Source organism: Xanthobacter cornucopiae (assembly GCF_043195065.2).
Classification (GTDB): domain Bacteria; phylum Pseudomonadota; class Alphaproteobacteria; order Rhizobiales; family Xanthobacteraceae; genus Xanthobacter.
Window position 1 is genome coordinate 2,169,366 of record NZ_CM195531.1, and the last position, 57,671, is coordinate 2,227,036.

Below are 57,671 nucleotides of genomic sequence, written 5' to 3' on the forward strand. Positions count from 1 at the left end.
GCCTCGGTCACGGGCGACCAGAGATAGCCGCCCGCGATCTCCTGGCGCATCGTCTGCGCGTGGTTGACCCACCAGTAACGCACCGCGCGATCATGTCTTCTTCGTTCGCGATTTCAAAGCGCCTAATGCAGACGCCTTGGTTCTTCGACATCCGCAATCACGGTGAGCGGTCGACGATCGAGCGGATATGCCCCCTTCGCAACGGCCAACCAAGGCTCTCAAGCTCCGCGGGCTCCAGCCCGAATGCCGTGGTTTCACAGCCGTTCGCGCGATCAATCCAACCTCACAGCGAAGAACGTGCCATTGGGTCCGTTCTCGACCACGAAGGGTGATTGAACGGCGGCGAGCTGCATCTGTAGTGATGCCAGCGGATCGAAGGCGACCACCCCCCGGGTGGTCCATGAGCCGACTCCTTGATCGAAGAATATTGTGCCGGCACCCCCGCTGGTTCGAAAGTCGAGCCGGCGCCTGTGCGGCAGGTGCTGGTGCAGACGCAACTTGGCCGACGGCGCGACCGTCGCCAACATGTGGCGGAGGACCGCGTCACGATCGACGACGTCGGGCCAATCGTCTCTCACCGTACGACCAGCTCGCGGTCGACGACCGTCGCGACGTTGGACCAGCGTGTCCACGTTGATGATCGTATCGACGTTCGCGAATCCGGCGAGGAACTCGGTAACGAGCCGCGCGACCAGGGGGCTGAAAAGATATCGATCCGAGTAGGTGAGTTCGAGACAGGGCTCCGCGAAGACCGCCTTCAGGGCATCGTTCCGCATCATCATTGCGCGTCTGAGCCGCTGCCCGAAATCGGTCGCCGGTCCGTCGATCTCCTGTGCCACTTCGAAAATGGTCTCGCGCACGCGCTCGATCAACAGCGCACGAGAATCGATAGGAACGGCGTCCTGCTCCGAAGGATCGACCGGGCCGCGCACGACGGGCGCGGCCGAGGTGCTCGCCCAGGTCGCGGCGATGCGATAGGCCGCGGCGTCGAACGATCGCCAGGCCGTCACACGATCGCCGCTTCTCGTGACGGAGAGAAGATCACGTTCGGCGCTGGACACGCCGCGCAGGACTGCGCGCGCGCGCTCGATCCAGAGCGCGATGCGCCGCCGGGTCACGGCGTCGGCGCCGGTCACGGCGTCGGCATCGACCGAGACGATTACGGTTCTTCCACGCGCGCCCCATCTTTCGACGATCGGCGCCATTGGCCATGCATCGAAATCCCATTCCTGCGGGCTGCCGTGAAGGACGACGGTCAATTCGGTCTTCGGATCCGCGGACATGCGTTCGTTGAGGGCGTCGGCGAGCGGCGCGGCTTCGTACACCGTCGCATCTCCGAACAGGCGATGCTGATCCGGAAGGGAGATTCGATCGATCGTAGCGGCGAGCAGCACCGCGGCGCCTGCGCGATCCGTCGCGTCGGCTACGTGTTGGGCGTCCGGCGCCAGGACACAGCCGGGACAGGCGCGTTGGGCATCGGGATCGCCGCACCGTCCTGGGCGCGCGCAGTCCAGATGGGCCGCCGCCTCGCGCAACAGCCCCACCGGATCGCGTGAAATGGTCGTCGAGAAACCGGCGCCACCACTCGCCCGATCAAAGACGACGGCGCTGAAGTTGTCGCGGCCGCGAACGTTCGGCGCAGCCGGTGCCGCGAAGCCCATTTCGTCGGCATCGATACCGAGGCGATCCGCGACCGCCTCACGCAGCGCGAGCGCGAGGGTGAGTGCGATGTCCCTGGATCGACACTCGTAAAGCTGGATCTCGCACAGATCGGTTCGGATCTCGTGGCCGAGCATGAGATTGCGCGTCACGGCATAAGGCGCGAACTCAGGCGCGCCGCTGCAGGTGACCTGATCGATCGCCGTGGGTGCGCCTCGCAGCGGTCTGTGCAGGGACAGTCCCGGTCCCCCGGAGGCCTCGGGCTCCGACTCGGCGCGGCCGCAGTGGAGGCACAAGGCATAACCATGGCCATGGTCGCCGGGATTGAACCAAAAGACCGTCCCATCGGCGCTCGCCCGAACCCGTCCGACATCGGGGTCGGGTAGCGAACGCCAAGGCGCCTCTCGCGCGGACACCCAGGGATCGACGACCTTGCTACTCCCGACGTCCGATGGATCGTCGTGCACGTTGAACCGGACGTCGACGGAGAAGCCGTTCGGACTGAGATACCGTCTGGCTTCCAGGTTGCTCGATCCGCATTCGATACATGGCGTCTCCTCAACGGCGGAAGGTTTCGACGCGAGCGCGCCGCAGGTCCTACAGGACCACATGGTGCGAAGGCTCTGGATCTCGCGCAGGCCGGCTTCCGAGACCGGTCGCTGCCAGTTGAGCGTCACGCCGGATGATTCTCGAACCACGCCGTCCACCACGATTCCGCGTCCCGGCGCGTATTCGTATATGCCGACCTCGCGAGAGCGCGAGGGATAGCCGCGGCCGAAACTGCGCTCCTGGGCTTCCTCGCCGGCGTCGGCTGCACGCTGCTTCGCCGCCTTCTCGCCAGCGGTTTCGGTGACGAATTGGACGACATCCGTGGGAAATCCGTAGGAGGGAAGGAATCCCCGTCCCGCTAACTCGCCGAGCAGATATCCGCGTTCGAGGCGCCGACGCTGGAGCTCGCGCGCCTTGTTGACCGCTGCGAGTTCGACGTCCCCGGTCGGCGTGGCAGGCACCTCGGCCGCGAGCGCCTCCCATTCGGAGCGCATCTCCGCGGAAATGCGGTCGATTCGACCGCGGAGAACCTCGATCAGATCCCAACCCGGCGCGACCGGTGTTCCCGCGAGGAGCGTGGACAATTGCTCGTTCGTCCCGGGGTCGCTGGGTACGGTGTCGAGCCACGCGAGGAAGGCGGTGGCCGGTACCTGCTCCGAGTGCGGGATTGTATCGTTCGAGAGTCCGAAGAATGTACCGTTGGTGAGCTTGTGCAGCTCGGCGCCCAAGCCGGCGAGGAATCTGGCGAGCAGCAAGGCGGCCGCGTGGCGCGTCGCGATCGTCGGGCTCTCAAGGCTAACCCGCGGCGTCTTGACCTGGCGCAAGAGGTAGTCAAGCGGATTGGCGATCGTCATACGGTCAAGTGGGCGGTCCTTGCACAGCGTCAATCCCACCGCGATGGGCTGCCGCTGGCGCCCTGCCCGACCGACGCGCTGCCGATAGTTGGCGATCTCTGGCGGCGCGTTGCTGTTCAGGACGGCTTCGATGCTGCCGATGTCGACGCCCATTTCCATCGTTGTTGAGCAGCCGAGAACGTTGATCTGTCCGGCCTTGAACTCACGCTCATACCGTCGAAGCGTCGTGCTGGCCTGTTGGGCCGAATGCTCGGCGGCGCGGAGCCAGGGCGAGAATTTCGCCGCTCTGTCGTGCTGATCACCCCATCGCCCGGCATCCCGCAATTCTCTCACCATCGGATCGTCGGCGAGCCAGCCGTCCAACGTGTCCTCGTCCACCGCGAGCCCGGCCGGATCCCTGCGCCAGGGATAGTGCAATGTCGGCATAGTGATCGCGGCGGCCGTCGGATGGACTCCATCGACGTCATAAGGGCTCAATCCGCGCAATGTCGTATCGAGGACGCGGCGCGTCGTTGGACACCAGAATGCCTTTTCGACTTTTGCTACGGAGAGGGCTCCAAGTTTCAGGCGATAGCCATTTTCGGTCTGCGTCATGAAGCGCAGGAGCGCGCGCCACGCATCGCCGAGGACCTCCGCCACCTTGTCCTTGTCCGAACGATCCTCTGGATCGAGACTAACGGCCTGGAAGAGCAACCGCACGATGCGAGTCAATCGTGGCCCGTAGGGGTTGGGCCAGAGCCTTTCGTAGCGACTGGATTTCTCACCGGGCGCCCAGGGTCTGACCTCGATGTGGCTCTGCCGGCGATCGATCCAGTTCAACCACCAGCGATCGAAATCGAGCGCGACGTTGGTTCTCAGGAAGTGGGTGACGAGCAATCGCAGGAGATCCCGCCAATCCGCTTCGGTCAGCCCCATCGCACGGGCCGAGGCTGGTAGCGGCACGGTGGCGTCATCGATGCCGGGTAGCTCGAAGCGAAACAGGCCGAGCGTTTCAGCCGAATTGGCCCGAACGGGTCGCCGCATAGCCTCGCGATAGAGGAGGAATTCCGCAAGGGTTTCCGGATCGTCGAACCGCGGATCCCGGTTCGTGGTCGTCCAGAGCGCGCGCAGGAAATGGTCGACGGTCGTGTGGGATGCCAACCGCCGCACGAGATCACGCCACGGTTTAGCGCCGCCGTCCGTCAACCGAGAGCGCTCCTGCTCAAGGTCGTCAGCCATCTTCGTGAACAGAGCATTGTCCGGATGCTTTCGCAGGCCATCGATCTGCTGGTTCAACTCTCCGATCCTCGCCGGATCGGCCGCCGGCCGTTCCTGAGCGAACTGGTAGATGAAACCACGCACGAAGGTCCGTTCCGAGGCGATCTGGACGTTCGCGGCGTGACGCGCGGTGCCCTGTCGAGCATCGGTGAACGTGATGAGCCGTCGGCCGTCGAAGGGCAGCGGTTCGATCGCGGTCGTTTCCGGAGACAGATCCGCCAGAAACCCTGGCGTGATCTGGGCCATAAGGAAGGGGGCGCCGGCAACGACGGGACGCATGGCGCCCCTCCTAGGATCGACGCGACTTGGGGCCTTGCCGCATGTCGGACAGACCGAGATATCGCGGCTAGCAGCGAAGGTGAGCCGCCGTTCCGCTGTCGTGTCCAAGATTCCGGTGGCGAGGTCTAATTCGAATCGCATCGAACCGGCCTTGACCGGCAGACCGAGGTAGCGGCGAGAGACGATCGTGGGAGCATCGGCAGTGGTTGCCTCTTCCTCCTCGTCCTCCATCACCTCCGCAGGATCCTCTCGTTCGAGGGTCTGTTCGAAGCCGTCCTCGTCATTACCGTCGCTCCAAGGCGCAATCCGCGAGGCGTTGTCGTATTCCTCAGCACGTAGGGCACCGTCGCCGCACAGGGTGCAGCAAACCCATTCGAGAACGATCGACGAGCAATGCGGGCAATGCTCGTGTGCATCCGAGAAGATCGCGCCATACGGCCAATCGGAGCCCTCGTGACGAGATGGGCTCTCAGGGCATTCCGGATCGATGCACGCCCAAAGACCGGCGACGGTCCTATGAAAGAGATGGACCCGATTGGGCAGGATGGAGTCGCTACCAGCCTCGGCCATCACGGGATCCGCGTGCGGGTCCTTCGCTCGCGCCGCTTCGACGAGCATCGCGGTCGGATCGGCCGGCGCTCCGGCGAGCTTTGTCACGCGTTCCGACCAGTCCCGCCAGGAGAAGATCCTACCGCTGCGCAACTCCTCGCGCGTGTCGCGCAACAGGCTCGACCCCGCGAGGATTCCGCCACTGATCTCGGGCGCGAGACCGGACAGATCACCAGAGTCGATGCTGCGAGCGTCGTATCGCGTTGGGGCGGAAGGCAGCGGCGCGCGGTGACCTTCGACGACGTGGATCGCCTTGGCGGGGGCTCCCGACAGATCTTGCAGAAAGCGGTGTAGGTCCGCTTTGGCGTTTGCACCACCGATCGTGGCCGAGGTCGCAACGTATCGGATGTCGCTCGGTTGGCGTCCGAACGCGAGCGCGACGCGTCTGAGCAGGAGCGCGATCTCCGCCGCCTGCGCTCCCATGTAGGAATGGGCCTCGTCGAGCACGATGAAGTCAAGCTTCCCTTGCGAGGCGGCGAGGATCGGCGCGTCGTTCTGACGGATGAGCATGTATTCGAGCATCGTGGCGTTCGTGACGAGCACCGGGGGCGGCGACGCCCGAAGGGCCGTGCGGTCGCCGACGCGCCAAGGCTTTTCCGTACGCGAAGCCGCGCGCACAGCCTCCGGGGTCTCCCCGTTGTAGAGACAGTAGCGCAGGCTTCCGCCGAACGGCTCGAACCATCGGCTGAGCCGCTCCTCCTGACTGCTGATGAGCGCATTCAGTGGATAGAGCATCAACGCGCGCACACCGTCGAGCGGCCGCCTGCCGTTGTCCGAGAGCCGCACAAGACGATCGAGGATGGGAACCAGGAAGCACTCCGTCTTGCCGGAACCGGTGCCGCTCGACACGATAACGGAGGTTGGATCCGCCGATGTCAGCAGCTCCCAGGCTCGCGCCTGATGGACATAGGGCGGGAAGGATACGGTACGCAGTACGTCGATCGTTCCGGGATGCAGGATCGATGGATCGAGCGCATCCCACCCCCCCTCCAGGGGCAACCAGGGAAAGGCGCCTTCGATGAACGGCTCCGCGATGAGTGAGCCCTCCACGCCAGCCGGCGCGGACCAGATGCCGCGCAGGTGGCGGGCCAATGTTCGGGATTTCGGCCGCAGCATGCCCAGGATGGCGTCGGCGGCCTGCGTTGGCAGTCGCGTCATCATTCGATCGAGATCGATCATGCCCGTCCCTGTCCCATCGTCGTGGCCTCTCGCAGTCGCTTCTCGATGCCGACCGGCACCATCGTCTCGAAATATTCCGGATCGAACAGCCAGACATCCCGACATCGTCGAATCTCTTGGACCGAGAGGTCCATCCGTCCGGTGGCGTGATCGGCTATCGCCAACGGTGTCGCGATGGTCTCGGCAAATCGCTCGTCATAGGGTTCGAAGTGGCGTTGCTGCGCCATCAGAGCGCGCGGCGACAACAGACCGCGCGGTGGAATATCCGTGTCGTCGTGGCGTGCGATCAGGCGATCTATTTCGGAACGGGTGCCATGGCCGACGGGGACCTTCAGAAAATTTCCTTCGCTGCTTTCGATCGTCCTCCCCGCGCGTGTCATTTCCGCCGTCACGAGCACGAGGAAGACAGCGCGGGCATGACCTGCCAGTTCGGGGCGGAGGGCAACGATCTCGCGAAGGGCAAACAGGATGCTGCGATAAGTGATGGTATCATCGATTCCCGCATCGGCGAGCCGTCGTCGCGTGTCCGCGATGCGGGCTGCGAAAGCCTCCAGCCAATTGGAGATCGTGGTCGATGACCAGAGGAAAGGCAGGTCGCGTTGGAGGTCGAGCAGGGCGGCGCGCTCATCGAGCGAATCGCAGCTCGCCAACAGAAGTGTTGCAAGCGCGGGAGAGCCGTCAAGCGCTTTGATCGCGTCTATCGAGGAGATCGGGAGCCCCTCGCGGCGAGCCAGGGTCAAGAGGGTAACGATCGTTCTGCGATCGAGCGACGAGAGCTGATCGGCCTGCGCATAAGCCCGGACGAATGCCACCGCTCTTGCAGCCGAAGCGTCCGTACCGATAGCTCGCTCCAGAAGCGTTTGCTCGTCTTGGAAAGATCGCGGCGCGGCGGGGACGATGCGCGGGCGTATCCTCGCGCCATTCCGGCGGTGTCCATAGACGAGCCAGGGCCCCGCAGGCAGAGCCTTCGAGAGTTCCGCCCGCATGGTGGCCTGGCTCGCTGGTGCGGACACGGCAACCGTTCCAGCCGAGGGATGTGCTAGGGAGAATGCCTTCAGCTCAAGTCCATGTGTTGTTGCGAGCACCGAGAAAGCATTGGGTCGCGGGGCGTCGAACGGATCGACGTCCTCCGCATACCAACGCACCTCCGCGATCTGCTGGCTCGCGCCGATGGCACCGAGCGCGATACGCGCGTCGAGACTCTCGGAGCTCCCTAGAAGCTGGTGGATCGTATCGGCGAATGTCGACAGGGGAACCTCGCCCGAAATCGTCCGAACCACGGCCAGCCTCGGGGCGTTGATCGCGCGAAGTTCCAGGGTCAGGGAAACGTCCCTGGTTGAGCGGATGCGGACACCCTTCAAAGCATCGAGCGAGAGAATCGAGCGCGGGGACATCGGGCGATCGGATGAATCGACGAGACGAAGATCATAGCTCGGGTCCGATACGGTAATCGCGAGTTCTGCATCCCAGCGCGGTCGTAGAACGATCGTTGCGACGCCGCTCGGGGGACCGAGCGTGACGATAGCCGCGTCGCGTTCGAACGCGACGGTCAGATTCCCAGAGGCACCGGCTGATAGAAGACGGGTTCGGAGGCCCTCGACCCGAAGTTGGCGTCGGACGGGATCGATGCCGACCTCGAAGTCCGGTGGAACGATGGCAGCCCCCACCGTCAGGCGCAATTCGCCGTTCTCGATGATCGCCAGATCGACGTTCCCCCACGGACGAGCATCTTCGATCGACTGCCATGTCCCGCGCCCTTTCGGTCGCCAACGCATGTTGGTGCGCCGTGGCGCCATGAGATAGCCGTCGCGTTCGATCCAACAGGTCGGCACGCCCCTGAATACAGATTCTCGCACGCCGCGCAGCAGATCACCTATGAGCACGAGACGTGCGTCGACCGTACTTTCGGCGCTCGTTCGCCAGGACCACGTAGTATCGTCCAGGCGAAAGCGCGCCCTTCCGGAGAACGCGACCAATCGGCGGTCTGATCCGATCACCGCACCCAGATCCTCGAAGCCCGCAGAGAAGGAAACGGCTTCGAAATATTGTCGTTTGACGGCGAGGGCGAGCCTCGATCGGGTTGTCTGTACCGGGGACGGCCCGAGGACGCGCAGGCTTACGGGCCTTCCCTCTTCATCGAGTTGCTCGATGTCTAGCGCGACGACAGGATCCTTAAGCGCTTCGCCGCCTGCGGCAACGAACTGCGAGATCGTCGTCGTACCGGCCTGGACGAGCAGACGCGCTTCGTCCTTTAGCGCGAGAGCGGCGTCGAACCGCGCGACGAATGCCCTCAATTCATGGATCGGTCCGTCGCCCTGGTCGAACGTTTCGATCGCGGCGACGGCGACCATTTCGTCACAATAAGGAGAGCAAGGAAACACGCGAAGGCGCCGACCGTCGCGAACCGCCGCGGCGACCGAGTTTGGCAAACGACGAAGGTCGATATTTCCCGACAGACCGAGTGTGGCGCGCGCCTGCCACCCATCTCTGGCAAGAACCAGGCGTCGGGTCACATCGAGTGCGGCACTGCCATCCTCTCGTGTTCGAACGATCCGTTCGACCAGCCCACGAATGTCATCGCACTCGACATCGAACGGCAACTCGTCGCGCCAGCCTGGTCGGCATCCATCGAGGAATTCTACAGGATCTCCGCCGGCATCGCCCGGCGGCAGCAGCCGTCGCAGTTCAATGATCTTGTCGCACAGGTCGACAGCCGGATCGAATAGCGCTTGAGCCAGACGCTCCGATACTCGCCACGCCTCCGCGCCAACCGCGTCGCGCGTCGCAAACCCGCGCTCAGCGCACAGGACCGAATTTTTCAGCCATGACGCGATACGAGGATCTTCGCGGACAGAAGCGACCGGAAAGCCGGCTTCGCGAACGATCGCCAGGAGGCGTTCGCCTCCCGTTGGCTCTGGACGCCGCCAAACCCGGAGCCCCAAGCTTACCAATGCTTCGACGTCGCGATACTGCACTGAGGCGTAAGTGCCATATTCCAGGCCGAGTGTTCGGAGCGGTCTTATCCAGTCCCAATGGCCTCCACCGCGCTCGCGTCTAAACCATTCCGCGATGTGGCAAATGACCAGCGCCGCACCGCTGCGATCCCGCAGGGCCGACGATCCATGTCGACGGACGATGGCACCGCAAGATTCGATATCGGTGCGAGAAAAACGATAGGCATACAAAGGCCGCCCGTCGGGCTGCTCAAGACCGCGAGTCGCCAGAAGCGAGGTCAACGCTCCTCTCAAATCTGTCACCGCCCCTATGCCCCCAGACCAGTTCTCGACACAGTCTGACGTGTTAGGCGCTCATTGGCACTCAGATTCTACCCCGGCTAGGTCTGCGCCGCAGGCCGTCACGAGGAAGCGGCTCGCGTCCATTACTGTGAATTGACATTGAATGAGGAAAACTGCTCGATCGCCGGACCAGTCACGTTGCAGCAATCCGCGTGTCGATGGCCGCGACAGTCCATTTGAAGGTGGAAGCGTAACGTCCGGACTGTTCCGACTGTAGGCACGACGCACAACCCGTTTGATGTCCGGTTTCGGGAGATCGGCCTTGTTGCTTTAACGACCAAGATGGGGGCGCAAAGCGGACGTGGCAGCAAGGGGCAGCTATGGGTCATCTTTGCCCTTGCAAACAGGGCTACTCCCTTCGGCCCGATCGTTAGGGTTCGACAAATCCTGAAGTACAATCCCGTTGGAAGCGGAGAGGGGAGCCCCTGCTGCGGGTGCTGTGCCTGTCATTCAGAGCGGCGGGATAGCGCCCTCCTTTGCACGACGCATCCGTCACAGAGAGCGTTCAGATTAGCAACCAGGGAGCGAGAAGTGGAGGCGAGAGCTGGGCGGCGGGATGAAAGACGGAAGCTCCCGGTGCTTGTAAGGAAGACCTGATCACCGCAGCGAGGCATAGGGGGCTACCGACCTCGTGGCACGCCAGAGGCCGAGGGAGCCAGGGGCGCCAAGCCGAGCGTCTCATACACTGTCGAATTTTGGAGAAGACGGGATTCGTATGCAGTAAGGGCCGCTTTACAACCCTGCCAAGGCGGCCAATCAGCTTTCAGCGCGGGGACAAAAACGGGCGCCCCCACCCAACCGTCAAGACAACTATTAGTTGAAATGGTGCACCCGACACGATTCGAACGTGTGGCCTCCGCCTTCGGAGGGCGGCGCTCTATCCAGCTGAGCTACGGGTGCCTGCTGCTTACGCAGTGCTTACTCGGATTTCCTGCGAAAGTTAAGCTCCGCGAGCCAACCCTCACAAGCCATTGAATTCAAAAACTCTTTTCTTCACACTTTTCACATCGGCCGGCTTGACACGCGCCTTCGGAGGGCGGCGCTCTATCCAGCTGAGCTACGGGTGCAGCGGCGTTGGACGCCTGCGGTTGTTTTCATAGTCGATGCTTCGGCATCCGGCAACTCCCGCTGGGACATTTCGCACAGGTCTCGTCGGAGGCGGGCGCATTGTTGGTTGACCGCGCGCCGCAGGGCCCCGGCGTCGCGGCGCGCCCTACCGCCAGTCCTCGCCGATCATGGCTGCGCCTTTCTCGGCGATCATGATGGTGGGCGAGTTGGTGTTGCCGGACGGGATCGTCGGCATCACGGAGGCATCGACCACCCGCAGCCCCGGCACCCCCAGCACCCTCAGGCGCGCATCCACCACCGCCGCCGGATCGGACGGCAGGCCCATGCGCGCCGTGCCCACGGGATGAAAGATGGTGGTGCCCACATCGCCCGCAGCGCGGCGCAGCGCCGCTTCGTCGGCATCGGCGAAGGCAAGGCCCGGCACCACTTCCTGTGGCGCATAGGCCGCCAGCGCCGGGCGCCCGACGATGCGGCGCGCCAGCCGGATGGACTGCGCGGCCACCCGCTGGTCTTCGTCGGTGGACAAATAGTTGGGCTGGATGGCCGGCGCCGCCGACGGATCGGGGCTCTTGAGGCGCAGCGTCCCGCGCGAGGTGGGGCGCAGGTTGCACACGCTCATGGTGAAGGCCGGAAAGCGGTGCAGCGGCTCGCCGAACTTGTCCAGCGACAGCGGCTGGACGTGGAACTCCAGATCCGCCCGCTCCTTGTCGGCGAATGAGCGGGTGAACAGGCCAAGCTGGGAGGGCGCCATGGTCAATGGACCGCGCCGACGCAATGCAAAATCCAGGCCCATGCCGATCTTGCCCAGAATCGAATGATACCGCTCGTTGAGCGTGCCGATGCCGGACACCTTGAACACCGTCCGCAATTGCAGATGGTCCTGCAGATTGCCGCCGACACCGGGCAGATGGTGATGAACCGGAAGGCCGAGGCCGGAGAGATGCGCGCCCGGCCCGATGCCCGACAGCATCAGCAGTTGCGGCGAGCCGACCGCCCCCGCCGCCAGCACCACCTCGCGCCGGGCGGCGATGGTGCGCCGCCCGCCATCCGGCATCCGCACCACGACACCGCTGGCACGCCCCTGCTCCAGGGTCACGCGCTCCACATGGCCGGTGGTGACGAGATCGAGATTGGGCCGCGCCAGCACCGGCTTCAGGAAGCCGCGCGCCGAGCTCCAGCGCAGGCCGCGCTTCTGGTTCACATGGAAATAGCAGGAGCCGTCGTTGTCGCCGGTGTTGAAATCGTCGATGGGCGGGATGCCGTCCTCGGCGGCGGCGCGGCGCACCGCGTCGAGCAGCGGCCAGGTCACGCGCGGGAACTCCACATGCCACTCCCCGCCCCGGCCATGAAACCGGTTCGGCCCCAGGAAATGGTCCTCGTGGCGCTTGAACAGGGGCAGCACGTCGTCCCAGCCCCAGCCGTCGAGGCCGAGCTGGCGCCAGTGGTCGTAATCTCCCGCCTGGCCACGCATGTAGATCATGGCATTGATGGCCGAGGATCCGCCAAGGGTCTTGCCGCGCGGATACGACAGCGCGCGTCCGTTCAGCCCCGCCTCGGGCTCGGTCTTGAAGCACCAGTCGGCGCGCGGATTGCCGATGGCAAACAGATAGCCCACCGGGATATGAAACCAGATCCAGTCGTCGGTGCCGCCCGCCTCGATCACGCACACGCGCGCGGCCAGATCGGCGGACAGACGATTCGCCAGCACGCAGCCAGCGGACCCCGCCCCCACGATCACATAGTCATACGGCTGCGACACGTCGGCCGTGTGCGCCATGGGCCCCTCCCCCCTGTCACCATTCTTATTGCCGCCGACAGTGCGGGCATCGCCAGCCGAAGGCAAGCCGGGCACGCCGGCGAAACGGGGGATCGGAAGGGGGCGAGGAAGGAGGTCGCCAGGGGGGCACCCCCCCCTGCGGCCGAGGCGGCGGGCGACGAGCCCGCGATGATCCGCCGGCACCGCGCGTCTGACGGCGGCAGCGTGAGCCGCCGCCGGACCCGGCAGCGGCTTCTTCCGCACCAAGAGGCGGGGCAGCCGGGCGACCAGGACGGGCCGGGTCGCGCCAGGGATCGCGCCATGGGTCGCGACCCGGCGGAGGCTCAGCGAAGGACCGCGCAGGCGATTCGGGCGCCGGCACCGCCGATGGGCTGGGTGGTGTAATCGTCCGGGCTGGCGTGGATGACCACGGCCGCGCCCGCAGGCCCGAGCAGCGCCGGGCGGCTGGTGCCGGGCTCCAGAGCCACCAGGGTGGAATAGAGCTCCACCGTCACCTTGCCATCGTCGCCCACGAAGATGTTCGGCAGGTCGCCGTCGTCATTGGCCTGCGGGTTGAGCAGTCCATGCACCACCGGCGTGGCCGCATGCACATGGGCGCCGGCGCTGGTGAAGCCTGGGGCCACGCAATCGCCCTTCTCGTGGAAGTGCGCGCCGTGCCAGCCGGGCGGCAGGCCGGTGGCCTCGATGCGCAGCAGCACGCCCTTGGGCGCGCCGGTGACGGTAACGGTGCCGTGGGTGGCCCCGTCCGCCCCCTGCAGCGGAGCGGTCTTCACGTCCGCTGCCCCAGCCGGCAGCGCGGACAGCGCGGCCGTCCCGACAGCGACACAGAGCACAACGTTTCTCAGCAACATGGCCCTCTCCTTCTCCGACGATCCCCAGCCCGGCCGGCTCCACGGCCTTCCTCCCGGCGCTTGCCGCCATGTCGGCGCCAAGCACACAAAGCAGCGCCGTGCCCGCCGTACGCCGCCGGGCACGGGCGCGCCGGTCCAGGCCCGCGTCTGTGCCGGGCGGTGTGATCTTAACCCAAACCGCGCCCCGCCGCTGGCCGGGCCAGCCCGGCAAAGCCCTTTTCTTTCAAGGCCCATGCGGGCGACACTGCGGGCGCGACCCACCCCACGCCGCGTGACGCTTTCCCCTGTTCCTCAGGGCTCCCCCTTGCCATCAGGGCGCCGCCCCTGTCCCATGGGGCAGCGACACCCGTTCGCACCAGATCACGGGGACCTGAGACCATGAGTTCCAACACCTCCTTCTTCGGCGACCTCCTGACGAGCATCGCGGAGCGCGGCCGCGCCCTGCTGGAGCGCTCCAATCGCGTCAGCGGCGCCACCAAGGCGGCAACCCTGGTGGAGCGCTGCGAGGATCTGCTCTCCGGAAAGGGCGAGGCCTCGGGGGTCGCCCTCGCCACCGACATCCTCGACCGCTACAGCCGCATGAAGACCGGCGAGCGCATCGCCTTCTTCGAGGCGCTGGCGCAGACGTTCGGCGTGGACCGCGCCCGTCTCGACGCCGCCACCGAGGCCTATGGCCGCACCGGCTCTGACGCCGCCATCGCCGAACTGCACGCCGCCAGCGAGCCGCGCCGGCTGGAGCTGTTCCGCCGCTTCAACATGGCCCCGCGGGCCACCTTGTCGCTGGTGCGCATGCGCGAGCACCTCATGGACGCGCTGGTGCACCGGCGCGACCTCTCGGCGGTGGACCGCGACTTCGGCCACCTGTTCTCCACCTGGTTCAATCGGGGATTCCTGGTGCTGCGCCGCATCGACTGGTCCACGCCCGCCAACGTGCTGGAAAAGATCATCCGCTACGAGGCGGTGCACGAGATCCGCGATTGGAACGACCTGCGCGCGCGCGTCGACAGTCCCGACCGCCACTGCTACGCCTTCTTCCACCCAGCGCTGGTGGACGAGCCGCTGATCTTCGTGGAAGTGGCTCTGGTGAAGGAGATTCCCGGCGCCATCGCGCCTATTCTCGACCAGACGCGCGAGCACCTGGACCCCACCAAGGCCACTACGGCGGTGTTCTATTCCATCTCCAACTGCCAGCGCGGTCTGGCGGGCGTGTCGTTCGGCAACTTCCTCATCAAGCAGGTGGTGGAAGAAATTTCGCGTGAGCTGCCGAACCTCGCCACCTTCGTCACGCTGTCGCCGGTGCCAGCGTTCCGCGCCTGGCTGGACGGCGAGCGCGCCAGCGGCTCCTCGGCGGTGCTGACGGCCGCAGACACCGACACCCTCAGGCTGCTCGACGATCCCGAGTGGCCGCAGCAGGAAGCGGCGCGCGAGGCCCTGGCTCCGGTTTTGCGCGCGGCCGCCGCCTATTATTTCCTGGTGGCGCGCACCGCCAAGGGCCGGCCGGTGGACCCGGTGGGGCGCTTCCACCTGGGCAACGGCGCGCGGCTGGAGCGCATCAACGTCATGGGCGACCTCTCGCCCAAGGGCATCGCCCAAGCCGCCGGCCTGATGGTGAACTATCGCTACGTGCTCCCCGACATCGAGAAGAACCACGAGACCTTCTTCGGCAAGGGCGACGTGGTGGCCAGCACCGCCGTGAAGAAGATGCTGCGCGCGGACCTGGCCTCCCGCGCACTGGTGCCGACCAGCTGAAACACCACACCGGGAAACGCCATGACCGACGCCAGCACCACCATCGATCCCTCGCGCGAGGCCAGCCAGGGGACCGGCAACGAGACCGGCCACGGCGCGAACCATCTGTTCTCCGCCATCCGCGCCGCCATGCCGGACCTTGCCACGCCGCTGATCCACCACGGCGACGGCGGCATCGAGACCTATGCCGATGCCCTGGCGCTCTCCGGCCGGCTCGCCAACCTGCTGGTGGCGCGGGGGGTGAAGCCGGGGGACCGGGTGGCGGCGCAGGTGGAGAAATCCTGGCCGGCGCTGGCGCTCTATCTCGCCACGGTGCGCGCGGGGGCAGTCTACCTGCCGCTCAACACCGCCTACACGCTGGCGGAGGTGGACTATTTCCTCTCCGACGCGGCGCCGGCGCTGTTCGTGTGCCGCCCCGACATCCACGCCGAGGCGCAGGCCCTCGCCGCCCGCGTGGACGTGCCGGTGGTGGAGACGCTGGGTGCGGACGGCACCGGCTCGCTCACCGCCGCCGCCGCCCTGCAGGCGGACGACTTCGCGGACGTGGCGCGGGGACCGGAGGATCTCGCCGCCATCCTCTACACCTCCGGCACCACCGGCCGGGCCAAGGGGGCCATGCTGAGCCATGACAACCTGCTGTCCAATGCGCGGGTTCTGCGCGACCAGTGGCGCTTCACCGCCGACGATGTGCTGATCCACGCCCTGCCCATCTTCCACACCCACGGGCTGTTCGTGGCCTCCAACGTGATCCTGCTGGCCGGCGCCGCCATGATCTTCCTGCCCCGGTTCGAGGCCGGCGAGGTGCTGGCCCTGATGGCGCGGGCCACCCCCCGGGCCACCTGCCTGATGGGCGTGCCGACGTTCTACACCCGCCTCGTCGATCACCCCGGCCTCACCCGCGAGGCCACCGCCGGCATGCGGCTGTTCGTGTCCGGCTCTGCGCCGCTCCTGGCGGAGACCCATCGCGCATTCGCTGCGCGCACCGGCCAGGCCATCCTGGAACGCTACGGCATGACCGAGACCAACATGACCACCTCCAACCCCTATGACGGCGCCCGCATCGCCGGCACCGTGGGCCCGGCATTGCCCGGCATCGCCGTGCGGATCACCGACCCGGACAGCGGACGGCCGCTGGGGGTGGACGAGATCGGCATGATCGAGGTGAAGGGCCCCAACGTGTTCAAGGGCTATTGGCGGATGCCGGAGAAGACGCAGGCGGACTTCCGCGACGGCTTCTTCATCACCGGCGACCTCGGCCGCATCGACGCCGCCGGCTACGTCGCCATCGTCGGGCGCGGCAAGGACCTCGTCATCACCGGCGGCTTCAACGTCTACCCAAAGGAAGTGGAAACCGAGATCGACGCCATTCCCGGCGTGCTGGAAAGCGCCGTGATCGGCGTGCCCCATCCCGATCTCGGCGAGGGCGTCACCGCCGTGGTGGTGCTCAAGCCCGGCGCCCGCCTCGCCGCCACCGACGTCATCGCCGCGCTCCACGAGCGGCTGGCCCGGTTCAAGCAGCCGAAGAGCGTGATCTTCGTGCCCGAACTGCCGCGCAACACCATGGGCAAGGTGCAAAAGAACGTGCTGCGCGATCGCTACCGCGACGCCTACCGCCCGCCCGCCTGAGGCCGGCGCGATCCCGGCTCAGCGTTCCACCGGGATCACATCCACGCCCACCGCCAGCAGATGGTCGCCGGAGGAGACGATGACGCCATCCACCGGCGCCACGTCCGCGTAATCCCGGCCGACGGCCAGGATGATGTGATCGTCGCCGGCGGGAATAGCGTTGGTGGGATCAAGGCCGATCCACCCCACCTCCGGGCCGCACCAGGCCTCGACCCAGGCGTGGGTGGCGTCGGCGCCTTCCAGGCGCGGCTGGCCCTCCGGCGGCACCGTGCGCAGGTAGCCCGAGACATAGCGCGCCGGCAGGCCAAGGCCGCGCATGCCGGCGATCATCACCTGGGCGAAGTCCTGGCAGACGCCCCGCCGTGCGGCGAAGGCCTCCTGCGGCGCCGTGGTGACCAGGGTGGAGCCGGGCTCGTAGACGAAATCGGCGTGAACCCGCCGCATCAGCTCCACCGCCGCGTCGAGGATGGGCCGGTCGCCCTGGAAGCTGGTGGCGGTCCATTCGGTGATCCCGGCGTCGAAGGGGATGCCCCGGCTCGGAAACAGGCCGTGCACCGGCGAGCGCGGGCCGAGGTCGAAGCTGCCATGGGCCGCCGCCCGCGCGTCGTCCACAGTGATGGTGCCGGCCGCATCCGGCAGCGGCGTCGCCGTCACGTCCACCCGGCTGCGGGTGGAAATCTGCAGGTAATCGTGCGGCTGATCCAGGGTCAGCCAGGTGAGGCCGTTGCCGAAGAAATCGGTGCCCCGCTCGATCTCCGCCGCCTCCGGCTGGAGGTCGAGCACGTGGGCGATGACGTGCTGGTGGCCGGGCCGGTCCACCGGCGTCATGCGCAGCACCTGGCGCGCCACGCGCACCGGCACCGCATAGGAATAGGAGGTGGTCTGGCGGATGTCGTAGAGCATGCCGCCGCCTCACATGGCCAGGGTCATGGTCATTTCGGGGGAGTGACCCTGAAGGAAATAGTGCGACGCGATCTCGTCGGACAGCCGCATCAGGGTCTTCTCCATCTCGTCGAACCAGGCCCCGTCGAAGCATTCGGCGGTGGCGCAGGCCAGTTCCGCCCGCATCCGCGCCACCAGGCGCTCCCACAGCGGCGGCGGTGCGTCGTGGTCGCGCCCGGGCAGCACGCGCAGGTGGTCGGCCATGCGCTCCACCTGGAACGCCACCGAGCGCGGGTTGTCCGGGTCCAGCAGCACCAGGTCCAGCACCGGGCCGCGCGCCTCCATCATCACGTAGCGGCTGCGATAGGTGATCTGGCTGTCGGCCACCTGCAGCAGCGCGTCCAGGGAGCCGGGCACGCCGTTTTCGCCGAAGGTGCGGGCGAAGCGCAGGGTGTTGATGGCCCGCTCGGTGCGACGGCCCAGCTGCAGGAAGCGCCAGCCGGTGAGCCGGTTCATATTCTCGCTGGCGAGGCCGGAGAAGGCGGCGATGATGCGCAAAGCCGCGTCCGCCCGCTCGTGCACGTCCGCTTCCGAGGGCGCCGCCGCGATCGGGGCCATCACGCAGGTCTCCAGGTCCACCAGCGCCTTCCAGGCATCGGGCGAAAACCGGTCGCGGATGACCGAGGCCGCCGCCCGCGCCGCCAGCACCAGTTGCGGCAGCGCCCCGGGCACGTCGCGCCGGGTCAGCACCGCCACCGCGTAGCGGGCGGGCGTGGCGCGCACCAGGTCGCGCGGCATGGCGCCCCAGGCGCCCAGCAGGCCCAGCAGCCGCGACACCAGCGGGCTGAGGCCGGTGTCGCCGCTCTCCGCCAGCCGCCCGGCCAGCACCCGCGACAGCCGCAAGGTGGCCTCCGCCCGCTCCACATAGCGCCCGAGCCAGAACAGATTGTCCGCCGCCCGGCTCGGCAGGGTGCCCGACGAGCGGCGCACCTTGACGTTCTCCGGGTTCGGCAGCAGCGAGGTGTCGGCCACCGCCTGCTCGGCCAGCACCCACACATCGGCCGACCGGTCGCCCTTCTGCAGCGAGATGGCGCGCGCGTCGGGGGTGGAGGAGATGCGGCAGAAGCCGCCCGGCATCACCTCCCACCCCTTGTCGGTGGCGGCGAGGAACACCCGCAGCATGAACGGCCGGGGTGTCAGCCGGTTGCCGCTCCACACCGGCGTGGTGGACAGGCGGGCGATATCCTGTCCCACCAGATCGGCCCCGCGCCGGGCCAGCAGCGACGACAGCCGCCGCCGCTCGGCCGCGCTCAGGTCCGCCCCCAGCACGGAGCCGCCGGAGGGCAGGACCGGCATCGGCCGCCCGAAGGCGGAGCCGATCACCAGCTCGTCCAGGTGCTCCATCACCTGCGCGCGCTCGGCGTCCTGCCCGCACCACCAGGTGCCCACGTGGGGCAGCTTCAACGGCACCCCCAGAACCCGCATGGCGATGCGCGGCAGGAACGCGAGCAGGGCCGGCGCCTCGACAAGGCCGCTGCCGAGGGCGTTGGCCAGCGCCACGCCGCCTTCCCGCAGCGCCTGAACCAGCCCTGGCACGCCGAGCCGCGAGCGTGCGTTGAGCTCCAGCGGATCGGCGAAATCGGCGTCGAGCCGGCGCAGCAGCACATCGATGCGCTTCATGCCCGCCACCGTGCGCACATGCACCCGGTCGCCCCGCACCGCGAGATCCTCGCCCTCCACCAGCAGGAAGCCGAGATAGCGCGCCAGCAGGGCATGCTCGAAATAGGTCTCGTTCATGGGCCCCGGGGTCAGCAGGCCGATGCGGCCCTCCCCGGTGCGATCCAGCTTCAGGAGCGAGGTGCGCATGGCCTGAAAGAAGCTCGCCACCCGCCGCATGTGCAGCGCCCGCGAGACATCCGGCAGGGCGCGTGTCATGGCCAGCCGGTTCTCAAGGGCATAGCCGGTGCCGGAGGGCGCCTGGGCGCGGTCGGCCAGCACCCACCAGCGCCCGTCGGGGCCGCGGCCGACATCGGCGGCATAGATGCGCAGATAGCGCCCGCCCTGGGGCTTCACCCCCACCAGGGGGCGCAGGAACTCGTCGCTGCCGGCCACGACCGCCGCCGGCAGGTCGCCGTCGCTGACCAGCCGGGCCGGTCCATAGAGGTCCTGAAGCACCGCCTCCAGCAGTTCGGCGCGCTGGATCAGCCCCACCGACAGCGCCGCCCAGTCCGCTGGCTCGATCAGCAGTGGCACATGGCTGAGCGACCATGGGCGCTCGCCGCCGCCGGCATCGTCATAGACGCGATAGAAGACACCCGAATCGCGGAGATAGCGATCGGCGGCCCCGAACCGCCGGCGCAGTTCCTCGGGTCCAAGCTCCGCCAGCGCCGCCAGGAACGGCACCCAATGGGCGCGCGGCCGCCCCTCGGCGTCCATCATCTCGTCGCGGACACCGGGCAAGGTGCGGTAGCCGGCCAGCAGGCTCTCGGCCGCAGCTTTCTCGAATGTTTCGCTGCGCTGTTCCGCCCCGGACACGAAAGACCCTTTCCCCACGGCCGCCGCGTGGCCGGGTTTTAATTATGACAGACTGGCCGCCGGATGCATCCCCCTGCGCTCCGCCGCTGCCTGCCCCCGCGGCTGACGCCGCAGGATCGCGCTGCGCCAACCGGGCGCAGCCGCATATTGAAACGCGCGCCCGCGCCAAAGGGGACGAGCCTCATCGGCAGCCTTGCTCCCTTTGGCCCCGGCTCGGCCGGAGCGGCTCACATTGAACCGCTCCGCGCCCGCCGTCTCACACCCCGATGGGCCGGCGCAGGTCCAGGGTGGTGGGGAACTCGTCCGGCGCCGTCTCGGCCGGCACGTGGGTAACGCCGGGCGTGTGGCCGTAATCCTGGAAGCGGGCGAGGCGACGGGCCTCCGCTTCGTAGGAGTTCACGGGGAAGGTGTCGTAGCTGCGACCGCCGGGATGCGCCACGGTGTACATGCAGCCCCCGCGCGAACGCTGGCTCCAGGTGTCGACGATGTCGAACGTGAGCGGCGAATGCACGGGGATGGTGGGATGCAGGCCCGACCAGGGCTGCCACGCCTTGTAGCGCACGCCGGCCACGAACGTGCCGTTACGCCCCGTCGGAGCCACCGGCAGGCGCCGGCCGTTGCAGGTGACGATGTGGCGCGAGGGGTTGAAGCCCTCGACCTTCACCTGCAGGCGCTCCACCGAGGAGTCCACGTAGCGGGCGGTGCCGCCGACCACCCCTTCCTCGCCCAGCACATGCCAGCATTCCAGCGCCTGGCGGATTTCCAGGTCGACGCCAGCCCGCTGCACCTTGCCGTAGGCCGGGAAGCGGAACTCGAACTGCGCCTTGAACCATTCCGGATCGAACACGTAGCCGGCGTCGCCGAGGTCCTCCAGCACGTCCTCAAAGTCCTGCCACACATAATGGGGCAGCATGAAGCGGTCGTTGAGGATGGTGCCCCAGCGCGCTGCATTGCCCTGCACCGGCGCCCGCCACAGGCGGGCCACCAGGGCCCGCAGCAGCAATTGCTGCGCAAGGCTCATGCGCCAGTCCGGCGGCATCTCGAAGCAGCGGAACTCCACCAACCCCAGCCGGCCGGTGGGCCCGTCCGGCGAGTAGAACTTGTCGATGGAAATCTCGGTGCGGTGGGTATTGCCGGTCACGTCCACCAGGATGTTGCGCAGCAGGCGGTCCACCAGCCACGGCGCCGGCGGCAGGTCTCCGCCCGGCAGCGGAATCTTGGAGAGCGCGATCTCGAACTCGTACAGGCTGTCGTGCCGCGCCTCGTCGATGCGCGGATGCTGCGAGGTCGGCCCGATGAACAGGCCCGAGAACAAATAGGACAGCGAGGGATGGCGCTGCCAGTAGAGCAGCAGGCTCTTCAGCAGGTCCGGCCGCCGCAGGAACGGGCTGTCCGCCGGCGTGGCACCGCCCACCACCACGTGGTTGCCGCCGCCGGTGCCGGTGTGGCGCCCGTCCACCATGAACTTCTCGGTGCCGAGCCGGGCCAGCCGCGCTTCCTCATACAGGACGCGGGTCACCTCCACGCAGCCGTCCCAGGTGGTGGACGGATGAATGTTCACCTCCAGCACGCCGGGGTCGGGCGAGAGGCGGATCAGGTTCAGCCGGTAGTCGAACGGCGGCGGATAGCCTTCGAGATGCAGGGGCGTGTTGAGCTCGATGGCCACCTGCTCGACGGCGGCGATGAGGTCCACGTAGTCCTCAAGGATCTCCACCGGCGGCAGGAACACGCACAGGCGCCCGCCGCGCGGCTCCACGCACAGGGCGGTGCGGGTGTCGGCGGTGGAGATCTGCTGGTCGTGCTTCAGCAGGTATTCCTTGACCAGAACCTGGGCGCGCTCGCCGACCCCATAGGGCTCGGTGCGCGGGGCCACGCTGTAGCGCTCGCGGCCGTCGGTGCCAGTGCCGCGATAGCGGTCCGCCAGCTCATCGGCGCTCGGCAGAGGTCCGCGCGGCTCGAACGGGTCCATCTGCACCAGGTGTGGATACCGCGTCGGCGCCAGATAATGCAGCGAATCCAGGGGCAGGCGGAAGCCCATGGGGCTTTCGCCCGGCACCAGGAACAGGAAGTCGCGGCGGAACGTCCACTCTTCGGAGGCCCACGCCGGCCCTTGCGGGGTGGAGATCCGGCGCAGCGGCAGCACCGATCCGGTGGCGGTGCCCAGGCCCTGGTTGAAGGTGCGCGCCAGCATGCGCCGATGCACCTCATCGGCCATGCGCTCGTCACCGGGGGCGATGTTCTCGGGAAGGCTCTGCTCCTTCCACATGTAGTAGATGTTGTCCTCGTAGGCCGGCTGCACGAATTGCGAGCCCACGCCCAGCTTCTCGGCCAGCACGGTGGCGAAGCGCGCGGCATCGGCGGCGGTGACGCCATGGTCAGTCGCCTCGTCGGCGATCAGGTCCTCGCGCCGCCACATGGGCTGGCCGTCCTTGCGCCAGAACAGATCGAACGACCAGCGCGGCAGGGTCTCGCCGGGATACCACTTGCCCTGCCCGTAATGCAGCACGCCATCCGCCGAGAAACGCTTGCGGAGGCGGCGGATCAGGTCGTCGGCGCGCACCCGCTTCTGCGGGCCCAACGCCTCCGTGTTCCATTCGGCGGACTGGTAATCGTCGATGGAGACGAAGGTGGGCTCGCCGCCCATGGTCAGGCGCACGTCGCCGCTGGCGAGGTCCTGGTCCACCTTCCGGCCCAGGTCGTCCAGCGCCGCCCAGGTCTCGTCGGAGAACGGATAGGTGACGCGCGGCGCCTCGGCGACGCGGGCCACGCTCATCTCGAAGCCGAATTCGGTCTCGGACTTCTCCATCAGGTAGCCGGTGATGGGTGCCGCGGACCGGTAATGCGGAGTGGCGGCCAGCGGAATGTGGCCCTCGCCGCACAGCAGGCCCGAGGTGGGGTCGAGGCCGATCCAGCCGGCGCCCGGCACATAGACCTCGCACCACGCATGCAGGTCGGTGAAGTCCACGTCGGTGCCGGAGGGGCCGTCCAGCGACTTCACGTCGGGCTTCAGCTGAATGAGGTAGCCGGACACGAAACGGGCCGCGAGGCCGAGATGGCGCAGGGCCTGCACCAGCAGCCAGCCGGTGTCGCGGCAGGAGCCCAGCTTCTTCGCCAGGGTCTCGTCCGGGGTCTGGACGCCGGGCTCGAGGCGGATAACGTAGCCGATGTCCTGCTGGAGCTTCTGGTTGATCTCCACCAGGAAGTCGACGATGCGCCGCTTGTCGCGCGGGATCGCGGCGACGTAGGCGTCGAACAGCGCGCCCTCCTCCTCCAGCTCCAGATACGGCGCAAGCTCGGCCTTCAGCTCCGGCGCATAGGTGAAGGGGAAATTCTCCGCATACTCCTCGACGAAAAAGTCGAACGGATTGAGCACGTCGAGCTTGGCGAGCAGATCGACCTCGACCTTGAACTCCTCCACCTTCTCAGGGAAGACGATGCGCGCCAGCCAGTTGCCGAAGGGGTCCTGCTGCCAGTTGATGAAATGTTGGGCAGGTGAAATTTTCAGCGTATAGGCCGGAATCTCGGTGCGGCTATGCGGGGCCGGACGCAGACGGATGGTCTGCGGGCCGAGCGAGACGGGCCGCTCGTAGCGATAGCTCGTGACGTGATGCAGGCTCGCGAGGATGGACATCAAGAAACACCTGGTCCTGCGGGCCGGTCCGGCCCTCGGGTGGATGGGACAAGGTTAGACAAGGCTGTCCTGAGGCGGAAGCGCGACTTTACGGCGACACATGCCCACATTTAAGGCATGTGTCGCCGCAGCACGCAGAAAGCCAGGTCCGTTCTCAGGCAGATGCGGGTTCGGTGGGCGGCACCGGCTCTTTCGACGGCGAATGTGGCGCGGCCTTCTTCTTGCCGCGCTCCTCGAAGCGTTGCAACACCGAGAAGAACGACGGGACGAACAGCACCGCCAAGCATGTCGAGGCCAGCATGCCCGAGACCACGGCGATGCCGATGGACTTGCGCGAGTTGGCGCCGGCGCCGGTGGCGAACACCAGCGGCAGCACGCCGAGGATGAAGGCGAACGACGTCATCAGGATCGGCCGGAATCGCAGGCGCGCCGCCTCCACCGCCGCGTCGGTGATCTCCATTCCCTCGGCCCGCTTCTCACGCGCGTATTCCACGATCAGGATGGCGTTCTTGGAGGCCAAGGCGATCAGCAGCACCAGGCCGATCTGGGTGTAGAGGTTGTTGGACACCCCGAGCCCAAGCAGCGCTCCCACCGTTCCCAGCAGCGCCAGCGGCACCGCCAGAATCACCGACATGGGCTGGATCCAGCTCTCGTACTGACCCGCCAGCACGAAATACACGAGCAGGATGGCGAGGCCGAACACGAAGTAGATCTGATTGCCCACCGCCGCTTCCTGGAACGACATGGCGGTCCATTCGAAGCCGGTGCCGGGCGGCAGCGTGGAGGCGGCGATCTGCTCCATCAGCGCCATCGCCTGACCCGACGAGAAGCTGGCAGAGTTGGAGCCGACGATGCTGGACGAGGGATAGAGATTGTAGAGCGAGATCAGCGGCGGCCCCTGGACCGTCTTCACCTCCACCATGGAGCCGATGGGCACCATCTTGCCCTCGGGCGTGCGCACCTTCAGCCCCAGCAGGTCCGCCGGCGTGACGCGGTAGGTCGCCTCCGCCTGCACATAGACCTGGAACACATTGCCGAAGCGGGTGATCTGGTTGACGTAAGTCGAGCCCAGATAGGACGAGATGGTTTCGAACACCTGGCCGACGGTCACGCCCAGCGTCTCCGCCATGACGCGGTTCACCGTGACCTCGATTTGCGGCGCGCCGGCGCGGAATGAGGTGGCCACGTGCTGCAAGGCGGACTGGGCCCGCGCCTTCTCCACCATGGAGGTGGTGATCTGTTCCAGCAGGCGGTAGTCGAAATTGCCGTTGCGCAGCTGCGGCTGCATGGTGAAACCGGCGGCGTTGCCGATGCCCTGGATCGCCGGCGGCACCAGGATCAGCACCTGCGCCTCTTCCACGCCGGCCACCGCCGCGTTGAGGTTCTCATAGAGCGAAAGCAGGTCCTGGCCCTTCACCTTGCCGGAATAGCGCTCCGACCACGGCGTCAGCGTCACGTAGATCACGCCGGCATTGGCGAGGGTGGCGGAATTGTCCATCACCGAGATGCCGGAAATGGCGAGCGCCGTCTTGACGCCGGGCACCTTGCGCACCCGCTCCGACACGTCTCCCATCACGGTCTTGGTGCGGTTCATGTTGGCGCCGTCGGGCAGTTGCACCGCCACCAGGAAATAGCCCTGGTCCTCGATGGGCAGGAACGAGGTCGGCACCTTGGTGATGCCCCAGCCGGCGACGCCGATGAGGCCGAGGGCGATGATCACCATCAGCTTGGAATGATGCACCATGCGCGAGATCAGGCTCGCGTACCAGTGCTCGGCCTTGCCGTAGATCGCGTTGAAGCCGCGGAAGATGAAATTGCGCTTCTCCGGCGGCACCGGCTTGCGCAGCCACAAAGCGCACTGGGTCGGCTTCAGCGTCGCCGCGTTGATGGCGGAGATGAAGGCGGTGGCGGCGATGACCAGCGCGAACTGCTTGAACATCTGCCCCGACAGGCCGGGAATGAAGGACGCGGGCAGGAACACGCTCATCAGCACCAGGGTGATGCCCACCACCGGGCCGAACAGCTCGTCCATGGCCTTCTCGGCCGCCGGCTGCCCCTCCATGCCCTCCTCGATGTGGCGCGCCACGCCTTCCACGATGACGATGGCGTCGTCCACCACGATGCCGATGGCCAGGATGATGGCGAACAGGGTCGAGATGTTGATGGTGAAGCCCATGGCGTCCATGGCGGCGAAGGCGCCGATGATCGTCACCGGCACCGTGGTCGCCGGGACCAGCGTCGCCCGCCAGTCCTGGAGGAACATCAAGATCACCACCAGCACCAGGATCGCGGCCTCGAACAGGGTCTTCCAGACCTCGTCGATGGAGGCGGTCACGAACCAGGTGGTGTTGAACGGGATGGAATATTCGAGCCCCTCGGGAAAGTCCTTCTTGAGCTGCTCCATCTTCGCGGCGACGCGGTCCGACACGTCGAGGGCGTTGGCGGCGGGCAGCTGGAAGATGCCGATGCCGGCGGCGGGCTTGCCGTCCTGGGTGAAGTCGCGCGAGTAGCTCTGGGCGCCGAGCTCGACGCGGGCGACGTCGCGGATGCGGACGATGCGCCCGCCATCCGTGTTGTTCACCTTGACGATGATGTCCTCGTAGTCCGCCACGTCGTTCAGGCGGCCCTTGACGTTCACCGTATACTGGAAGGCGGCGTTGGAAGGCGCCGGCGGCAGGCCGAGCTGGCCGGGGGTCACGAGCTGGCTCTGCTTCTGGATCGCGTTGGCCACGTCGGTGGGGGTCAGCCCGAACGCCTGCATCTTGTCCGGGTCCATCCACACCCGCAGCGCATAGGTGCCGGTGCCGAAGATGGAGACGTTGGCGACGCCCTCCACCCGCTCCAGCTCGTTCTGGATGTTGATGATGCCGTAATTGTTGAGGAACAGGCCGTCATAGCGCCCATCCGGCGAGATGAGGGTCACGAACTCCATGATGGAGGTGCCCTTCTGCAGGATGGTCACGCCCTGCGCCTGCACCGCCGAGGGCAGCGACGACAGGGCGATGTTGACCCGGTTCTGCACCAGCACCTGCGCCATGTTCGGATCAGTCCCGATGGCGAAGGTGACCACCAGGGTATAGGTGCCGTCCGAGGCCGACCACGACTGCATGTACAGCATGCCCTCGACGCCGTTCACCTGCTGCTCGATGGGCAGGGCGACGGTGTCGACCAGGGTCTTGGCCGAGGCCCCGGGATAGGAGGTGGTGACCGAAACCGTGGGCGGCACGATGTTCGGATACTGAGCCACCGGCAGGCGGATCAGCGAGACCATCCCGATCAGCACGAAGACCAGGGCCAGCACGTTCGAGAGGACCGGCCGCTCGATGAAAAAGCGCGAAATCATGGGCGCCGCTTCCTGACGTTCGAGGGCGGATCAATTCTTCGGCGGCGCGGGAGTGGCCGCCGGCGCGGGCTTCGCCGGCGCTGTCGGCTGCAGCGGCGCCACGATCTTGCCGGCCTGCATCGTCACCTTCGATCCGGGCACGGCGCGCTGAATGCCGTTGATGATGACGCGATCGCCGGGCTTCAGCCCCCCCTCGATGGCGCGAAGGCCGTCGGCCTGGAGCTGTCCCAGCTTCACCTGGGCCTGGGAGACCTTGCCGTCGGCGTCCACCGTGAGCACGTAGGAGCCGAGCTGATTCTCGCTCAGGATCGAATCCGGCACCAGCACGGTGGGCACCGCCTGGCCGAGGGGCAGGCGCACGCGGGCGAAGAGGCCAGGCAGCAGGGCCACGTCGGAATTGTCGAAGATGCCGCGCACCGTGAGGGTGCCGAGGTTCGGGTCCACCTGCGGGGCGATGTAGTCGAGCTTGCCGGCGTGGGGGAAGCCGGTTTCGGTCTGCAACCCGATCTCGACCGGAACGATGCTGGGATTCTCACGCAGCGACATGAGCTTATGCCCGGCCTTCACCATCCCCTCCTTGATGTGCAGCACCTGCTGCTCGCTCAAGGAGAACCAGACGTAGATGGGATTGACCTCGACGATGGTCGCCAGCTTGGTCGGGCCCGAATAGCCGACCAGCGCCCCCACGTCCTGCAGATGGGCCGTGACCACGCCGTCAAACGGCGCGCGCACTTCCGTGTAACCGAGGTTGATCAGCGCGAGATCCAGCGAGGCCTGGGCGTTCTGCACGTCGGCGACGGCGCCGTCGCGCTTGGCGCGCGCCTGATCCAGCACCGCCTGGGAGGCGAAGTCCTGCTTGGCCAGCTGATTCTGGCGATTGAACTCGGCTTCGGCCTGCACCTGCGAGGCCTGCTTGGCGGCCAGGGTGGCCTTGGCCTGCTCGACGCTGGCCTTGTAAGTGTCCTGCTCGATCACGAACAGCAGGTCGCCTTTCTTCACCAATTGGCCGTCGGCATAATTGATGGAGGTCAGGAAGCCCTGCACGCGGGCGTTCAGGTCCACCGAATTGATGGAGGCGGTGTTGCCCGTCAGCTCGAGGAAGGTGGTCACTGGCTGCTGAATCACCTCCGCCACCGTGACGGTGGGCGGCGGCGGCGGCACATAGGTGTTCTTTTCCTCGCAGGCCGCGAGCAGAACCGCGGCGCAGCACACCACCCCTGTGCGCCGCAGCAATGCGGCCGCCCGGAAACCCCCCACCATGCCAAATCCCCCGTTGCGCGACTGCGGCGGATACTAAGCATGCCTCATGACGGTGTCCATGCGAGGAATTGCTCGCATTCGCGGCCGCGCAACCGAGGGGAACGCAGATGCTACGCAGGGCTGTGGCCGGCGCGGAAGCGGCCCCCGGCACCGGCCGCGGGCGCGGGCCGGCCACGTGGCGGGTCCCTGCCCCGCCGGCGATCCGGCCGCCGCGCATTGACATTGCCCCGACCCGTTCATAAGTGTCCGCGAGGCATGCTGCCCGCCGAAAGGTGGGTGGGCCGCGGCTGCGCGCATCGTCGCAGCACCCGCGCACGGCCCTGTCCGACTTGGCGATGCCCCATTCAGGGTATCCAAAGGCGCGCTATTTCCCGGAGGGTCCGGCGGCCCGTCTCCGCCCTCCTTGAGACCTGACGGAACGGAACAGAGAACAACCATGTTAGGTGGACTTGCCCGCAGGATCTTCGGTTCCGCAAACGATCGCCGGGTGAAGGGGTATCGCCCCCGCGTCCAGGCCATCAATGCGCTGGAAAAAGAGGTGGAAGCCCTTTCCGACGAAGCGCTGCGCGCCCGCACCGCGGAGTTCCGCGCGCAGCTGGCGGCGGGCAAGACCCTCGACGACATCCTGGCGCCCGCCTTCGCCACCGCCCGCGAGGGCGCCCGGCGCGTGCTCGGCATGCGCCCGTTCGACGTGCAGCTCATCGGCGGCATGGTGCTGCACGAGGGCGGCATCGCCGAGATGAAGACCGGCGAGGGCAAGACCCTCATGGCCACCCTGCCGGTCTATCTCAACGCGCTCGCCGGCAGGGGCGTGCACGTGGTGACCGTGAACGACTACCTGGCCAAGCGCGACGCCGAGTGGATGTCCAAGCTCTACAGCTTCCTGGGCCTCACCACCGGCATCATCGTCCACGGCCTGGACGACAGCGAGCGCCACGCCGCCTACCATTGCGACGTCACCTACGCCACCAACAACGAGCTCGGCTTCGACTACCTGCGCGACAATATGAAGTATGAGCGCGCGCAGATGGTGCAGCGCCCGCACTTCTACGCCATCGTCGACGAGGTGGACTCGATCCTGATCGACGAGGCGCGCACCCCGCTCATCATCTCCGGCCCACTCGACGACCGCTCCGATTTCTACAACACCATCGACGCCTATATTCCCCGCCTCGACAAGGGCGACTACGAGGTGGACGAGAAGCAGCGCGCCGTCACCATGACCGAGGCCGGCATGGAAAAGATGGAGCAGATGCTGAGCGCCGCCGGGCTGCTGAAGTCCGAGAGCCTCTACGACATCGACAACGTGTCCGTGGTCCACCATGTGAATCAGGCCATGCGCGCGCACAAGCTGTTCCAGCGCGACAAGGACTACATCGTCCGCAACGGCGAGGTGGTCATCATCGACGAGTTCACCGGCCGCATGATGCCCGGTCGGCGCTATTCGGAAGGCCTGCACCAGGCGCTGGAGGCCAAGGAGCACGTCCAGGTCCAGCCCGAGAATCAGACGCTCGCTTCCATCACCTTCCAGAACTATTTCCGGCTCTATGAGAAGCTGGGCGGAATGACCGGCACCGCCTCCACCGAGGCGGCGGAATTCGCCGACATCTACAAGCTCGACGTGGTGGAGATTCCCACCAACCGGCCGATCGCCCGCGTGGACGACGACGACGAGGTCTATCGCACCGCCGGCGAGAAATACGCCGCCATCATCGAGCTGATCAAGGATTGCGGCACGCGCGGCCAGCCGGTGCTGGTGGGCACCACCTCCATCGAGAAGTCCGAGCTGCTGGCCGACCTGCTGAAGAAGGCCGGGCTGCGCCAGCGCGACTTCTCCGACCCCGCCGACCTCACCGGCATCGACACGTCGGGCACCGTGTTCTCGGTGCTGAATGCGCGCTACCACGAGCAGGAGGCCTACATCGTCTCCCAGGCCGGCGTGCCCGGGGCGATCACCATCGCCACCAACATGGCCGGCCGCGGCACCGACATCAAGCTCGGCGGCTCCGCCGACATGCGCATCGAGAACGAGCTGCGCGACCTGCCCGAGGGGGCCGAGCGCGATGCCGCTGCCGCCCGCATCAAGGCCGAGGTGGAGGAGCTGAAGGCGAAGGCGCTTGAGGCCGGCGGCCTGTTCGTGCTCGGCACCGAGCGCCACGAAAGCCGGCGCATCGACAACCAGCTGCGCGGCCGCTCCGGCCGCCAGGGCGACCCCGGCCATTCCAAGTTCTTCCTGTCGCTGGAAGACGACCTGATGCGCATTTTCGGGTCGGACCGGCTGGACGGCATGCTGCAGAAGCTCGGGCTCAAGGACGGCGAGGCCATCATCCACCCCTGGATCAACCGGGCCCTGGAAAAGGCCCAGCAGAAGGTGGAAGCCCGCAACTACGACATGCGCAAGAACGTCCTGAAATATGACGACGTTCTCAACGACCAGCGCAAGGTGGTGTTCGAGCAGCGCCTGGAGCTGATGAACGACGAGGACGTGGCCGGCACGGTGGAGGACATGCGCCATGCCCTCATCACCGACACCGTGGCCAAGCACATTCCCGAGAATGCCTATCCCGAGCAGTGGGACACCGCCGGCCTCCACCAGGCCCTCATCGAGGGGTTGAACCTCGACCTGCCGGTGCAGGACTGGGCCAAGGAGGAGGGCATCGCCGGGCCGGAGGTGACCGAGCGGATCATTGCCGCCGCCGACGCCTGGATGGCCGACAAGAGCGAGCGCTATGGCGCCGAGCTGATGCGCTACGTGGAGAAGTCCATTCTCCTGCAGACGCTGGACCATCTCTGGCGCGAGCACATTGCCATGCTCGACCACCTGCGCCAGGTGGTGGGCCTGCGCGGCTATGCCCAGCGTGACCCGTTGAACGAATACAAGTCGGAAGCGTTCAACCTGTTCTCCACCATGCTCAACCGCCTGCGCGAAGTGGTCACGGCCCAGCTCATGCGGGTGGAAATCGTGACCCAGCCGCCGGTGGAGGAGCTTCCGGTAATGGAGGCCCACCACGAGGATCCGCTGACCGGCGAGGACGAGATGGCCCAGGCCGCCGCCGCCCTCGGCGCCCGTCCGCTGCCGGCGCTGTCCGGCGATCTGGCGATGCCGGAGCGTGATCCGCACGATCCCGCGACCTGGGGCAAGGTGGGCCGCAATGAGGTGTGCCCCTGCGGCTCCGGCAAGAAGTTCAAGCACTGCCACGGCCGCTTCGCCTGAGACGGCCGCTTCCCCTCAGCACCGGAACCGCCGCCCGCAACCAGCGCGGCGGTTCTACAGTCCCTGCGGGCGACAGGCGGGGAGCGCCCATGGCCGCACCGGTTGGCATGGCGGCGGGCGACACACCCCCGCAACGCTCTTAAGGTCTTCAGCTTCGCCGCCGCCTGGGCGGCCAACCGCTCGGCGGCACAGCGCGGCGACTGGTCAGCCAGCCGGCGCAGCGTGACGGTGGTATTCCACGGCCGCGCTGCGCCGATCTCACATGCTACTTGGTGACGGCGATGGCGATGGACTGATTGAAGGTGATCTGAACCAGATCGCCAACCTTCAGCCCCTTCACCGTGTCCTTGTGCTCCTTCTTCTTCGCCTGAACGACGAAGATGCGGCCCTCCGGCCCCTTCACCGCCACGGCGCCGTCATCGGGATCCAGGCGCACGATCTCGCCGGTCAGGCGCGCGGTATCGATCACCGCGCCCGACGGCTTGGTGCTGTTGGGATCGGACGCCACCGCCTGCGAAATCTGGATGCCCACGCCGACGCCGGCTTCCGGCTTGGCGATGTCGACGATCACGGCATCGGTCTGGGTGATGGTCACCGTGTCACCGACCTTGATCTCGTCGAACTTCTTGATGGCCGGTCCCGCCTTCACGGTGAAAATGCCACCTTCCGGCCCCTTCAGGACAACCTGACGGGTGTCGGCGTCGATGGCGATCACCGACACCTTGACCTGGTTGACGTCGACTTCCCCTTCGCCGACGATCGGCTGGGCGAACGCGGCCACCGCGCCAAGCACAGCCGCACCGGCGATCATCGAAAGACGCGCCGCCATTGTCTTGAATGCCATTGTTCTGCCTCCATGCCTCATGGCGCGCACGGCCCGTAACCGCCGCAACCGACGGATGGGGCGGCCCGCAGAGCGAGAGCGCCGCCGGGGCCGTACGCCACCGCTCCTGGTTCGAGCGGATGGGCGGCCCGGGGAAATCCCGCGGCCGCAGCGGCCAGCTTAGCCGTAGGGTTGCGAACAACCAACGACAAGCCCAGCTCTTCCAGGATGTTATCGGGGATAACTGCAGCGCCTGGATGCGCCGCCCGGCTCGACTCCGGCCGGCAGAGGCGCGGCAGAGGGCGCGGAAAGGACACAGGCGCGGACACTTGCGGGATGCGACGGCGCAGCTGCGGGATGCGACGACGCAGCTCTTTCAAGCCCCGCCGGCAATCGGTGGCCGAAGCCCGCGCCGCGCACCAGCGGGCGCGACGCTCCCGCCCCCGAACCGGCGACTGGGCCTTGAAGACGGCAGGTCGCCGGTATGCCCGCGAGGCCCCGTAGCCGGTGCCCGTCAGCCGGCGCCACGCACCGCCCGGTTCGAGCGGTACAGGCAAGCCGCGCTCAGCGCGTGAAGCTCTCCGTTGGCACCGCCGCCGATGCCCCGCTCACCGTATCCGAAGCGGCGACATTGGCTGGCCGCCCCGTCACCACCAGCGACGGCTTTGGCAGGGGCGAAAGCGAGGCCTGCGGCTTGGTCGCCGGCACCGGCGCAGCGCCCGTGGCTGCGGGGGCAGGCCGCGGCAACGGCTGTGCGGCAGGCGCCGGGGGCGGCAGCGGCACCGGGTCCACCGCAGCGGCCTGGGCTGCAGGGGGCGCGGCCGCAGCGGCCGGCGACGGCGGAGCCGATGGGCCGAGGCTCGACAGGGCCACGGTCTCGTCCTGCCGCGGCGGACGGGTGGTCTCGGGAATGGTACCGGGCGCCGATGGCGCGAACGCGGTCTCGCCGCCACCGCCCTGCTTGCGCTTGATCTCCGCCAGGAACACCGGATGCATGCCGCCGTCGCTGCCGGTCCTCACCGGCGCCACCGGAGAGCTCGGCGCCAGAGCGGCGATCTGCGCATCGTCATTGCGGGCCTTGGCGGCCACCGCGGAGGCGACCGCCTGCGGCACCTCATAGGGCGGGCACGCGGCATTGGGATCGAAGCGCGCCCCCCCGGAGGGCTGGGCGTTGAACACATATTGCCGCCCGCACACGCTGACCCGCGGCTCCTGCCGGGTCACGTCGAAATGGTCGTAGCCCTGCTTCAGGTTCCGCCAGAACGCCATGTTGGGATTGTTGCGGTGGCGGGCAAGGTTCTTCGGCGTCATGCGGAAGGGATAGGCCTGCACCTGGAACGCGCGCTGGCCGCCCCCGAAACTCTCCCGGGCCAGGGAGAAAATCTCCGAGATCTGCTCATCGGTCATGGCATAGCAGCCCGCCGACGAACAATCGCCATGCACCATCAGGAATTCGCCGGTGCGCCCGTAAGACTTATCGAAGGCGTTGGGGAAGCCGAGATTGAAGGAGAGATAATAGCTGGAATTGGGGTTCATCTGCCCCGGCGAGATCATGTAGAAGCCTTCCGGCGCCTGCCGATCGCCCATCTTCACCTTGGGACCCAGCTCGCCGGACCAGCGGCAGATGGGATAGGTCTTCAGGAGCGCGTAATCTCCCGAAGACGTCTCCTTCCACACCTCAAGCTCGGCTTCTTCCTTGAAGATCCGCACCAGGATCGGGCTCGCCGGCGACATGCCCTTCTCGCCGATCAGCGAGAGCATCTGCGGCGACAGGGGCTTGTTCGCCTTGCGCGAGGCCTCGTCGGTCTGGTTGCAGGCGGCAAGGGCAAGCGCGGCCGTGGCGGCCAGCGCCACCATGCGCACGCGCGACGAAAATGTCGTCTTCGGACGGCTCAACGCGAAACTCCTGATACCTGTCCGGACACCGTAAAGGCCATCTTCAGCCCCCGACCCTTGACGGAACATTACCAAAAGCCGCCGGGCAGATGCTCCGCGCTTTTGGCATAGCTCTCGATGCCGCCAAGCTTATGGGATCAATTACGGCCAAGATGAGATCGCCCCCGGGGACGAACGCGGCTACAGACCGCGCCCGATGGCCAGGAACTTCTCCCGACGCGCCTTGCGCAGGGCCGGGCCATCCAGCTCCGACAGGGATGCGAGCGCCTCGGCGATGGCGTCGCCGGTGGCCGCGACCGCTGCCTCGCTGTCGCGATGGGCGCCGCCGACCGGCTCCTTCACGATCGAATCGATGATGCCGAACCGCTGGAGGTCCTGGGCGGTGATCTTCATGTTGGTGGCCGCCTCCTGCGCCTTGGCGGTGTCCCGCCACAGGATGGAGGCCGCGCCCTCCGGCGAGATGACGCTGTAGATGGCGTGTTCCAGCATCAGCACCCGGTTGGCGGTGGCGAGCGCGATGGCGCCGCCCGATCCGCCCTCGCCGATGATGACGGAGACATTCGGCACGCTGAGCGCGAGGCAGGCGTCGGTGGAGCGGGCAATGGCCTCGGCCTGGCCGCGCTCCTCGGCACCGATGCCGGGATAGGCGCCGGCGGTGTCCACCAGCGAGATCACCGGGATGCCGAAGCTGTCGGCGAGTTCCATCAGGCGCACCGCCTTGCGGTAGCCCTCCGGGCGGGCCATGCCGAAATTGTGGCGGATGCGGGTCTCGGTGGTGGAGCCCTTCTCGTGGCCGAGCACGCAGACGCTTTCACCCCGGAAGCGGGCGAAGCCGCCGATGATGGCCTCGTCCTCGCCGAACTTGCGGTCGCCCGCGAGCGGCGTGAACTCCTCGAACAGGCCGCTCGCGAAGGCGGCGAAATGCGGCCGCAGGGGATGGCGGGCGACAAGGGTCTTCTGCCAGGGGGAAAGATTGGCATAGAGAGCGACAAGCGCATCGTGGGCCTTGGCCTCGAGCCGCTGCACCTCATCGCCGATCGCGACGCCGTCGGATGTCGAAAGCGCCCTCAGCTCTTCCACCTTGGCCTCGAGTTCGGCGACCGGCTTCTCGAAGTCCAGATAGCTGCGCATGCTTGTCCGTGGGGTTGGAAAGGACCGATCTTAGCCCCTCCGTCGGGCCGCGAAGCTGCCCGCGTGGGACCTGCAAGTCAAGGGCGGGACAATGCGGAAGCATTGTGGCCTTAACGGGGGCGTGACATCCCGCACCGCGCAACGGCCTTGTTCCCGCCCCCGCGAAAAGGCTATTGCTTGGCTTCAATCGCCGAGGGACCTTCACCGACATGCGCGCGCTGCTCGACGTCATCCTGGTCGTCCTGAATCTTTATGTGTGGCTGCTCATCGCCGCCGCCGTCCTGTCCTGGCTCGTCGCCTTCAACGTGGTGAACCCCTACAACAAGTTCGTCCACAACGTGGGCGAGTTCCTGTTCCGCATCACCGAGCCGGTGCTCGCCCCCATCCGCTCGGTGATCCCGAGCCTCGGCGGCATCGACATCTCCCCGATGATCCTGATCCTGCTGATCTTCTTCCTTCAGCGCGTGATCGGCCTCTACATCTACCCCAACGTGTTCTGAGGCCTTGGACCTTTTTCGTGCCGTAGCGGGGGGCATCGAACTGCATGTGCGCGCCACCCCCAAGGGCGGGCGCGACGCGCTCGACGGCGTCGGCGTGCTCGCGGATGGCCGCAGCGTGCTGAAGGTACGGGTGCGCGTCGCCCCGGAAGACGGCGCCGCCACCGCCGCCGTGGCGCGGGTGATCGCCGCCGCGCTGGGCGTCCCCGCCTCCCGCGTCACCCTTGCCGCCGGCGCCACGGCGCGGCTCAAGACCTTTCACGTGGCCGGCGACGCCGCCGCCCTCGCCGCCGCGCTCGCCCGCGCGGTCCCGGAGGCGGCGGCAGGCACCGCGCCCGCCCCGCCTCCGGCGGCGCCGGCGGCGCCCGGCCGCTCCGGCAAACACAGGGGCTGACGTGGGCGGACCACCGCCCGTGCGCCGGGGCGGACCACTCCGGGCGCCCCGCCTCCTCCGCCATCGCCACGCGCGCCTCCGTCATCCGCGCCGCCGACAGCCAGCGCCCGACGCCCGGCCCGGCCTGCGGGCGCGCGGCCCCCTGCCCCACCCCGGCGGCCCGCCGGCCGGCGGGGTGGGTCGCGCTCATTTGCCGCCGTCGTTGTTCGCCGTTCCGCAGGTGTAGCCAACGAAGCAGCGCGGGGTGTCAGAGGTGGCGGTCCAGGCTGGCCGCGTCACCTCGCCTTCGGCGCAATAGGTGGCGTCCAGCACATAGCGCTGGGCGTTGCCGCCGCCGGTGGGGACCAGCAGCGCGCCCTGCTGGCGCACCGCCGCCGCGAGGCCCGCGCAGGTGTCGGGCGGCACCGGAATCGCCATCATGCCCATGGGCGGGGGAGTGTTCTCCCCAGCGATGGCGGTGCCATCCAGGGGCACCGGGACGCCACCGGCGCCAAGGTCCGAGGGTGGCGCCAACGGGTCGTTCTGCGCCACGACCGCACCCGGCGCCCCCACCGCCAGCCATGCCGCGCCCAGGCCCGCGACAAGGCCGCGCCGCATCCCTCTCGCCATCCGCTCCATTGGCACTCCCCCCTGGCTCCAGCCGCCCACGCGGCCTGCACCAGATGTAGAGCACTTCCGCGTGCTGTTGAATCCGCGTTGAGAAACAAACCGGCGCCAAGCCCCGGCCGGCCGCGCGCGCCGCGTTCGCCGGCATGCCGGCGGATGCCTTGCCCGCCGACACGAACTTACAGTGTGCATCTGCACAATCATCCCCGCCGAGGGTTTGACTTGCGCCGCCCATGCGGCTATCCCGCCGGCATCGGGGAGTAGCCACCGCTGATCCAGCGGGGCCGCGTCAACACACTCGCGCAAGTGCCAAGTGGGGCATGGACGCGTGGCGCGACCAGCCGAATGCCTCGGCCCGGCAAGACCGTCGTGAACCGCACGCTCTCATCGGACGGAGTGTGTCGGCACGCGGTCAATCCGTCCGTGGGACCCCCTGTCATGTCACCCTTCGCCATTGCCGCGCTGGCTCTCAGCATGTCGGTCGACGCGTTCGTCGTCTCGGTGGGGCGGGGCGCCGCCCTCGGCCGCCCGCGTTATTCGGAGGCCCTGCGCACCGGCGCCGTGTTCGGCCTCGTCGAGGCCCTCACGCCGCTCATCGGCTGGGCCCTGGGCGTTGCCGCCTCCAGCCTGGTGGAGGCCGTGGACCACTGGATCGCGTTCGCCCTGCTGGCTGGCGTCGGGCTGCACATGATGTGGGCCGCCCTGCGGCGCCATGAGGACGCGGAGCCGCCCAAGGCCTCGCTGGCGGTGCTGATCGCCACCGCCGTCGGCACCAGCCTCGACGCCATGGCGGTCGGCGTCTCCCTCGCCTTCTTCGATGTGAACATCGTGGTGATCGCCATCGCCATCGGCCTCGCCACCTTCCTCATGTCCTCCGGCGGCATGCTCATGGGCCGCCTGATCAGCGAGCGCTGGGGCCGCATCGCCGAGCTGCTGGCGGGCGTGACGCTGATCGGCATCGGCGGCTCCATCCTGTTGCATCACCTCACCGCCTGATTGGCCGACGCGCGTGCCGCGCCGCCGGTGGCGGCCGACCGGGCGCGCCACTGGCGGCGGCTGATCGCACGCGGCGCCTCGCGACGCGCAGCCGGCCCGGCCTCGCGCGCCGACAGCCCGACGCCCACAGTTCGACATGGGGGCGCTCCCGCCGGCCCGCCCCCGGCGGGTCTCGACCCTGCGCCCCGTCCGCCTCCGGCCAGGAGGCCTCCTCCGGCGAACGGGCCCCGCCGGGAGCATGCGGAACCCGCCGTGACCACTCTTATTTTGTATTGGAATAATTATAATATTGTATTCGGCCGCCTCTATTTTGGTGAAAGCGGCTTCAAGTGACCTATGTCAAAGTCTATATTCTAGATGGCATGCAAACGTGCCAGTAAAGACATAGCGTCCCTGGCAGGCTGCCCCACCGTGCGGACGATCGACGGAGTCGCGGCTCGATGGCGCATCTGAGATTGTTCGACGTGAAGAGCGGTACGGTCCGCGTCCGGGCCTGGGACGGCGGTCCCAGCGAGGAAAAGCGGCTGGCGGACCTGGGGCTGCACCCGGGCACTCGCATCGAGGTGGTGCAGCACTCCGGCGAGAACGGCATGCTGGTGGCGGTGAATGACGATGCCCGCATCGTCGTCGACCCCAAGACCGCCGGCCTGGTGCTGGTGAGCCTTTTGGAACAGATGCTGCCGGCACTCACCCTCTCGCAACTCGTGCCGGGCGACCGCGCCCGCATCGTCGGCCTCAGCCGCTCCCGGCTCGAATATCGCCAGAAGCTCATGTCCATGGGCCTCACTCCCGGGGTGGAGTTCGAGATCACCCGCGCCGCGCCGCTGGGCGACCCGGTGGAAATCCGCGTGCGCGGCTTCGCCATGAGCCTGCGCAAGGCCGAGGCGGACATGGTGGCGGTGGAGAAGCTGTGATGGCGAACGATTCCACCCCCGCCCGCAGCGGCAAGATGGTCATCGGCGTCGTCGGCAATCCCAATTGCGGCAAGAGCACGCTGTTCAACGCCCTCACCGGCGCGCGCCAGGAAGTGGGCAACTGGCCCGGCGTGACGGTGGAAAAGAAGCTCGGCAGCTACACCCAGGACGGCCGCCTCTACGAGGTGGTGGACCTGCCCGGCGTCTATTCGCTGGGGGCCACCCTCCAGATCTCCGAAGACGAGCGCGTGGCGCGCGACTTCGTCCTGTCCGGGGCGGCCAACCTCATCGTCAACATCATCGACGCCTCGAACCTGGAGCGGAACCTTTATCTCACCACCCAGCTGCTCGAAATGCGCGTGCCGATGCTCGCCGCCGTCAACATGATGGACATCGCCCAGCGGCGCGGCCTGGCGCTGGACGTACGGGCGCTGAGCGAGGCGCTGGGCTGCCCGGTGGTGGAACTGGTGGCGGCGCGCGGCACCGGGGTGGCAACACTGAAGGAACATATCGCCGACCTTGCGGACCGCCCCCGACCGCCGCTGGTGGAGCCCCACTATGGCCCGGCCATCGAGGACGGGGTGACGCGCATCGCCGCCAAGCTGGAGGCGCTCGGCGTCGCCCAGCCGCGCTGGCGGGCGCTGAAGCTGATCGAGGGCGACGCGCTCACCACCGGCGAAACCCAGGGCGCCCTCGAGGCGGACGTGAACGCCGCCCGCGCCACGGTGGAGGCGAGCCTTGGGGAAGAGAGCGACATCGTGGTCGCCGACGCCCGCTTCGGCTTCATCACCGCCATCGTCGAGCGGGTGCTCACCCGCCCGCGCGAGGCCTCCCGCACGGTGTCGGACCGCATCGACCAGGTGGTGCTGAACCGCGTCCTCGGCATCCCCATCTTCCTCGCCATGATGTACCTGATGTTCGTGTTCACCATCTCCATCGGTGGCGCGTTCATCGACTTCTTCGACAAGGCGGTGGGCGCGGTGCTGGTGGACGGGGGCACCCTGGCGCTCGGCGCCCTCGGCCTGCCGGAATGGCTGGTGGTGCTGCTGGCCCAGGGCGTCGGCGGCGGCATCCAGACCGTCTCCACCTTCATTCCGATCATCGCCTTCCTCTATCTCTTCCTCTCCTTCCTGGAAGATTCGGGCTACATGGCCCGCGCCGCGTTCGTGATGGACCGCGCCATGCGCACCATCGGCCTGCCGGGCAAGTCGTTCGTGCCGCTGATCGTCGGCTTCGGCTGCAACGTGCCGGCCATCATGGCCACCCGCACCCTGGAAAGCCGTCACGACCGGGTGCTCACCATCATGATGGCGCCGTTCATGTCCTGCGGGGCGCGGCTGCCGGTCTATGCCCTGTTCGCCGCGGCCTTCTTCCCCCAGAACGGCCAGAACCTGGTGTTCGGCCTCTACCTCATCGGCATCCTGGCGGCGGTGGGGACGGGGTTCCTGCTGAAGAACACGGTGCTCAAGGGCACGGTGTCGCCCTTCATCATGGAGCTGCCACCCTATCACATCCCCACCCTCGGCACGGTGGTGCTGCGCGCCTGGGACCGGCTGCGGTCGTTCATCGTCCGGGCCGGCCGGGTCATCGTCCCGGTGGTGGTGGTGCTCACCTTCCTCAACGCGCTCGGCACCGATGGCACGTTCAACAACCAGGACAGCGAAAAGTCGGTGCTGTCCGCTGTCGGCCGCGGCCTCGTGCCGGTGTTCGAGCCCATGGGCATGCAGGAAAACAACTGGCCGGCGGCGGTGGGCGTGTTCACTGGCATCCTCGCCAAGGAAACCGTGATCGGCACGCTGAACGCCCTCTACGGCCAGCTGGCCGACGCCGATGCTGCGAGGGCCAGCGCCGACGGAGGTGACGCGGCGGGCAAGGCGGAGGAGACGGCGGACGCGGAGCCCGCCGGCATCGGCGGCAAGCTCGCGGCGGCGTTCGCCACCATTCCCGCCAACCTCGCGGCGGCGGCCGGCAAGCTCGCCGATCCGCTGGGCCTCGACGTCGCCTACACCGCCGAGGGCGCCGGCGCGGCGGCGGAGCTGGAGGTGGAGCCCGGCGCCTTCACCGCCATGGCGGCGCGCTTCGACGGGCAGGCGGGAGCCTTCGCCTATCTGCTGATGATCCTGCTCTACATGCCGTGCGTGGCCTCCATGGGCGCCATCTACCAGGAGACCGGATGGCGCTGGACCGCCTTCGCCGCCTCCTGGACCACCGGCCTCGGCTGGTGCGCGGCGGTGGTGTTCTACCAGGCCGCGCGCTTCGACCGCGCCCCCGGCGCGGCCGCCCTGTGGATCGCCCTGTGCCTCGGCCTGCTGCTGGCGGCCATGGCGGCGCTGCACCATGTGGGCAAGCTGGCCGCCGCCCGGCGCACCACCGCGCATCGCCTGATCCTGCCTGAGGGGACGTTCAAGGAGCTGCGGCCATGACCACCCTGTCGGCGGTGAAAGCCTATATGCGCGACCATCACCGCACCACCGTCAGGGATCTGGCGGTGGGGCTCTCCACCACCCCGGACACCGCCCGCAGCCTGCTGGAAATGTGGCGCGCCAAGGACCGGGTCCGCTTCATTCCCACCTCCTGCGGCACCTGTGGCAAGGGACCGCTGGGCGGCTGCGCCTGCCCGATGGCGAGCGAGACGCCGGAAATCTACGAATGGGTGGGAGACGAGGACAACACGCCCCATGATCCCTGACCTGTCGCCGTTCCTGCACCTGCGCCGCTTCGTGTCCATCGCCCACCACGTGCCCGGGCGCATTCGCCTGAAGCTGGAGCTTGCCGCTATCGCCCACCTGCCGAAGGTGGACCCGACGCCGTTCGTCACCCTGGTCGGCCGCATCCGGGGCGTGAAGACGACGCGGGTGAACGCGGCTGCCCTGACGGTGGTGGTGGAGTACGATCCGCAGCAGATACCAGCGCCGCTCTGGCCGCGGCTGCTGGTTGCCGACGCCGCGGAGGTCGAGCGCACGCTCGCCGCCCATGTGGTGTGACCGTCCCGCCCGCGCCGCCAACGCGGGCAAAGGATTCGCCCGAACCTTCTTTCGGCGTTCTTGATCCAAGGAAGAACCGATGTCGAAGAAATCCCCGCAATGGGGTGGCTCTCAATCCGGTCCGACCCAGGGCGGCCCGCAGCAGCCGGGCCAATGGCCCTCCTACGGGGGATGGACCGCCGGCCCGGCGGGCTACGGCCCGCAGGGCGCAGCCGGGCCGCAGGGCGGATACGGCCCGCAGGCAGGCTACAACCCGCAACCCGGGTACGGGCCGCAGGCCGGATATGGCCCGCAGGCGGCCTACGGCGGCCAGGGCCCCCAGCCCGGCTACGGTCCGCAGGCCGGTTTCGGCCCGCAGCCGGGCGGCGCGCAGGGCGCCAACGGCCCGCGCATCGACGCGCTCGACGTGCTTGAAGGCGTGCTGCGCGATGGCTTCAGCATCTCCAACCTCACGCGCATCGCCCGGGCGAGCGGCTCCAACTTCTGGGTCGGCACCGCCATCGGCGCCGGCGTCGTGGTGCTGCTGAACCGGCCCGACGTGCGCGCCGTGTTCTCCTCCATCTTCAGCAAGGCCGCCGCGCCGTCCGGCGAGGAGCCGCCCCAGGCCTGACCGGGCGCCCCGCCTTCCCCGCGAACAGAATTCAGGAGTCGCCACCATGCCGGACGCCGAAGACGCCAACCAGGGCGTGCATTACCACTATCATTTCTATGGCTACGGGCCCGGCCCGGCCGCACCGACGGGATATGCGCCTCAAGGCACCCCGACCCAAGGCTCCCCGACCCAGGGCTTCCCACCCCCGGGCTTCCCGCCGCAGGGTTTCCCCGCGCCCGGCGCTTGGCCTCCCGGCTTCGGTCCCCAGGGCGGCCCGGCCCCGGCCGGCGGGCCGCAGCCCGGCGCCTCCTCCCCCGGCGCCTCCTCCCCCGGCGCTTGGCCTCCCGGCTTTCCGCCGGCGGGCTTCCCCTTCGGCGCGGAGGGCGCGGCCTCCGGCCCCGCAGCGGCGGCCGCGGCCGGCGCGTCGGCGCCGCGCGCGGGCGCCTTCAACTGGCACCAGCATCCGGCCGCCGATTCGCTCATCAAGGGGCTCGCCGTCGGCGCCGGCGCGGCCTACCTGCTCACCAATGAGACGGCCCAGCGCACCATCCTGCGCACCGCGGTCCAGATCTGGAGTTTCCTCCAGGGCGGCGTGGAGGAGCTGAAAGAGCGCCTGCATGACGCAGAGGCGGAGGTGGCCGCCGCCACCGCGCCCGTCGGCGAGGGCATCGACCCGCTGACGCCGGGTGAGGTGGAGCCCGCCGCTCCCCTGACCAGCGGGAGCTGAGAGCCCCGGTGAGCGTCCGCATCGTTCACGAAGTGCCGGGCCGCCTGCGGCTGCGGCTAGGCACCGACCTCGGTGTCCTGTCGCGGGCGGCCACCGCCGTGCGCGACGTGCGCGGCGTCTCCGCCCTGCGCATGAACTCCGGCTGCCATGCGCTGATCGTCAGCTACGACGGCGCCGCTGCCACGCGGGCGCAGATTCTCGCCCGCGCCGCCAATCCGCCGGCGCATGTGCCGCCCATGGTGCAGGCGGCAAGCGCGGACGCCTCGCCGCTGGTGCTCTCGGCCGCGACGCTCATCGCCGCGCGCCTGCTGCCGCGCCCGGCCGCCGGCGCCCTCACCCTGGCCAACATCGCCCCGACCCTGGTGCGCGGCATCGCCGCCGCCATCCAGCACGGGCTGAAGGTGGAGGTGCTCGACGCCATCGCCATGGGCCTGCCCACGGCGCGTGGCGAATACACCACCGCCAATTTCACCCGGCTGCTGGTGGAGCTGGCCGAATACATCGAATCCACCACCATCGAGCGCTCCGACGAATTGCTGCGCTCGCTGCTGCACCGCGCGCCCGACGACGTCTGGGTGGAGAGCGGCCAGGGCGAGATGCTGAAGGTGCCATTCAACAGCCTCAAGGGCGGCGAGCACGTGGTGGTCGGCCTCGGCGAGACCATTCCGGTGGACGGCACGGTGGTGGCGGGCGACGCCTATGTGGACCAGTCCGCCGTCACCGGCGAGAGCCTGCCCATTCCGCGCGCGCCCGGCGGCACGGCGCTGGCGGGCGGCATCGTCACCGACGGCCGGCTGGTGATCCGTGCCGAGCGGGTGGGGGAAGCCACCACCACCGGGCGCATCGCCCGCTACATCCAGGACGCGCTGGAGCGGCCGGCGGAGATCCAGTGCGTCTCCGATGCCCTGGCCGACCGCCGGGTGGGCATCACGCTGGGCTCGGCCGCAGCCGTGTTCGCGCTGACGCGCGACTGGCGGCGCATGGAATCGGTGTTCATGGTGGATTATTCCTGCACCGTGAAGCTCGGCACCCCCATCGCCCTGAAGACGGCCATGTTCCAGGCCGCCAAGCAAGGCTGCCTTGTCAAGAGCGGCCAGGCCATCGAGATGCTGGCCGACGTGGACACCGTGGTGTTCGACAAGACCGGCACCCTCACCCACAACACCCTCCAGGTCACCGACATCTGTCCGCTCCATCCGGATGTGGACGAAGAGGAGGCGCTGGCGCTGGTGGCCTCGCTGGGCGAGCACACCAACCACCCCATCGCCCGGGCGGTGGTGAAGCTGGCGCGCCAGCGCAGGCTGGCCCATGTGCCCCATGAGGAGGTGAATTTCATCGTCGGCCACGGGGTGGAAGCGGAGGTCGGCGGCGACATGATCCGCTTCGGCAGCCGCCACTACCTGGAGGATGACGAGAACATCTCCTTCGCCCGGCAGCGGGCGCAGGTGGCGGACTTCCAGGACGAGGGCAAGTCGCTGCTTTATGCGGCCCGCAACCAGCGGCCGCTCGCCATGTTCGCCCTGCGCGACCGGCTGCGCGAGGACACGCCGCAGACCCTGGCGCGTCTGCGCGCGCTCGGGGTCAGGCGCATCGTCATGATCACCGGCGATGCCCGCGCCAAGGCGCTTGCCCTGGGCGAGGCGCTGGGGCTCGATGAGGTGTTCTACGAGCAGCAGCCGGAGGACAAGGCCCGCATCGTCGCCGGCCTGAAGGCCGCGGGCGCCAAAGTGGCGTTCGTGGGCGACGGCGTGAACGACGGGCCGGCGCTGATGACCGCCCATGTGGGCATCGCCATGCCGCGCGCCGCCGACATCGCCCGCGCCACCGCCGACATCGTGCTCACCGACGACCGGCTGGAGTCGCTGGCGGCCATGGTGGACATCTCCCAATCCACCATGCGGCTCATCCGCTCCAACTTCAACGTCGCGGTGGGGGCGAATTCGGCCATCCTGGCGGCGGCGGCGCTGGGCTATCTCTCGCCCATCGCCACCGCGGCGCTGCACAACGGCACCACCATCGCCGTGCTGATCCGCTCGCTGCTGGCGGGACGGGCGAGAGCCGCCGCGACCGCCCGCCCAGGCTGAATGTTGCCTGGACGCACGCCCCTGCCCTGTGGCGGGGGCCGGTGGTCCAGCCGCGGCTGGCCGGGGCATCGGAACCGAAGGCCCGGGCGGCTCCCCCTCCAATGCAAACGGCCCCGGGGCGCTGCGCTCCGGGGCCGTTTGCGTCAAAGATCAGCGGCGGGCAAGTGCCCGGGCCTCAGTCTCCCGGGGGCCGCAGCCGCCAGGCGAAATAGCCGAAGATGCCGGGCTCCTGGTTCCACGCGTTCAACGCCACCGCCAGCGAGGCGATCGCCCAGAACAGCAGGTATTCGATGCCGTGCCCGCCCCAGAACCAGCTGAGCCCATAGATGGCGACGATGGCATAGCCGGCCACCGCCATCAGGCCGGCAGACACCACGCCGAGATACTTGGTGAAGATGCCCAAGGTCAGTCCGATACCGCAGATCAGCTCCATCGTCACCGACAGCACGACGAAGGCTTCCGGCGGATAAAACCCGGCCCGCGTGAAGAACCCCACCGCTCCGGCAAAGCCGATGATCTTGGAAATGGCGTGCGGAAAATAAAAGAGACCGCACAGCATACGAACGACGACCATGGGATCAGTCACATCGAAGCGTGAATTTGCCTGTGACATGATCGGACCCTCCCGACACGACGTGAAAGACTGCTCAAAAGCTTGGCGTCAAGCTTTGCGGCAGTGTCCTGCCGGTGCACCCTGGCGACATTGATGTACGACAATCATGCTGTCTTTTCGGCGCCTCGGACCACCGCCCGAAGCGCCGCGCACGCGCTCAGGCGGTGGCGCCTTCCCGCAGCAGCTTCCAGGTGATGGAATCGAGCAGCGCCTCGAACGAGGCATCGATGATGTTCGGCGACACGCCGACCGTGGTCCAGCGCTCCCCGGTCTCGTCGGCGCACTCCACCAGCACCCGGGTCACCGCCTCGGTGCCACCGTTCAGCACCCGCACCCGATAGTCGGTGAGGCGCAGGCCGGCGATCAGTGGCTGGTACCTGCCGAGGTCCTTGCGCAAGGCCACGTCCAGCGCGTTCACCGGGCCGTTGCCTTCGGCGGCGGAGATCAGCACCTCCTCGCCCACGTGCACCTTGACGATGGCCTCGGCCACGGTGCTCATCTCGCCGCGGGCGTTGTAGCGCCGCTCCACGTTCACGCTGAAGCGCTCCACCGTGAAGAAGTCCGGCACCGACCCCAGCGCGCGGCGCGCCAGCAGCGCGAACGAGGCGTCCGCCGCCTCGTAGGAATAGCCCAGCGCCTCGCGGGTCTTCACCTCGTCCAGCAGCCGCGACAGGCGGGGGTCGGCCTTGTCCACCGCCACGCCCAGGCGCTCCAGCTCGGCGATGACATTGGACTTGCCGGCCTGGTCGGACACCAGCAGCTTGCGCCGGTTGCCCACCGCCTCGGGCGGAACATGCTCGTAGGTGGCCGGGTCCTTCAGGATCGCCGAGGCATGAATGCCGGCCTTGGTGGCGAACGCGCTCTCACCCACATAGGGGGCGTGGCGGTTGGGCGCCCGGTTCAGCATCTCGTCGAGGGCGCGGGAGACATGGGCGATGTCGGCGAGCCCGGCGCTGGACACGCCGATGTCGAAGCGCTCCGCATAGTCCGGCTTCAGCAGCAGGGTCGGGATGATGGAGCACAGGTTGGCGTTGCCGCAGCGCTCGCCCAAGCCGTTCAGCGTGCCCTGGATCTGCCGCGCGCCGGCCCGCACCGCCGCCAGCGAATTGGCCACCGCCTGCTCGGTATCGTTGTGGGCATGGATGCCGACATGGTCGCCCGGCACCACCGCCACCACCGCGCGAACGATGGCCTCCACCTCATGGGGCAGGGTTCCGCCATTGGTGTCGCACAGCACCACCCAGCGCGCGCCGGCCTCGAAGGCGGCGCGAGCGCAGGCGAGGGCGAAGTCCGGATCTTCCTTGTAGCCGTCGAAGAAGTGCTCGCAATCCACCAACGCCTCGCGCCCGGCGCCGACCGCGGCCGCGACGCTGTCGCGGATGGAGGCGAGGTTCTCGTCCCTGGTGGTCTCCAGCGCCACCCGCACCTGGTAGGCGGAGGCCTTGGCCACGAAGCAGATGGCGTCGGCCTTCGCCTCCAGCAGCGCGGCGAGGCCGGGGTCGTTGGAGGCGGAGCGGCCGGGCCGCTTGGTCATGCCGAAGGCGGTGACGCGGGCCCGCGCCGGATGTTCCTGCGCGAACAGCTGGGTGTCGGTGGGATTGGCGCCGGGATAGCCGGCCTCCACATAGTCCACGCCCAGCCGGTCCAGCAGGCCCAGCACCTTGAGCTTGTCGGCGACGGTGAAGTCGACGCCGTTGGTCTGCGCCCCGTCGCGCAGGGTGGTGTCGAACAGGTAGAGCCGCTCACGGGTCATTGCAGCCGGCCTCCCTCGCCGAGCGTCTTGCGCAGGGTGGTGTTGCTCAGCCACTCGCCGGCCACCGCCACGGTGTTGCGGCGCTGCGGCTGGTAGCCCCGCTTCTGGAAGAAGCCGAGGGCGGTGTCGCTGGCATCCACCGTCAGCGCCTTGGTGCCGCGGCCGCGGGCCAGGGTCTCGGCGGCCTCGCACAAGGCGGCAGCCACGCCGCTGCCCACCGCGTCCGGGTGCACATAGAGCAGCTCGACATGGCTGTCGTCCTTCAGCGCCACGAAGCCCACCGCCGCGCCGGCGCGCACCGCCACCAGCGTCAGCAGCCCGGCGAGGCGGGCGCCGAATGCCTCCTCGTCATCGGCGGCGGAGGCCCAGGCCTCCTGCTGATCGGGGTCGTAGTCCTCCCCGGTCAGCTCGGCGATGGCGCTGCGAAACAGGGCCGCAAGCGCCGGCGTGTCGGTGGGCAGCAGCGGGCGCAGCGCCAGGCGCGGAGCCGCGCTCATCGCGACACCTCCCAGCTGGTGGTGCCGTCCTTGTTGTCCATCAGCACGATGCCCTTCGAAGCCAGCTCCTCCCGGATCTGGTCGGCGCGCTTGAAGTCCCTGGCCTTGCGGGCAGCGAGCCGGGCGGCGATCAGATCGGAGATCACCGCCTCGTCCAGCGCCACCGCCGCCTTGGCGCGGGTGCGCCAGACCTCCTCGGTCTCGGTGAGCAGGCCGAGCAGGTTGGCCGCGCCCTTGAAGCGCCGGCGCAGGGCGGATGAGGTATCTTCGTGCTCCGCCACCTCCGCCAGGTGATGCAGGTGGGCGATGGCGGAGGGGGTGTTGAGGTCGTCGGCCAGGCGCTCGGCGATCTCGCTCTCGAACGGATTGCCCTCCCCGGTCTCAGCCTCCACCTCGCCGATGACGCGATACCATTTGTCCAGGGTCTTGGCGGCGAAGCCCAGGCCCTGGCGGGTCCAGTTGATGGGCTGGCGATAATGGGTGGCGAGCATGGCAAGGCGCAGCACCTCGCCGGGCCACTCCTCCAGCAGCTCGCGGATGGTGACGAAGTTGCCGAGCGACTTCGACATCTTCTCGCCTTCCAGCATCAGGAAGCCGTTGTGCAGCCACATCTGCGCCATCACGCCGGTATGGAAGGCGCAGCGCGACTGGGCGATCTCGTTCTCATGGTGCGGGAACACCAGGTCGATGCCGCCGCCGTGGATGTCGAACGTCTCGCCCAGGTGCTTCCAGCTCATGGCCGAGCATTCGATGTGCCAGCCCGGCCGGCCGGGGGTCTCAATGCCGCACGGCGACTCCCAGCCCGGCACGTCGGCATCGGAGGGCTTCCACAGCACGAAATCCATGGGGTCGCGCTTGTAGGGCGCCACGTCCACCCGCGCGCCGGCGATCATCTCGTCCAGCGGCCGGCGCGACAGCCGGCCATAGTCGGGCATGGCCGGCACGTTGAACAGAACATGTCCATCAGCCACATATGCATGGCCGGAGGCCACCAGCCGCTCGATGATGGCACGCATCTCGGCAATGTGCTCGGTGGCGCGGGGCTCCACCGTGGGCCGCAGGCAGTTGAGCGCCGCGGTGTCCTCGCGGAACCAGCGATAGGTCTCCTCCGTCAGCTCGCGGATGGAGATGCCCCGGTCGGCGGCGCGGGCGTTGATCTTGTCGTCCACGTCGGTGATGTTGCGCACGTATTTCACGTGCTCGGCCCCATAGAGGCGGCGCAGCACGCGGAACAGCACGTCGAACACGATCACCGGGCGCGCATTGCCGATATGGGCATGGTCATAGACCGTGGGCCCGCAGACATACATGCGCACCTGCGCGGGATCGAGCGGGCGCAGGGCGTCCTTCGACCGGGTCAGGGTATTGTGAAGCCGCAGCTCCATGGATCGCTCCGCTTCCCTCGAAACCGCGCGAGGCGCGCGTGCCTTTAAGAACGCGCAAGACGCGCGCAGCCGTGAAAACGCGCGAAACGCGCGCATGCCGGTCCACCGGCCGGGGCGTCCAGGTCCTTAAAGGTCTTTAAGGGTGCAGCAAGGGACGGCCGCGGCCAGCTTCTCGGGCTAACCGCAAATAATCGGCAGGCGAATGCCGAAGATGGAAAATGGGCCGTTCATGGCGGCGGACAATGGTTCGCCGCCGGGCCTGCGTCAAGAGCTTTCACGCCCCTCCACGGCCGGACGCCGCCGGTGCCCGGCAGGCCGCGCGCGGGCCCTGCCGAAAACGGAATGCTGCAGCGCGGCATTCGCGGGTTGACCGGCCGTGCGCGACGCAGCTATGCCATGCGTCCTGGTCCTCGCGGCGGAACCGGCCGCGCCCCTCCGGGCGCCGGCCACATCCGAGGCGGGACATCGGCGTCCCGTCCCCCGCCTCCACCGGCCTGGACCGGCACGGCTTCAACCGGAATGAAAACGCTCTCCATGCGGAACCTTCGAGCGCTGGTCGTCGCCAGCGTCGCGCTGCTGTCCACCGCTGCCCTGGCCGACACGCGCATCTTCATCATCGACAATTCCGACGGCTACGGCATCGACAGCTGCCTCGCCTCGGGCGCGCCCTGTGGCGAGCGGGTGGCGACCGCCTGGTGCCGGTCCCATGACTTCTCGCGCGCCCTCGACTTCGGCCGGGTCGAGAACGAACCCCTGGCACCGGCGTCCACCGGCGGCGTCCACGCCGAGTGCACCGGCCCCCTGTGCGCCAGCGCCGTGGCCATCACCTGCTCGCGCTGACTGCTGGCGGGGCTGGTGGCGGCGCGACCGCGCCCGGAAGGACGCGGGCGCCTTGATGCCTATCGCAGATAATCGGCGCAGCGCGGCACGTCGGCGGCTGCGCCCCACGGCTGGATCGGCACGGTGGAGGTGGAGTTCTTCGGGCTGCCGTCAATCAGCTTGTCCGAATAGACGAGATACACCAGGACGTTGCGCTTGGTGTCGCAGCCCCGCACGATCTGCATCCTCTTAAAGAAGAAGGAGCGGCCCTCGCGGAACACCACATCGCCCTGGTCGAACTTCCCCTTGAACGCGATGGGCCCCACCTGGCGGCAGGCGAGCGAGATGTCGGACACCTCCTCGGCCACTCCGAACATGCCGGAGACACCGCCCTTCTCAGGCGTTGTGTAATGGCAGGCGACGCCATCCACGAGCGGGTCGTCGATGCCGTAGACCGCCAGCTTGTCATCGGGGGTCAGGAACTTCCACACCGTGGACTTCTTGAAGATAAGGTTCGGTTCCTGGGCCGCCGCCGCGCCACCGGACAGCACAAGGCCCGCCAAGGCCAGCCCCGCGACGCGCCGCATGAAAGTCACCTGTGCCATCGTCAAAGCCCCCGAGGGAATGGATGGCCCTCATATGGGACGCCCGGGGCGCCAGCGGAAGCCGCATTCCGATTGACGCCGGCCGCTGGCCGTGACACCCCTGCCCGCCCGCCGCAGGAGACCGGAGCCGCCGGGAAGACGAGGCCGGCCGGAACGGCCGAAGGAGGTTGTCATGGACATCAAGCGCCGCCACTTCATGGGCGCCTCGGCCGCCGCCGTGGCCGGGGGAACCCTCGCCGCGCCGGCCCTCGCGCAAAGCGCGCCGGAGGTGAAATGGCGCCTGACCTCGTCCTTCCCGCGCTCGCTCGATACCATCTACGGCACCGCGCAGATGCTGGCGCAGTATGTGTCCGAGGCCACCGACGGCAAGTTTCAGATCCAGACCTTCCCCGCCGGCGAGCTGGTGCCCGGGCTCCAGGCGCTCGATGCCGCCTCCACCGGCTCGGTGGACTGCGCCCACACCGCCACCTATTTCTACACCGGCAAGAACACCGCGCTCGCCTTCGGCACCGGCGTGCCATTCGGCTTCAACTCGCGCCAGCAGCAGTCCTGGTGGCAGTTCGGCGGCGGCGCGCAGATCATCAACAAGGTGCTGGCCGACTACAACGTGACCGCCTTCTCGGCCGGCAATTCCGGCTGCCAGATGGGTGGCTTCTTCCGCAAGGAGCTGACCGGCCTCGACGACCTGAAGGGCCTCAAGTTCCGCATCGGCGGCCTGGGCGGGCAGGTGCTGGCCAAGCTCGGAGTGGTGCCCCAGCAGATCGCCCCCGGCGACGTCTATCCGGCGCTGGAACGCGGCTCCATCGACGCCACCGAGTTCGTGGGCCCCTATGACGACGAGAAGCTCGGCCTCGTGAAGGTCGCGAAATACTACTACTACCCCGGCTGGTGGGAAGGCGGCGCCATGCTCCACCTGGTGGTCAACAACGACCGCTGGGCCGCCCTGCCCAAGCATTACCAGTCCATCGTGAAGCTCGCCTGCGAGGCCGCCAACACCTGGATGCTGGCGAAGTATGATTACGTGAACCCGCCCGCCCTGCGCCGGCTGGTGCAGCAGGGGGCGGAACTGCGCCCGTTCCCGCCCGCCATCATGGAGGCCGGCCACAAGGCGGCGCTGGAGCTTTACACGGAGCTGGCGGCGGCCAATCCCGCCTTCCGGCAGGCCTTGGACTCCATGAACGCCATGCGCACCGACCAATTGGTGTGGTGGCAGATCGCCGAATACGCCTTCGACAGCTTCAACATCCGCAACCGCGGCAAGAGCTGAGCACCGGGGCGGCGCGGCCGGCTCACCCGATCGTGACCGGGCCGGCGGGCCGCGTCCCCCGGCCGGCGCGGCGCCACGGTGTCCGGCGACCGGGCGAAGAGCGCCGGATTCCACAGTTTGGTCACCATTCGGCGCGCGCGCCGGGCTATAGACGACCCTGAAGCCGGCTTCGGCCAGCGGCTACGATCGACCTTGAGAAGGCTGAGGATGGGACTTTCGCGACGCTTCGGCACCCTCGCCCGCGGGCTTCTTGTGGCCGCGGCCCTGCCGGCTGGCGCGATGAGCGCATGGGCTCAGCAGGGCTCCACCTGCGCCCAGCTCGAAGCCTCCCTCGGCTCCCTGGATCGCGGGGCGGATTCCTGGGCCTCCCGCCAGGGCCAGTCGGCCAAGCTGCGCGGCGAGCTGGATCGCTATTCCGCCCAGGCGCGCAGCATGGGGTGCGACGCCCCGCGTGGCTTCCTCATCTTCCAGGGCCCGCCCCGTCCGCCCCAGTGCGACCAGATCGACGACCAGATCTCGCGGCTGCGCTCCTCCATCGCCGGCCTGGAGAGGGGCGGCAGCTCGGACCAGGCGGGCCAGCGCCGCGCCCTCATCCTGGCCCTGGCGCAGAACAATTGCGGGCCGCAATATGCCGCCGCCGTGCGCAACACCGCCACCCCGGCGCAACCGCAGCGCCCGCGCAACTTCCTGGAGGCCATCTTCGGCGGCCCGGTGCAGGGCGAGCCGGAGGAGACCGCGCCCGACGTCGACCTGAACGCCGTGGCGCCGGCGCCCAGGTCGAGCGGCGGCGGCTCGCGCACCGTGTGCGTGCGCATGTGCGACGGCTACTTCTTCCCGCTCTCGCGCGGCTCCAACTCCAGCCGCTTCGCCTCCGAGGACGCGCTGTGCAAGCGGCTGTGCCCCAATGCGGACACCCAGCTCTTCACCCTGTCGGGTGACGACATCCGCTACGCGTCCTCCATCTCCGGCCAGTCCTACATGTCCACCCCCAACGCCCTGCGCTACCGCAAGGAGCTGGTGTCGTCCTGCTCCTGCCGCGCGGCGGGCCAGTCGTGGGCGCAGGCGCTGGCGGGCATCGAGGACCAGACCACGCTGCAGAAAGGCGACATCCTGGTGACGGAGGAGCAGGCGCGGGAGATGTCCCAGCCCAAGCCGGTGGACGCCGCGCCGGCGGCCAAGGGCAAGAGCGCCAGCCGCGCCGCCACCGCCACCGATGCCGGCGACACGGGCCCCTCCGGCAGCCCGGCCGCCACAGTGGCGGCCCCCCTGGCTCCGGCATCCGAGCAGCCGGGCCAGCGCCCCGTGCGCATCATCCCCCTGCCCCGCTCGCAGAACGCGCAGCAATAGCCGCCGCGAAACGGCGCGGAGCACCGGGGACCATCCGGCAGCGGGACAGACGGCCGACTGCGCGGACGACCGGGACAAGACATGGCCCGCGCCGCGAGACGGCGCCCTCAGGTCCGGCGGCGGCGCCGGGTTTCACAGGCACGGCGCCTCATCCGCGCGGCGCCGTTCGCCGGCATGATGTCCAGATCGCGCCGCCGCGAAAGCTCCCGTGCCCGATGCGGGCGCGCCGGGAGGCGAGCGCCCCTCAGCCCACCTCGCCGCGCAGCCGCGCTTCGACCCGACCACGGCCCATCAGCGGCAGCAGCGCCGCCAGTTCCGGCCCGGTATCGCGCCCGGTGAGGGCGCGACGGACCGGATGGAACAGCGCCTTCCCGGCGCGTCCGCTTTCGGCCTTCACCGCCTTGATCCAGGCACCATAGGTGTTGCCATCCCACGGCTCGTCCGGCAGCAGCGCGGCGGCGGCGGCCAGGAACGGAGCATCCGCCTCCCCCACCTCTCCAGCCTGGGCCGTGGCGCATAGCGACCACCAGGCAGCGGCCTCCCGGAACACCGACAGATTGCCCCGCACCGCCAGCCAGAAGGGCCCGCCGCCGCCGATCCCGGCCGCCGCCAGGCGCCCGGCCACGGCCTCATAGGGCAGGCCATGGAGGGTGCGGGCGGTGAGGCCGCTCACCTCCTGCGGATCGAACCGCGCCGGTGCCCGCGAGATGCGGGCGAGGTCCACCAGCCCCGCCAGCGCGTCCAGGCTCTCCACCGGCTGCAGCGCCTGGGCGGAGCCCACCAGAACCGCCGCCGCGGCCACCGCCAGCGCCTCCTCTCCCGCCTCCCGCAGGGCCTTGAGGGAGAGGTGGCCGAGCCGCTTGGACAGCCCCTCGCCGCTGGGCAGGGTGAGCAGGTTGTGATGGGCGAAGCGCGGCACCGGCCCGCCCAGCGCCTGCATGATCTCGATCTGGACCGCGGTGTTGGTCACATGGTCCTCGCCGCGCACCACCGCGGTGACCCCCAGGTCGATGTCGTCCACCACCGATGGCAGGGTGTAGAGGAAGGTGCCGTCGGCCCGGACCAGAACCGGATCCGACAGGCTGGCCGTGTCCACATGCTGCGGCCCGCGCACACCGTCGTCCCAGGCGACCGCACGGTGATCGAGCCGGAACCGCCAGTGGGGCCGCCGGCCCTCGGCCTCCAGGGCCGCGCGCTGCGCCACGGTGAGGGCGAGCGCCGCGCGATCGTAGAGCGGCGGCAGGCCGCGCGCGCGCTGCAGGCGACGCTTCAGCTCCAGCTCATCCTCGGTCTCATAGGCGGGATAAAGACGGCCGGACGCCTTCAGGCGCGCCACCGCGTCCTCATACAGGGCCAGCCGGTCGGATTGGCGATACGTCGCGTCGGGCGGGATGCCGAGCCAGTCCAGGTCCTGAATGATCGCATCGGCATATTCGGCGCGGGACCGGGACACGTCGGTGTCGTCGAGACGCAAAATAAAGGTGCCACCGCCCCGCCGCGCCAGCAATGCGTTGAGCAGGGCGGTGCGGGCGTTGCCCACATGCAGGAGGCCGGTCGGCGACGGGGCGAAGCGGAGCACCGGCCGCGCGGACGGGGCTGGAGAACGGACAACGGCGGGTTCGGGAAAGGGGCGATCGGACATGGCGACGGGCATAGACCGATGCGCGTGTGCCGTCGATGGCCACGGCGGGATTTCTCCCCCCTGGTCGGGGCCCGAGGGGATCCGAAACGCAAGGTGACGACCGGGCGGAACGGGACCGCCCGGTCGTCCGTGTCGTCAGCGCTGCGGCGGGCAGTTGGGCCCGGTGCACGGCGGCGGCTTATTCCCGCGCTGCTGTTGCTGTTGCTGCTGCTGGCGCTGCTGCTGCATCTGCTGTTGGCGCTGCTGCAATTGCTGCTGGCGCTGCTGCTCCTGCTGCTGCTGACGCTGCTGCATCTGTTGCTGGCGCTGCTGCTCCTGCTGCTGCTGACGCTGCTGCATCTGCTGCTGGCGCTGCTGCTCCTGCTGTTGCTGACGCTGCTGCATCTGCTGCTGGCGCTGCTGCTCCTGCTGCTGCTGACGCTGCTGCATCTGCTGCTGGCGCTGCTGCTCCTGCTGCTGCTGACGCTGCTGCATCTGCTGCTGGCGCTGCTGCTCCTGCTGCTGCTGACGCTGCTGCATCTGCTGCTGGCGCTGCTGCTCCTGCTGTTGCTGACGCTGCTGCATCTGCTGCTGGCGCGGGTCAGGCTGCTGGCGCATGTCCGGCACCGACTGGCGTGGCGTTCCGGCCGGCCCACCGGGCGGGACCTGACCACCGGGCGCAACCGGACGGTTCGGCCCGCCGGGCGTCACCGGACGATTGGGCGCCCCCGGCGTTACCGCCGGACGGTTGGGAGCCCCCGGCGCAGCCGGATCGGCAGGACCACCAGGTGCAACCGGACGGTTCGGCCCACCGGGCGTCACCGGGCGATTCGGCGCCCCTGGCGTCACCGCCGGACGGTTGGGCGCACCCGGCGCAGCTGGATCGGCAGGACCACCGGGCGTGGCCGGACGGTTCGGTCCGCCGGGCGTCACCGGGCGATTGGGCGCCCCCGGCGTCACCGCCGGACGGTTGGGAGCCCCCGGCGCAGCCGGATCGGCAGGACCACCGGGCGTGGCGGGACGGTTCGGCCCACCGGGCTGACCGGGCGCACCCGGCTCGCCGGGACGAACCGGACGGCCTGGACCACCGGGACCGACAACCGGCGTGCCCGGGCCACCCGGACCCACCACCGGCGTACCGGGACCGCCAGGACCGCCAGGACCAACCGGACGACCGGGACCACCCGGGCCGACAACCGGCGTGCCAGGACCACCCGGACCCACCACAGGCGTACCGGGACCGCCAGGACCAACCGGACGACCGGGACCACCGGGACCGACGACCGGCGCGCCCGGGCCACCCGGACCCACCACAGGCGTACCGGGACCGCCAGGACCAACCGGACGACCGGGACCACCCGGGCCGACAACCGGCGTGCCAGGACCACCCGGACCCACCACAGGCGTACCGGGACCGCCAGGACCAACCGGACGACCGGGACCACCGGGACCACCGGGACCGACAACCGGCGTGCCCGGGCCACCCGGACCCACCACAGGCGTACCGGGACCGCCAGGACCAACCGGACGGCCGGGACCACCCGGGCCGACAACCGGCGTGCCAGGACCACCCGGACCCACCACAGGCGTACCGGGACCGCCAGGACCGCCAGGACCAACCGGACGGCCGGGACCACCGGGACCGACAACCGGCGTACCGGGACCACCCGGGCCCACCACCGGCATGCCGGGCGCGCCCGGGTTCACATTGGGAATGCCGAACTGGCCATGCCGGTCGGGGCCACCGGGGCCGATGACCGGAGCAACATGGATTCCGCCGGGCCCGGGCGGCGGCATGGGCGGCGGGGGCGGACGATGCCAGGCGCCGGGGGGCGGCGGCGGCGGCATGTTCGGCGGCGGCACGTAATTGTCACGCCACCAGCCGGGCGGACGCGGGCCGGGCGGCGGCGGACGCCAGCCGGGACGCGGCGGCGGCGCATAGCCCTCCCAGCGGTAGCGATCGGCGTACCAGGGCTGGGCCGCGTAATAGGGACGGTTGACGTAGTTGCGGTTCCAGTAGTCGGCGGCGGCAAAGGCGACGATCGGAACGCCGATGGCGGCGAGCCCCACATCCGGCAGCACCTCGACCCGCCGCTCGACGAGCGGAGCCTCCGGGCGCGCCGGCAGTTCGTAGCCCACGTATTCGCTGTAGACCCAGCCGCGGAAGCCGTTCCACTCGACGTCGCACCAGGATTCGTCCTGAAGGCATCCCTCGATCTGGATGGGCGAGCCGTCCGGGATCACCCCCAGGGAGGGAAACTGGGTGTCAGGCCCGGTTCGGATATTCACATTCGCGGTGGAGAAACCCGGCGCCGCTGCCTGCGCCACCCCCCCGATGCCCGCCACTGCCAAGCCGGCAAACACGCCGGCAAGTCTCAGCATCTTCATGGAGCACTCCCTTGCGACTCAGGCGAGTCGACGGGCCAATCTAACCGCCGGCGAATGGCGTTTCATGTGCGAAGGCGCGGCGTTTACGAAGCAGCGCGGCGGCCGAATTGCGTC

38 protein-coding genes, 1 tRNA gene, 1 pseudogene and 1 riboswitch (2 of these 41 cut by a window edge) are annotated in these 57,671 nt (G+C 68.5%); of the genes and pseudogenes, 16 read left to right on the forward strand and 24 right to left on the reverse strand.

Annotation, left to right across the window (positions count from 1 at the left end; translation table 11 throughout):
* From V5F53_RS09730 to sodC, 6 genes are all read right to left on the reverse strand, one after another.
* Nucleotides 1–83: the start of a hypothetical protein gene (locus V5F53_RS09730; RefSeq protein WP_393998224.1), read on the reverse strand. 301 nt of this gene lie to the left of the window's left edge; the window shows 83 of its 384 coding nt (coding positions 1–83); its start codon is at nt 81–83; the stop codon falls past the left edge of the window.
* Nucleotides 84–272: 189 nt separating this feature from the next.
* Complete coding sequence (locus tag V5F53_RS09735) at nt 273–6,386, reverse strand: DEAD/DEAH box helicase (RefSeq protein WP_393998225.1); 6,114 nt, start codon at nt 6,384–6,386, stop codon at nt 273–275.
* Nucleotides 6,383–9,622: an STY4851/ECs_5259 family protein gene (locus tag V5F53_RS09740; RefSeq protein ID WP_393998226.1), complete on the reverse strand. Its 3,240-nt coding sequence runs from the start codon at nt 9,620–9,622 to the stop codon at nt 6,383–6,385. The genes V5F53_RS09735 and V5F53_RS09740 overlap by 4 nt, the downstream gene beginning before the upstream one ends.
* Before the next feature lie 883 nt (nt 9,623–10,505).
* Nucleotides 10,506–10,582 (reverse strand) — tRNA-Arg (locus tag V5F53_RS09745).
* A gap of 313 nt (nt 10,583–10,895) precedes the next feature.
* Nucleotides 10,896–12,527: a GMC family oxidoreductase gene (locus V5F53_RS09750; protein WP_393998227.1), complete on the reverse strand. Its 1,632-nt coding sequence runs from the start codon at nt 12,525–12,527 to the stop codon at nt 10,896–10,898.
* Nucleotides 12,528–12,850: 323 nt separating this feature from the next.
* Nucleotides 12,851–13,378 carry a superoxide dismutase[Cu-Zn] gene (sodC, locus tag V5F53_RS09755; RefSeq protein ID WP_393998228.1) on the reverse strand — a complete coding sequence of 176 codons (528 nt, stop codon included), beginning with the start codon at nt 13,376–13,378 and terminating at the stop codon, nt 12,851–12,853.
* Between the two features lie 378 nt (nt 13,379–13,756).
* On the opposite strand from sodC, the gene V5F53_RS09760 reads away from it, so the two are divergent.
* Both V5F53_RS09760 and V5F53_RS09765 read left to right on the forward strand, forming a co-directional pair.
* Complete coding sequence (locus V5F53_RS09760; protein WP_393998229.1) at nt 13,757–15,127, forward strand: malonyl-CoA decarboxylase; 1,371 nt, start codon at nt 13,757–13,759, stop codon at nt 15,125–15,127.
* 21 nt (nt 15,128–15,148) lie between these two features.
* Nucleotides 15,149–16,753 (forward strand): malonate--CoA ligase, encoded by a 1,605-nt coding sequence (locus tag V5F53_RS09765; RefSeq protein ID WP_393998230.1) that lies wholly within the window; start codon nt 15,149–15,151, stop codon nt 16,751–16,753.
* An 18-nt stretch (nt 16,754–16,771) separates the two neighbouring features.
* On the opposite strand, the gene V5F53_RS09770 is transcribed toward V5F53_RS09765, so the two are convergent.
* The 5 genes from V5F53_RS09770 to V5F53_RS09790 all read right to left on the reverse strand — a co-directional run bounded on the left by V5F53_RS09770 (nt 16,772) and on the right by V5F53_RS09790 (nt 28,404).
* Nucleotides 16,772–17,656: a transglutaminase family protein gene (locus V5F53_RS09770; RefSeq protein WP_393998231.1), complete on the reverse strand. Its 885-nt coding sequence runs from the start codon at nt 17,654–17,656 to the stop codon at nt 16,772–16,774.
* A gap of 9 nt (nt 17,657–17,665) precedes the next feature.
* A complete protein-coding gene (locus tag V5F53_RS09775; protein WP_393998232.1) occupies nt 17,666–20,170 on the reverse strand; it encodes a circularly permuted type 2 ATP-grasp protein in 2,505 nt (834 codons plus the stop codon).
* A gap of 256 nt (nt 20,171–20,426) precedes the next feature.
* On the reverse strand, nt 20,427–23,801 hold the full coding sequence (locus V5F53_RS09780) for a transglutaminase family protein (RefSeq protein WP_393998233.1): 3,375 nt from the start codon (nt 23,799–23,801) through the stop codon (nt 20,427–20,429).
* Between the two features lie 154 nt (nt 23,802–23,955).
* A complete protein-coding gene (locus V5F53_RS09785; RefSeq protein ID WP_393998234.1) occupies nt 23,956–27,144 on the reverse strand; it encodes an efflux RND transporter permease subunit in 3,189 nt (1,062 codons plus the stop codon).
* A gap of 30 nt (nt 27,145–27,174) precedes the next feature.
* A complete protein-coding gene (locus V5F53_RS09790; protein WP_393998235.1) occupies nt 27,175–28,404 on the reverse strand; it encodes an efflux RND transporter periplasmic adaptor subunit in 1,230 nt (409 codons plus the stop codon).
* Between the two features lie 436 nt (nt 28,405–28,840).
* Between V5F53_RS09790 and secA the strand changes: the two genes are divergently transcribed.
* Nucleotides 28,841–31,618, forward strand: a complete 2,778-nt coding sequence (gene secA, locus V5F53_RS09795) for a preprotein translocase subunit SecA (RefSeq protein ID WP_393998236.1) — start codon at nt 28,841–28,843, stop codon at nt 31,616–31,618.
* Between the two features lie 265 nt (nt 31,619–31,883).
* On the opposite strand, the gene V5F53_RS09800 is transcribed toward secA, so the two are convergent.
* The 3 genes from V5F53_RS09800 to V5F53_RS09810 all read right to left on the reverse strand — a co-directional run bounded on the left by V5F53_RS09800 (nt 31,884) and on the right by V5F53_RS09810 (nt 35,468).
* Nucleotides 31,884–32,462, reverse strand: a complete 579-nt coding sequence (locus V5F53_RS09800; RefSeq protein WP_393998237.1) for a hypothetical protein — start codon at nt 32,460–32,462, stop codon at nt 31,884–31,886.
* 543 nt (nt 32,463–33,005) lie between these two features.
* Nucleotides 33,006–34,337 carry a hypothetical protein gene (locus tag V5F53_RS09805; RefSeq protein ID WP_393998238.1) on the reverse strand — a complete coding sequence of 444 codons (1,332 nt, stop codon included), beginning with the start codon at nt 34,335–34,337 and terminating at the stop codon, nt 33,006–33,008.
* 180 nt (nt 34,338–34,517) lie between these two features.
* The gene (locus V5F53_RS09810; protein ID WP_393998239.1) at nt 34,518–35,468 is read right to left on the reverse strand and encodes an acetyl-CoA carboxylase carboxyltransferase subunit alpha; all 951 of its coding nucleotides are present in this window, start codon (nt 35,466–35,468) and stop codon (nt 34,518–34,520) included.
* A gap of 209 nt (nt 35,469–35,677) precedes the next feature.
* Here V5F53_RS09810 and V5F53_RS09815 point away from each other — a divergent pair, with 209 nt between their 5' ends.
* Nucleotides 35,678–35,968 (forward strand): YggT family protein, encoded by a 291-nt coding sequence (locus V5F53_RS09815; protein WP_393998240.1) that lies wholly within the window; start codon nt 35,678–35,680, stop codon nt 35,966–35,968.
* 4 nt (nt 35,969–35,972) lie between these two features.
* Entirely contained in the window at nt 35,973–36,359 is a 387-nt protein-coding gene (locus tag V5F53_RS09820; protein ID WP_393998241.1) for a DUF167 family protein, read from the forward strand.
* Nucleotides 36,360–36,545: 186 nt separating this feature from the next.
* On the opposite strand, the gene V5F53_RS09825 is transcribed toward V5F53_RS09820, so the two are convergent.
* On the reverse strand, nt 36,546–36,968 hold the full coding sequence (locus V5F53_RS09825) for a hypothetical protein (protein ID WP_393998242.1): 423 nt from the start codon (nt 36,966–36,968) through the stop codon (nt 36,546–36,548).
* A 240-nt stretch (nt 36,969–37,208) separates the two neighbouring features.
* Nucleotides 37,209–37,317, forward strand: a riboswitch (yybP-ykoY riboswitch).
* Between the two features lie 86 nt (nt 37,318–37,403).
* Here V5F53_RS09825 and V5F53_RS09830 point away from each other — a divergent pair.
* The 8 genes from V5F53_RS09830 to V5F53_RS09865 all read left to right on the forward strand — a co-directional run bounded on the left by V5F53_RS09830 (nt 37,404) and on the right by V5F53_RS09865 (nt 45,262).
* Nucleotides 37,404–37,961 (forward strand): manganese efflux pump MntP, encoded by a 558-nt coding sequence (locus V5F53_RS09830; RefSeq protein WP_393998243.1) that lies wholly within the window; start codon nt 37,404–37,406, stop codon nt 37,959–37,961.
* 440 nt (nt 37,962–38,401) lie between these two features.
* Nucleotides 38,402–38,875 (forward strand): FeoA family protein, encoded by a 474-nt coding sequence (locus tag V5F53_RS09835; protein ID WP_393998244.1) that lies wholly within the window; start codon nt 38,402–38,404, stop codon nt 38,873–38,875.
* Nucleotides 38,875–41,298, forward strand: a complete 2,424-nt coding sequence (gene feoB / locus V5F53_RS09840) for a Fe(2+) transporter permease subunit FeoB (protein WP_393998245.1) — start codon at nt 38,875–38,877, stop codon at nt 41,296–41,298. The genes V5F53_RS09835 and feoB overlap by 1 nt, the downstream gene beginning before the upstream one ends.
* On the forward strand, nt 41,295–41,564 hold the full coding sequence (locus tag V5F53_RS09845) for a FeoC-like transcriptional regulator (RefSeq protein WP_393998246.1): 270 nt from the start codon (nt 41,295–41,297) through the stop codon (nt 41,562–41,564). The genes feoB and V5F53_RS09845 overlap by 4 nt, the downstream gene beginning before the upstream one ends.
* Nucleotides 41,554–41,859 carry a hypothetical protein gene (locus V5F53_RS09850; RefSeq protein ID WP_393998247.1) on the forward strand — a complete coding sequence of 102 codons (306 nt, stop codon included), beginning with the start codon at nt 41,554–41,556 and terminating at the stop codon, nt 41,857–41,859. The genes V5F53_RS09845 and V5F53_RS09850 overlap by 11 nt, the downstream gene beginning before the upstream one ends.
* Nucleotides 41,860–41,938: 79 nt before the next feature.
* Complete coding sequence (locus tag V5F53_RS09855) at nt 41,939–42,469, forward strand: hypothetical protein (protein WP_393998248.1); 531 nt, start codon at nt 41,939–41,941, stop codon at nt 42,467–42,469.
* A gap of 46 nt (nt 42,470–42,515) precedes the next feature.
* Entirely contained in the window at nt 42,516–43,178 is a 663-nt protein-coding gene (locus V5F53_RS09860; RefSeq protein WP_393998249.1) for a hypothetical protein, read from the forward strand.
* 8 nt (nt 43,179–43,186) lie between these two features.
* On the forward strand, nt 43,187–45,262 hold the full coding sequence (locus tag V5F53_RS09865; RefSeq protein ID WP_393998250.1) for a heavy metal translocating P-type ATPase: 2,076 nt from the start codon (nt 43,187–43,189) through the stop codon (nt 45,260–45,262).
* A 175-nt stretch (nt 45,263–45,437) separates the two neighbouring features.
* Here the strand turns inward: V5F53_RS09865 and V5F53_RS09870 are convergent, their stop codons facing one another.
* The 4 genes from V5F53_RS09870 to cysS form a co-directional block, all read right to left on the reverse strand.
* The gene (locus tag V5F53_RS09870) at nt 45,438–45,836 is read right to left on the reverse strand and encodes a DoxX family protein (RefSeq protein WP_393998251.1); all 399 of its coding nucleotides are present in this window, start codon (nt 45,834–45,836) and stop codon (nt 45,438–45,440) included.
* A gap of 196 nt (nt 45,837–46,032) precedes the next feature.
* Nucleotides 46,033–47,628: a citramalate synthase gene (cimA, locus tag V5F53_RS09875; protein WP_393998252.1), complete on the reverse strand. Its 1,596-nt coding sequence runs from the start codon at nt 47,626–47,628 to the stop codon at nt 46,033–46,035.
* A complete protein-coding gene (locus V5F53_RS09880; protein ID WP_393998253.1) occupies nt 47,625–48,125 on the reverse strand; it encodes a GNAT family N-acetyltransferase in 501 nt (166 codons plus the stop codon). The genes cimA and V5F53_RS09880 overlap by 4 nt, the downstream gene beginning before the upstream one ends.
* Entirely contained in the window at nt 48,122–49,510 is a 1,389-nt protein-coding gene (gene cysS, locus V5F53_RS09885; protein ID WP_393998254.1) for a cysteine--tRNA ligase, read from the reverse strand. The genes V5F53_RS09880 and cysS overlap by 4 nt, the downstream gene beginning before the upstream one ends.
* Before the next feature lie 534 nt (nt 49,511–50,044).
* Here cysS and V5F53_RS09890 point away from each other — a divergent pair.
* Entirely contained in the window at nt 50,045–50,350 is a 306-nt protein-coding gene (locus V5F53_RS09890) for a hypothetical protein (RefSeq protein ID WP_393998255.1), read from the forward strand.
* Between the two features lie 59 nt (nt 50,351–50,409).
* Here the strand turns inward: V5F53_RS09890 and V5F53_RS09895 are convergent, their stop codons facing one another.
* Nucleotides 50,410–50,916, reverse strand: coding sequence for a CreA family protein (locus V5F53_RS09895; protein ID WP_393998256.1), 507 nt, complete (start codon nt 50,914–50,916; stop codon nt 50,410–50,412).
* Between the two features lie 196 nt (nt 50,917–51,112).
* On the opposite strand from V5F53_RS09895, the gene V5F53_RS09900 reads away from it, so the two are divergent.
* Together V5F53_RS09900 and V5F53_RS09905 are read left to right on the forward strand one after the other, a co-directional pair.
* On the forward strand, nt 51,113–52,201 hold the full coding sequence (locus V5F53_RS09900; protein ID WP_393998262.1) for a TRAP transporter substrate-binding protein: 1,089 nt from the start codon (nt 51,113–51,115) through the stop codon (nt 52,199–52,201).
* Nucleotides 52,202–52,408: 207 nt separating this feature from the next.
* Nucleotides 52,409–53,548 (forward strand): DUF2865 domain-containing protein, encoded by a 1,140-nt coding sequence (locus V5F53_RS09905; protein WP_393998257.1) that lies wholly within the window; start codon nt 52,409–52,411, stop codon nt 53,546–53,548.
* A gap of 244 nt (nt 53,549–53,792) precedes the next feature.
* Here the strand turns inward: V5F53_RS09905 and V5F53_RS09910 are convergent, their stop codons facing one another.
* The 4 genes and pseudogenes from V5F53_RS09910 to V5F53_RS09925 all read right to left on the reverse strand — a co-directional run.
* Nucleotides 53,793–55,190, reverse strand: coding sequence for a glutamate--tRNA ligase (locus tag V5F53_RS09910; RefSeq protein WP_393998258.1), 1,398 nt, complete (start codon nt 55,188–55,190; stop codon nt 53,793–53,795).
* A 135-nt stretch (nt 55,191–55,325) separates the two neighbouring features.
* Nucleotides 55,326–55,787, reverse strand: coding sequence for a hypothetical protein (locus V5F53_RS09915; protein WP_509213021.1), 462 nt, complete (start codon nt 55,785–55,787; stop codon nt 55,326–55,328).
* 1,578 nt (nt 55,788–57,365) lie between these two features.
* Nucleotides 57,366–57,557: pseudogene (locus tag V5F53_RS09920) on the reverse strand (SH3 domain-containing protein); the annotation flags it as partial.
* A 112-nt stretch (nt 57,558–57,669) separates the two neighbouring features.
* Nucleotides 57,670–57,671, reverse strand: partial view of a short-chain fatty acyl-CoA regulator family protein gene (locus tag V5F53_RS09925; protein WP_393996275.1) — a 2-nt sliver only. 1,423 nt of this gene lie beyond the right edge of the window; a 2-nt sliver of its 1,425-nt coding sequence is all that appears in the window; the start codon falls outside the window, past its right edge; the stop codon is cut by the window's right edge — 2 of its three bases fall inside, at nt 57,670–57,671.

Excerpts from the sequence above, each read along its gene's own strand:
- V5F53_RS09790 (WP_393998235.1), bottom strand. The coding sequence starts at position 28,404 with ATGGTGGGGGGTTTCCGGGCGGCCGCATTGCTGCGGCGCACAGGGGTG.
- V5F53_RS09910 (WP_393998258.1), bottom strand. The coding sequence starts at position 55,190 with ATGTCCGATCGCCCCTTTCCCGAACCCGCCGTTGTCCGTTCTCCAGCC.
- V5F53_RS09780 (WP_393998233.1), bottom strand. The coding sequence starts at position 23,801 with ATGTCCATCCTCGCGAGCCTGCATCACGTCACGAGCTATCGCTACGAG.
- V5F53_RS09870 (WP_393998251.1), bottom strand. The coding sequence starts at position 45,836 with ATGGTCGTCGTTCGTATGCTGTGCGGTCTCTTTTATTTTCCGCACGCC.
- V5F53_RS09850 (WP_393998247.1), top strand. The coding sequence starts at position 41,554 with ATGATCCCTGACCTGTCGCCGTTCCTGCACCTGCGCCGCTTCGTGTCC.
- V5F53_RS09895 (WP_393998256.1), bottom strand. The coding sequence starts at position 50,916 with ATGCGGCGCGTCGCGGGGCTGGCCTTGGCGGGCCTTGTGCTGTCCGGT.
- V5F53_RS09760 (WP_393998229.1), top strand. The coding sequence starts at position 13,757 with ATGAGTTCCAACACCTCCTTCTTCGGCGACCTCCTGACGAGCATCGCG.
- V5F53_RS09845 (WP_393998246.1), top strand. The coding sequence starts at position 41,295 with ATGACCACCCTGTCGGCGGTGAAAGCCTATATGCGCGACCATCACCGC.
- V5F53_RS09800 (WP_393998237.1), bottom strand. The coding sequence starts at position 32,462 with ATGGCATTCAAGACAATGGCGGCGCGTCTTTCGATGATCGCCGGTGCG.
- V5F53_RS09810 (WP_393998239.1), bottom strand. The coding sequence starts at position 35,468 with ATGCGCAGCTATCTGGACTTCGAGAAGCCGGTCGCCGAACTCGAGGCC.
- V5F53_RS09890 (WP_393998255.1), top strand. The coding sequence starts at position 50,045 with ATGCGGAACCTTCGAGCGCTGGTCGTCGCCAGCGTCGCGCTGCTGTCC.
- V5F53_RS09915 (WP_509213021.1), bottom strand. The coding sequence starts at position 55,787 with ATGCGCCAGCAGCCTGACCCGCGCCAGCAGCAGATGCAGCAGCGTCAG.
- V5F53_RS09770 (WP_393998231.1), bottom strand. The coding sequence starts at position 17,656 with ATGCTCTACGACATCCGCCAGACCACCTCCTATTCCTATGCGGTGCCG.
- feoB (WP_393998245.1), top strand. The coding sequence starts at position 38,875 with ATGGCGAACGATTCCACCCCCGCCCGCAGCGGCAAGATGGTCATCGGC.
- V5F53_RS09905 (WP_393998257.1), top strand. The coding sequence starts at position 52,409 with ATGGGACTTTCGCGACGCTTCGGCACCCTCGCCCGCGGGCTTCTTGTG.
- V5F53_RS09735 (WP_393998225.1), bottom strand. The coding sequence starts at position 6,386 with ATGATCGATCTCGATCGAATGATGACGCGACTGCCAACGCAGGCCGCC.
- V5F53_RS09855 (WP_393998248.1), top strand. The coding sequence starts at position 41,939 with ATGTCGAAGAAATCCCCGCAATGGGGTGGCTCTCAATCCGGTCCGACC.
- cimA (WP_393998252.1), bottom strand. The coding sequence starts at position 47,628 with ATGACCCGTGAGCGGCTCTACCTGTTCGACACCACCCTGCGCGACGGG.
- V5F53_RS09750 (WP_393998227.1), bottom strand. The coding sequence starts at position 12,527 with ATGGCGCACACGGCCGACGTGTCGCAGCCGTATGACTATGTGATCGTG.
- V5F53_RS09835 (WP_393998244.1), top strand. The coding sequence starts at position 38,402 with ATGGCGCATCTGAGATTGTTCGACGTGAAGAGCGGTACGGTCCGCGTC.
- sodC (WP_393998228.1), bottom strand. The coding sequence starts at position 13,378 with ATGTTGCTGAGAAACGTTGTGCTCTGTGTCGCTGTCGGGACGGCCGCG.
- V5F53_RS09860 (WP_393998249.1), top strand. The coding sequence starts at position 42,516 with ATGCCGGACGCCGAAGACGCCAACCAGGGCGTGCATTACCACTATCAT.
- V5F53_RS09785 (WP_393998234.1), bottom strand. The coding sequence starts at position 27,144 with ATGATTTCGCGCTTTTTCATCGAGCGGCCGGTCCTCTCGAACGTGCTG.
- V5F53_RS09825 (WP_393998242.1), bottom strand. The coding sequence starts at position 36,968 with ATGGCGAGAGGGATGCGGCGCGGCCTTGTCGCGGGCCTGGGCGCGGCA.
- V5F53_RS09880 (WP_393998253.1), bottom strand. The coding sequence starts at position 48,125 with ATGAGCGCGGCTCCGCGCCTGGCGCTGCGCCCGCTGCTGCCCACCGAC.
- V5F53_RS09765 (WP_393998230.1), top strand. The coding sequence starts at position 15,149 with ATGACCGACGCCAGCACCACCATCGATCCCTCGCGCGAGGCCAGCCAG.
- cysS (WP_393998254.1), bottom strand. The coding sequence starts at position 49,510 with ATGGAGCTGCGGCTTCACAATACCCTGACCCGGTCGAAGGACGCCCTG.
- V5F53_RS09815 (WP_393998240.1), top strand. The coding sequence starts at position 35,678 with ATGCGCGCGCTGCTCGACGTCATCCTGGTCGTCCTGAATCTTTATGTG.
- secA (WP_393998236.1), top strand. The coding sequence starts at position 28,841 with ATGTTAGGTGGACTTGCCCGCAGGATCTTCGGTTCCGCAAACGATCGC.
- V5F53_RS09830 (WP_393998243.1), top strand. The coding sequence starts at position 37,404 with ATGTCACCCTTCGCCATTGCCGCGCTGGCTCTCAGCATGTCGGTCGAC.